Below are 57,671 nucleotides of genomic sequence, written 5' to 3' on the forward strand. Positions count from 1 at the left end.
AGTACGATAGGAGCAGCACTTTTAGGTGGAGTATTAAATAGCCGTATCCAAACATACCTTCAAAATCATGGTTCTGAAAATGCTAACTTGGATGTCGTGAATATGCTTTTAGACGAGTCGAAGAGAAGTGAATTAAATTCAACGCTAAAAGAAGTATTACAAGAAGGTTTAACAATCTCACTTCAATGGGTTTATGCGGTCGTATTAATTGTTGCCATTATTAGTTTTATTATGATTTGGTTTATGCCAAGAAAAGAATAGTTCGTGTGCTGTCCGAAATGGAGTCAGGTACCCAATTTTTTTCTGTCGTTTGATGTTGCAGTTCCTGATAAACATTTTGGTATAGCCACTTTTTTTGATTAGAATAGGGAATAAATTAATTGAATGATCAATAGCATTGTGATGATATTTAATAATAGCTTGGCATTCTTTGCCGATATTTTATCTGTAAATCGAACAGCCATTTGTGCACCAATCAACCCCCCTAAAGCAAAAGGAATTCCGACTTTCCAATCAAAGTAATCATTTGAGAAATACATAATAAATGCCCCTGTACACGAAAGGAACGTTTGAAATCGAGTGAAGGCTACTGCTTTAATATACTGAAAACCTTTATTTAGATATAAATACATGAGTAATGTTGCCTGACCAGGACCAAACACTCCATCATAAACAGCGATGCTAAACAATAAGGGAGAGAGTCTTTGCTTATTTTTACTTTCTTTCTCGTTCTTAGATGGCTTCTTCCATAGACTTAATAATAGAGCGAATAGTAATAAGAGAATTGCAATGATTTCCATTACTTTAGGAGAAATGTAGCTTGCGATTAATCCCCCTGTAATGCCACCAGTAATAGCAATGGGTATTATATTGCGGGCTTCATTCCACTCCACTTTTTTCATTTTTAATAGATAGTAAAAGCTTGAAAATGAACTTATCATATTCGAGAATTTTGCTGTTGCAATGGCTGTATGCACTGGCAAACCTACAATAAGCATTATGGGCATACCGATTAAACCTCCACTTCCCGCAAATGTCCCGATGAATGCAACGAACAAACCTGTCATAAACATCAATATCATCATTCGGTTCTCACCCCTGATTTCAGTGTAATTGTCCAACAGTGATAATGAAATTACAAAAAATTTTATATATAATATAAGAAAAACTTATCAAAAGGGATGATCAGATGGCATTTACCGAATATCGATTACTAACCGTGCTTGCTCAAGAAATGAATATGAGAAAAGCGGCGGAAAGATTATTTGTCTCACAGCCAGCATTATCACAAAGGCTTCAAAATATTGAAAAGGATTGGGGTACAAAGATATTTATTCGTTCACAAAAAGGCTTATCTTTAACACCAGCTGGAGAATTAATCGTTGATTTTGCAAAGGAAATATTAGAAAAAGAGGACATGGTGAGGGAAGAAATTGATGCATTACAAACCAAAGTTCATGGAACCTTGAAAATCGCTTGTGCATCCATTGTTGGACAAAACTGGTTACCTCAAGTATTGAAAAAATTTGTGGATCGCTATCCACACGCTAAAATATCACTTATCACAGGTTGGAGCAGCGAAATTCTTGAAGCCATTTATGAAGATACCGTGCATATTGGAATTATTAGAGGTACTCCAGATTGGAAAGGCCCGAAACATCATTTGTTTCATGATAAGTTGTATTTAGTCGATCGCGAAATTCAAGATATTAAGCAAGTAATGGAAACAGATCGTCCATTTATTCAATTTAAGAGTGATTCGAATTACTATCAAGAAATTCAGGATTGGTGGCATCGGCAATTTCAAACAACGCCTAAGAGAACAATCGTTGTAGATCAAATCGAAACCTGTAAGCAGATGACATTTAATGGGATAGGTTATGCCATTCTTCCAGCTATCACCCTGAATGGTTCTGATGAAGGTTTATTTAAAATCCCTTTAATGGATGAAAATCAATCAACAATCGCAAGAGATACATGGTTATTAGGGTATGATTCTGCATTTGAACTTAGGCAGGTGAAAGCATTTGTAGAAGTAATTGAAGAATTCTTGGAAACAAATTCATCACATATTTCATAATCATTTCCCTTGTCTCTCTTCCTTTAATTTGTTAAAGTGATTATAATTATTCTGAATATATACATAGCTTTGGAGGGTTTTATAATGAAAATGATGGATGCAAATGAAATTATCTCGTTTATTCAAAATAGTACAAAGTCTACACCTGTTAAGGTTTATGTGAAAGGTGATTTGAAGAAGATTGATTTTGGTTCTTCTTCTCAAACATTTATTGGTGAAGATTCTGGAGTAGTATTTGGGGAATGGTCTGAACTTTCAACGATTCTTGAAGAAAACAAAACGATCATTGATGATTATGTGGTTGAAAATGATCGTCGAAATTCCGCAATTCCACTACTAGATTTAAAAAATATAAAAGCACGTATTGAGCCTGGTGCGATCATTCGTGATCAAGTTATAATTGGCGATAATGCAGTTATTATGATGGGTGCCTCAATAAATATAGGCTCTGTGGTTGGAGAAGGAACGATGATTGATATGAATGTTGTTCTTGGAGGGCGTGCTACAGTAGGGAAGAATTGCCATATTGGTGCAGGTGCCGTTTTAGCAGGTGTTATTGAGCCACCTTCAGCTAAGCCAGTGGTTGTAGAAGATGATGTAGTAGTCGGTGCGAATGCTGTAATCTTAGAGGGAGTAACTGTCGGTAAAGGCGCAGTAGTTGCTGCAGGTGCAATAGTAGTTGAAGATGTACCTCCATATACAGTGGTTGCAGGTACTCCAGCAAAAGTGATTAAAGAAATCGACGAAAAAACAAAATCAAAAACCGAAATCAAACAAGAACTGCGTCAGCTATAATAATGGACTTGACCCTCTTCAAAGGGTCAGTCTTTTTTTTAATAAGAATGGGTTTTCTGTTTACATAAGAAATTTCGAATATTCCGTTACCCGACTGATTTTCAAAAAGGATGATCGGTTGAAGGAAAGGGGTTTTTTTGAAAAAGCTTATTCCACCTAAAACACTACTCTTTATAAAAATAGAGATCATCTATCTTGTAATTGCTGTGAGTGAGTACTGTAAATTTATATAAATAAAGGCTGTTTTCAAAAAGAATGTTGTTTTTTAAAGAACATAATCTTTGTTAAAAGGTTGGTTTTCGCTGCAGGTGAGACCTAAGCAGGAGCAAGGCGACGAAGAGGCTCAACGTCCGCCCCGCGGAAAGCGAGATCCTTCCGCTCCAACCAACTAACTCCTTTTTACATAACAACAATTTATGAAAACAACCTAACTAAATAAAGTGAGGGAATAAAAATGGAACAGTTAAGTCCGTTTGTATCGATTAGAAGGCAACTTCACCGAATACCAGAACTAGGGTTTCAAGAATTTAAAACACAACAATTTTTACTTCAATATATCGAATCACTATCAATAGACAGGATAGAAATAAAGAAGTGGAGGACAGGGTTATTTGTAAAGCTTAAAGGTACGAATCCTACTAAAATTATAGGATACAGGGCAGACATCGATGGTCTTCCGATCACAGAAGAAACAGGGCTCTCATTCCCTTCAGAACATCCTGGGCAAATGCATGCTTGTGGTCATGATTTTCATATGAGTATCGCTTTAGGAATCTTAACTTATTTCAGCCAAAACCCAATAAAGGATGATTTATTATTTCTTTTTCAGCCTGCTGAAGAAGGACCTGGTGGGGCAAAGCCGATGCTTGAAAGTAATAGTATGAAAATGTGGAAGCCGGACATTATGATGGGCCTTCACATTGCACCTGAGTATAAAGTGGGGCAAATCGCAACAAAAGAGGGTTTATTATTTGCAAATACATCTGAACTAACCATTGATTTAAAAGGAAAAGGAGGTCATGCTGCCTACCCACACCAGACAAAGGATATGGTGGTTGCAGCTTCCATGTTGGTTACTCAGCTTCAGACAATAATTTCACGCAATATTAATCCATTGGAGAGTGCCGTTATAACGATCGGTAAAATTACAGGTGGAACCGTACAAAATATTATTGCAGAAAAGGCTAGGCTAGAAGGAACAATTCGAACGCTTTCAGTAGCAGAGATGGAGAGCGTCAAGAACAGAATTGAAGCTCTTGTTGAAGGTTTAAAAATTGGTTTTGAGTGTGAAGCAACGATTGATTATGGAAGTATGTATCATCAAGTCTTTAATGATGAACAATCAACAAGGCGATTTATCGACTTTCTGGAAAAACAAACTGATATAGAATACATTCGATGCCAAGAAGCAATGACAGGTGAGGATTTTGGTTATCTGCTAGAAGAGATTCCTGGATTTATGTTTTGGCTAGGTGTGGATTCGGAATATGGGCTGCATCATGCAAAGCTTGATCCAAATGAAGAGGCTATTGACTTAGCGATTACTACTATGACGAAATATATTCAAACCCTTTAGATAAAAGTAAAATTGACATGGTTATGAGGTTTCCTTGAGGACCTGGTGTTAGCATAGATAATCTTTTTTAAAAATGGTTTTTATCGTAAACATTGTTGATATTTGAAAAGGAGTTAGTTGGTTAGAGAGAAACGTTGCTCGCTTTCAGCTCCAACCAACCTTTATACAAAAGTATATGTTCCTAATAATCTTTTAGAAAAGCCTAATAAAAGAGGAGGAGGCAATTTGGCCTACTCCTCTTTAAACTAATTTGATGTAGAGTGTTCTTTCATTTCGACATTAACTTGATGTGGGTATGGGATTTCAATTCCATTAGCATCAAAAGCCTCTTTGAAAGCTTTGCGGAGTTTTCGCTCGACGCCCCATTGCTCCATATTTTTTGTCTTAGCTATAACTCTAAGAACAACATCTGAAGATCCTAATGTTTGTACACCTAATACATTTGGTCCTTCTACTATATTATCATCCCCACTGGCAATTTGATCACAAGTCTCTTGAAGTACTGTAATGGCTTGGTCAATATTGTCGTTATAGGATATACCGATATCAACAATCGCTTGCATATTTCCTCTTGTGTGATTACTGATACTTGTAATTTCTCTGTTTGGAACATAATGAAGTGTGCCATCGAACCCCCTAATTTGAGTCGTTCTAAGACCTACTTGTTCAACTATACCTGAAAAACTTCCCGTCGTAACATAATCACCAACATCGATTTGTTTTTCTAATAGAATAAAAAAGCCTGTAACAACGTCGCTCACTAAACCTTGTGCCCCAAATCCTACAGCAAGACCAACAATTCCTGCTCCTGCAATAATAGCTGTTACATCGATTGTAAGAATTTGAAGGACAGTGACTACAAATACAAAAATAAGTATATAACCAAGAATGTTCTTTGTAAGATGTTGTAGTGTTTGGGCTCTTCCGACGGATACATTCTCTTTCTGCTCATATTTTGTAAATGCTTTTTCGATGATTCGATTTCCTAATGCTCTTACAATCAGAAAAACTATGTATATAGCAAGAATTTTGAGGGCGCCAAGTCCAACCTTGATCATAAGGGCTCCCCATTCAAATTCAGCCAATCGCTCCCCGATAGCATTAAAACCTAATAAAAATTGCAAAATTTCTCATCCTTTCTAAAAAACCATATTTCCAAACACCATGCATGTCCCTTTTTAGTATACACACATTTTTTTAGTGAATGTCAAAGAGCATTTTATTTTATTCCACAAATTTTTAATGTTAAACTTTTAATGTGGAATAATAAAAAGTATATCACATTTTTTTGTTTAACCCTGTCAAAATAGGGAAAACCATATAGTGGGTTAAGGTAGAGTGATTATAATGATTTTCAGTTTAAATTTATTATAAATTAGAGTTGACTTAGACCCTTACTTTTAATATAATAACAATTGTTGAAAAGAAAGTAATTGAGAATTTATTAATTGCTTTCTCATTTATAATAATCTTTGGAGGGATTTATTCATGGCAGAACGCATGGTAGGTAAACAAGCTCCACGTTTCGAAATGGACGCAGTAATGGCTAACAAGGAATTTGGTAAAGTAAGTCTAGAAGAAAACATGAAAAACGGAAAATGGACAGTATTGTTTTTCTATCCTATGGACTTCACTTTCGTATGCCCAACAGAGATTACTGCAATGTCAGATCGTTACGATGAATTCGAAGATCTAGATGCAGAAGTAATTGGTGTATCAACAGACACTATTCATACACACTTAGCTTGGATCAATACAGATCGTAAAGAGAATGGTCTTGGTGAATTACGTTATCCACTTGCTGCTGATACAAACCACGTTGTATCTCGCGACTATGGAGTTCTAATTGAAGACGAAGGTGTAGCTCTTCGTGGACTTTACATCGTAAACCCAGAAGGTGAGTTACAGTACCAAACAGTTTTTCATAACAACATTGGTCGTGACGTTGATGAAACACTTCGTGTACTTCAAGCACTTCAAACTGGTGGTCTTTGCCCGGCAAACTGGAAACCAGGACAAGCAACTCTTTAATAAACTAATTAAGAAAAGTCCTAACGGTTTGTTAGGACTTTTCTTTTATCCTGATGGCCTTGCGACAAGTCTTCGATTTTAAGTGAAGTAAATATTAATATAGTTTTTTAGGTTTATTTTAAAAATGATTGTACAATATACATATATGATAAAGGAGGAAAATAATCATGAAATTGCGAACACCAATGCCTGAATTAAACGGGGCTACTGAATGGTTAAATGGAGAAGTAAAGAAAGAAGATTTAATCGGAGAAAAGCCGACCCTTATTCATTTCTGGTCTATTAGTTGCCATCTTTGTAAAGAGGCTATGCCACAAGTAAATGAATTTAGAGACCAATACAAAGATAAGTTAAATGTTGTAGCTGTTCATATGCCAAGATCAGAAGATGATTTAAATATAGATGAAATCAAGAGGGTTGCAGCTGAACATGACATTACCCAACCAACCTTTGTAGATAGCGAGCACAAACTAACAGATGCCTTCGAAAATCAATATGTTCCAGCTTATTATGTATTTGATAAGGATGGACAGTTAAGACACTTCCAAGCAGGCGGAAGTGGAATGAAAATGCTTGAAAAACGAGTAAACCGAGTTTTAGATGAAATGGAAAAGAATCAATAATTTCATAAAAAGGGATGAAATGAGATCAGTCAAAAGTCTGATCTCATTTTTTTGTGTTCGATTAATATGTATATAAAGGTGCTAGATTTTTTTATTTTGAAAGAATTCATAAAAATGTGAAAAAAAGGCTGGAAAAATATTTCGAAACCCGATATATTTAATAGTACGTTATTTTTTGCATCAAGGGGAGGGAGAAAAAAATAATGGAAACATTTAAGAAATTAAAGGCATTTTATTGGCCTTACAAAAAGTTTTTCTTTACATCATTGATTTTTTTATTACTTGTGACAGCGATTACCGTGGTCTATCCTATGATTCTTCAGCTCACGATTGATGAAGTTGTTTTAAAAGGGAAGTATGACTGGATTCCATATCTGGCAGTGGGATTTGTTCTAGTAATGGTTATAAAGGGGGGAGCCACATTTATTCAGCAATATACGGGTGACCTTTTTGGGATTACATCTGTCTATCGCTTAAGAAATGAATTGTATGAAAAATTGCAGTATCTGCCTTTTCGTTATTATGATAATGCGAAAACAGGGGATCTCATGTCACGATTAACAGCAGATGTTGAAGCTTTTCGTTTTTTCCTATCATTCGGATTTTCTGAGCTTTTACGCTTCTTCTTATTAATCTCCATAAGCTTTGGAGTCATGCTTTATTATTCCGTTTCGCTTACCTTTGTAACGCTTGTATCATTACCATTTCTCGCTATTGTCGTTTATAAATTCGATAAAGCTGTTCATCCAGCGTTCCGTGGAATACGTAAATCCTTTGGGAAGCTAAATACTAATGTGCAAGAAAATATTAGTGGAATAAATACAGTTAAATCTTTATCCCGAGAAGATTTTCAAATCTCGAAGTTTAATAGTTCAAATGGGGATTATAAAGATAAATATTTATTTACTTCTGATATTTGGGCGAAGTACTTCCCATTAATGGAGTTTCTCGGTAATGTTAGTGTGGTTACACTCCTTGCATATGGTGGATATCTAGTAATGAATGGGAGTCTACAGCCTGGTGAGCTTGTAGCTTTTTACAGCCTTGTTTGGTACATCATATGGCCAATTATGAATTTAGGTTTTACGATTAATTTATTTTCACAATCGAAGGCATCTGGTGAACGACTACTTGAAATTCTTGATGCTGATGAAGAAATTAAGAATGCTAAAGATTCTCTTGAAGTGACACGTTTAAACGGTGAGGTAGAATTTAATCATGTTACGTTAAAATATACTGAAGATGATGCTGAAGCACTCGAGGATATATCGTTTAAAGTAGAATCAGGTAAAGTAGTTGGGTTAATCGGTGCTACTGGATCTGGTAAAACAAGTATTACTCAATTAATTACACGCTTTTATGAACCAACATCAGGAGAGGTATTAATTGACGGGAAAGATGTCCAACAATACTCTATAAAATCACTAAGGAAAAATATCGGATTTGTTCTGCAAGAATCGTTCCTTTTTTCATCTACGATTAAGGCGAATATATCCTATGGACGACCTGAAGCGACAATGGATGAAATTATAGATTCAGCTAAGAGAGCCCAGGCACATGAGTTCATTATGGAACTTCCTGATGGATATGATACAAGATTAGGAGAGAGAGGATTAGGGCTTTCTGGTGGCCAGAAGCAAAGGATTGCGATTGCAAGAGCGATTTGTACTGATCCAAGTATCTTAATCCTAGATGATGCAACCAGCGCTGTTGATATGGAAACTGAATTTCGTATTCAAAAAGCATTTAGAGAAGTGATGGCAGATCGAACAACATTTATTATTGCCCATCGTATATCTTCCTTAAAACATGCTGATGAAATTCTTGTATTAGAAGAAGGGAAAATTGTTGAGCGAGGCGTCCATGAAACATTGCTCAGAAATAATGGGCCTTATCAACGAATCTACGATATACAATATAAAGACCAGAAAAAAATACTCCAAACTCAGGAAGGGTAGGTGAGCCATTGTGAAAAAAGATAAAGTAAGTCCCAATGCGCTTAAGCGGTTTCATTATTCGCAGGATCAAATCATCGATAAACCGTTTAACTGGGAACAGCTTTGGAGGTTACTAACCTATTTAAAACCATATTCAAAGAATTTATTACCTCTTTCGATTCTGATGGTTCTCATCACCACGGGTGTCCGCTTAGTTATCCCGATATTAATAGGGGTTTATACACTTGATAAAGCCATTATAGAAAGAGATGCAAGTCTACTAACGATTTTAGTGGGAATTATAGCTGGATTATATATTCTGAGTTACGTATCCAATGTACTACGAATTAGATGGATGAATCAACTCGGTCAAGGAGTTATTTATGATTTAAGAAAGCATTTATTTTCTCATGTTCAAATGCTTTCCCATCGGTTCTTTGACCAGCGCTCAGCTGGGTCGATTCTTGTTCGGATAATGAATGATATAAATTCATTACAAGAGCTTTTTACAAACGGTGTTATTAATCTCCTGATGGATATGCTAATGCTTGTAGGTATTATCTTGATACTGTCAACATTAAGTCCTGAATTAACATTAGCTGTATTGGTCATATTGCCTTTAATGTTCTTTATTTCTACTAGTCTAAGAAAAAAAATTAGACGTTCATGGCAAAGTGTACGAATAAAACAATCAAAGCTCAACTCTCATTTAAATGAAAGCATTCAAGGAATCCGAGTCACTCAATCCTTCACACAAGAAAAAGAAAATATGGCTTTCTTCGATGGGGTGAATACAGAGAACTATGATAGTTGGAAAACTGCAACAAAGAAGAATGCAATGTTCAGACCTCTTGTGGAATTAACAAATGCTGTCGGTACAGCCGTACTTATTTGGTATGGTGCATACCTAATTCAAGGTGGTTCATTGCAACTTGGAGAATTTGTATCCTTTGCATTTTATTTAGGAATGTTCTGGGAGCCAATTTCAAGGCTGGGAATGGTGTATAACCAGTTATTAATGGGGATGGCGTCTTCTGAAAGGATATTTGAATTTCTAGATGAGAAACCAATTGTACATGAAAAAGCAGGGGCGAAGGATTTAACAGATATTAAAGGGGACATTGTATTTGACTCTGTAGAATTTTCATATGATGAAAAGAGAAAAGCTTTAGATAAGATCAGCTTGGAAATGAAAGCAGGAGAAACGGTGGCATTGGTTGGCCACACAGGCTCAGGTAAAACAACTATTGCTAACCTAATCACTCGTTTCTATGACCCTACTGCAGGAAAAGTAATGATTGATGGAATAGACTTAAAAGATGTTACATTAACGAGTTTACGGAATCAAATTAGCATTGTCTTACAAGATACATTTATCTTCTCCGGCACAATTAAAGAGAACATTCGATTCGGTCGTCCAGATGCTAATGATGAGGAAGTAAAGGAAGCTGCAAAAGCCATTGGAGCACATCGATTTATTGAAAAGCTACCAAATGGATATGAAACTGAAGTAGAAGAACGAGGGAATATCCTTTCTGTAGGGGAAAGACAACTCCTATCGTTTGCAAGAGCACTGCTTGCAAATCCAAGTATTATTATCATGGATGAAGCAACTGCATCAATTGATACCGAAACAGAAGTTCAAATTCAATTAGCATTGAAGAAGCTATTAAATGGTAGAACTGCGATTATCATTGCACATAGGCTTTCGACTATTCGAGAATCAGATAATATTTTTGTTTTAGATCACGGAAAAATCATTGAATCTGGAAATCATGATCAACTCATGGATCTACAAGGTGAATACTTCCACCTTGTAAAAGCTCAATTCAAAATGCTAGAAGTAATCTAGAAGGGTTGTTATTAGCCCGTACGCCGAATACAAGATCAATAGCAAAGCAAAAAGTCATAAAACTGACACCAGTTTTATGGCTTTTCTTCATAGAGATTTTTCGGGTGGTGCCAGGCACGACCCGGATTTTGTCGAATGAGTAAATTTGTGAATAATGTCACAAAATATACATGTTCAATATATCACAATCTATTTAATTGGTTTTATAATAGCTAATAAGTGATAATAAATAAATAGAATGATATTTAGGGGGGTTGTAAAATGGAACTGGATAGCGTCATGTTAAGTAGAATGTTGACGGCTACTACCCTGGCATTTCATATTATCTTTGCAACGATCGGTGTTGGTGTACCGGTTATGATTGCTATTGCTGAATTCGTTGGAATTAAACGAAATGATCCCCATTATCTTCTCCTCGCAAGAAGATGGGCGAGAGGATTTACGATCACAGTTGCAGTAGGAGTCGTAACGGGTACTGCCATTGGTCTCCAGCTATCAATGTTGTGGCCAAGCTTTATGCAAGTTGCAGGTCAAGTCATTGCCCTACCATTATTTTTAGAGACGTTCGCCTTTTTCTTTGAAGCTATTTTTCTTGGAATATATTTATATACTTGGGATCGTTTCAAAAACAAATGGCTTCATTGGATATTAACGATACCTATTATGATTGGATCATCTGCATCGGCATTGTTTATTACAACCGTAAATGCTTTTATGAATACACCACAAGGATTCGACCTACAAGATGGAAAAGCAGTTAATATTGATCCTATCGCAGCGATGGTAAACCCTGCTACACCAACTAAGGTTTTCCATGTAGTAGTTACTTGTTATTTAACAGCAGCACTAATACTAGCAGCCATTACCGCATTTCATATTCTTAAGAAGAAAAGTGGAGCCTATCATAGGAAAGCTCTACGACTTACGATGGTCTCTGCTCTAATTTTCGGTATTGGTACAGCTGTTGCCGGTGATCTATCTGCAAAATTTTTAGCAGAATATCAACCTGAAAAATTAGCGGCAGCTGAATGGCATTTTGAAACTGAAACTAATGCAGATCTTATTTTATTTGGAACATTAAATGAAAACAATGAAGTAACAAACGAAATTAGATTACCCGGATTTTTAAGCTTTTTAGCTGGAAGCTCGTTTGATACTGAAGTGATAGGGTTAAATGAGTTCCCAGAAGATGAACAACCACCATTATGGGTTCATTATATGTTTGATCTTATGGTAACGATTGGGATATATAGTTTGTTTATCTCTGCATTATTTATTCTGTTCTGGCTATGGAAAAAGTGCAATGAATGGAATAAGCTTCTGTTGTGGGGGATTGTTGCTAGTGGTCCATTATCGATGCTCGCCATTGAGTTTGGGTGGATCTTTGCCGAAGTAGGAAGGCAGCCATGGATTTTACGAGGGTACATGAAAGTAGGGGAAGCCGCAACTAAAGCGGATGGAGTAGGTTTAACCTTCATCTTATTTGTGCTGCTTTATATCATTCTAGGGACATTATGTGTGATTGTGTTAATAAAAATGTTTAAAAATAAACCTGCTGAAGTAGAGTTAGATCAAAGGTTTCAAATCGATGATCTTCATAAATAAGGAAAGTAATAAAATGGGAAAACAAGCTTCGTAAGAGTGTTCCTAACAATGGTGCAAAAACAATAAGGAGTTAATATTGTACCATGAGTACTCTTAAGCTTATTTTTTGTAAAAGGAGGAGTAATGTTGAGCATTGAGGTTATAGGAATAACCGTTCTTTGGTTATTTTTGTATGGTTATCTAATTGTTGCATCCATTGATTTTGGAGCCGGCTTTTTTGCCTTTTACGCTAAAATCACCAAAAAAGACCATATCATGAATGATTTGATAAGCCGCTACCTATCTCCTGTTTGGGAAGTTACCAACGTTTTTTTCGTCTTTTTCTTTGTTGGATTAGTTGGATTTTTCCCTGATACCGCCTATTACTATGGCACGGCTTTATTAATTCCTGGTAGTATCGCCTTAATTTTATTAGCCATTCGTGGGTCATTTTATGCTTTTGGAAATTATGGCTCAAAAGATAACATTTTTTATCTCTTTTTGTATGGTGCAACAGGATTGTTAATTCCTGCATCACTATCAACTGCTTTAACGATTTCTGAAGGCGGATTTCTGTTAGAAGTAGATGATAAGGTAATCTTTTTAGCCGGGGAATTATTGACAAGTCCATATTCTTGGAGTGTGGTCGTCTTATCAATTGTTTCAGTATTATTTATTAGTGCATCCTTCTTAACGTATTATGCCGATAGAGCTGGAGACATTGATGCAAGAGAAATATTACGGAAATTTGCTCTATTTTGGAGCCCCCCGACGATTTTAGCAAGCTTACTCGTTTTTGTAGGTTTAAGAGAACATAATCCTGGACATTTTCAAAATGCTTTAGATATTTGGTGGATGTTTGGATTATCACTTCTATTTTTCTTAATGGCTTCCTATTTAATCTATATAAGAAAGAGCTTAGGAACAGCATTTATCCTTGTGATGCTACAATTTTTCTTTGCCTTTTTCGGATATGGCGCCTCACATTTACCATATATTCTAAAACCTTTTATAACCATTCAAAGTGGTGTAACGAACCCGACGATGGGGACGGCCCTAGTGATTGCGTTTATTGCAGGATTATTCCTTTTAATTCCTTCATTGTTTCTCCTTATGAAATTGTTCTTATTTGATGCGGATTATATAAAAGGTAATAAATGAACGTTTACGCCTCATTTATGGGTGTTTTTTATAACAATTTATTTGTATAACTAGGCTTTTGTGCTGGGTACAAAAGACTAAAAAGGAATTCGTCAAAAAGCCAGGTATGTATTTGACATCCAGGTTTCAGCATCACTAGAGTCACAAACCGAATTGATACTATAATATAAATGATGATTATGCTAAAATATGGGGAATGAAGCACTCAGAATTTGGAGGAAGATGATTGTGAAAAAAGAGTTTGTTGTCGTTGGACTTGGCCGTTTTGGTGGCAGTATCGTCCGTTCCTTATCAGAGCAGGGTTTAGAAGTGATGGCCATTGATCAAGATGAAGAAAAAGTCAATGAATTTTCTTCGATTGCATCCCATGCAGTAGTAGCTGATTCAACAGATGAATCAGTACTAAAAAGTTTAGGGATTCGAAATTTTGATCATGTCATTGTCGCTATTGGTGAGGACATTCAATCTAGTATTTTAACTACATTAATGCTCAAAGAAATTGGGGTTAAAAACATAACTGTAAAGGCTCAAAATGATTATCATGAGAAAGTATTAAGAAAAATCGGTGCAGATCAGGTTGTACATCCTGAGAGGGACATGGGAAAGCGTATTGCAAATAATATTATCTCTAATAATGTTCTGGATTATCTAGAACTTTCAGATGAGCATTCAATCGTTGAAATAGTAGCGAATGAACGTCTTGACGGAAATTCTTTAATAGATCTCGATATACGTGCAAAATATGGGCTTAATATTGTGGCTATTAAGAGGGACAAAGATATCATTGTTTCTCCACAGGCAGATGAAAGCGTTCTAAAAGGGGATATTTTGATTGTTATTGGTGCGGATTCTGACATTTCAAGATTTGAAAAGAAAGTCATGTTTTAACTAATAACCTATAGGCGCCATGATGAAAGGATCAAAAAACCGATTACGCCCTGTGTTAACGTCTTTCTGACCCACTAGTAAGACACTCCGTAAACTAAATTTATCTTAAAAAAAGGTTGGCCAATTGGCCAACCTTTTTTTAATTATACTTCCATGATAATAGGAAGGATCATCGGACGACGCTTTGTCTTTTCGTATAAGTATGGAGCAAGCGTATCAGTAATTTCATTCTTAATTTCAGACCATTGAGAGGTTCTGCGTTCTAATACTTTGTTTAAATGCTTAGAAATTAGGTTTTGTGCTTCATTAATTAAATCACCGGATTCCCTCATATATACAAATCCACGAGAGATCAAATCTGGACCTGATGCGATTTTGAAATCCTTCATATTAATACTAACAACTACAATAACCAATCCTTCTTCTGAAAGGATTCTACGATCACGTAGGACTATGTTTCCAATATCTCCAATACCGCTTCCATCAATATAAACGGAACCAGAAGGAATCTTCCCTGCTATTTGTGCTGAGTCATTAGTTAAAGCCAAGACCTCACCGTTATCCATGATAAAACAGTTATCAGGTTCAACCCCACAATCAACACCAAGTTGAGCGTGCATCTTTTGCATACGGAATTCGCCATGTATTGGCATAAAGAATTTTGGTTTCATTAAGCGAAGCATTAACTTTTGTTCTTCCTGACTACCATGTCCTGAAGTGTGAATATCATTTAATGAACCGTGAATTACCTCTGCACCGGCCCGGAACAACAGGTTAATCGTACGATTCACACTGATTGTATTTCCAGGAATCGGAGAAGAAGAGAAGACAACTGTGTCTCCAGGCTGGATCTGGATTTGTCTGTGGGTGCCACCAGCGATCCTTGAAAGTGCCGCCATTGGTTCTCCTTGACTTCCTGTACATAGAATAACCACTTCATTCGAAGGTAAACGATTAATTTGATGATGGTCAATGAACGTGTCCTTTGGAGCTTGAATGTAACCAAGTTCTTGTCCGATTCTGATCGCAGCCTCCATGCTACGTCCAAAGACAGCTACTTTTCGATTCGTTAATACCGCTGATTCTACTACTTGTTGTAGACGGTGAATGTTTGAAGCAAAAGTAGCAAAGATAATACGGCCATCAACTTTTCGGAAAATGTCATTGATACTATCTCCAACACGTCGTTCTGACATTGTAAAGTTTGGTACTTCACTATTTGTACTGTCTGATAGTAAGCAGAGGACCCCTTCCTTCCCAATTTCAGCCATTTTCGTAAGGTTAGCTGGTTCGCCAACAGGGGTGAAATCAAACTTGAAATCTCCTGTATGAACAATATTACCAGGAGGTGTTTTAACCACAATTCCATAAGAATCCGGGATACTGTGAGTTGTTCTAAAGAAGGTGACAGATGTCTTTCTAAATTTAATGATATCATCTTCACCAATTGTATTTAATTTTGTCGTTCTTAGAAGACCGTGCTCTTCTAATTTGTTTTTAATAAGACCAATTGCTAACTTACCTGCGTAAATGGGAATATTAAGCTCACGTAGTAGGTATGGAATTCCTCCTATATGGTCTTCATGACCGTGAGTAACGAATAATCCCTTAATTTTATCAACATTTTTCGCAAGATAAGTATAGTCAGGGATTACGTAATCAATTCCTAGAAGTTCATCTTCTGGAAACTTAATCCCCGCATCAATTAAAATAATCTCATCTTGAAATTGTACGCCATATGTGTTTTTTCCGATTTCACCCAAACCGCCAAGGGCGAAAACTGCTGTTTGATCGTTTTTAACAAATTTCATATCGTATTAATTCTCCACTTTGTAGTTTTCAGATTGTTGTTCATACTCTAAATGAGAGTCGTCCAACTTTTGGACAAATTCAATATTATACGGTTCTTCTTTTAGCTTTAGGCGTACTTCACGTTCTGATTCTGCTTCAACATATAAAGCTTTAGTACTTTCGCGCACGGGTACTTCTAGTTTACTTTCTTGGTAGTACACTTTGTAAATCATTTTTCTCTCTCCTTATCCGTTTTCAAAAAAATGTAACTTTTCTATATTTTAAAAAGTTATTAACAAATTCACTTACTTTCATAACACCATTATGTGTGTTGTTATGTATTATTATATCCAATTTTTTATGTAAAACTTGGATGATCAACTCTATTATATAATGGTTTAAAACTAAAATAAAGAATAGCCCTCCGGCTTTGAGGGCTCCATTACTTAAGCAATTGTTTTTTTTCTGAGTAAATCCTTCCATTGTTTTAAAAGCTTCTTTCGTAGCTTTTTTAACATACGGATCACTCCTTACTTAGTAGTTTACCTAGATTTGCCGTTAAAGTAAAGCGTCCTTACAACACTTACCTCTTTATTTACGGTTAGTATATGGAGTTTTTAAAAGATTTTACATGGTTATGTCTGGTAAAAAAACTTTTCTCTCTTCTTGATTGACTTTTATTTAACGAAGGTTTACCGTTAAAATCGTATTTTATAAGATATCCTAGTAAAGGAGTTTTAGTTTTGTCGAAAATCGTTTTTTTTGATATAGATGGTACCCTTTTAGATGATGATAAAAAACTTCCACAAGCAACAAAAGAAGCTATTCAAACATTACAAGCAAATGGGACATATGTTGCCATCGCCACAGGTAGAGCGCCATTTATGTACGAAGAATTAAGAAAAGAACTAGGAATAGATTCTTATGTATCCTTTAATGGACAATATGTCGTATTTGAAAATAAAGTGATTTATAAAAATCCTCTTAACAACGTTGTATTAAAAGAGTTGCTTAATGATAGCGAAAGAAGAGATCATCCCGTTGTTTTCTTGAATCAAAACACAATGAAATCTACTGTAAAACATCATCCGTTTATTAAAGAAAGTATGGAAAGTCTAAAATTTCCACATCCTGATTATCAGCCTGACTTTTATAGTGATAAAGAAATTTATCAATCCCTGCTGTTTTGTAGACAGGAAGAAGAAGATTATTATCGTGAAAATTATCGTGATTTCTCTTTTATTAGATGGCATGAATATTCAATGGATATTCTTCCCCGTGGTGGATCCAAGGCAGAAGGTATCAAAAAAATGATAGCTGAGTTAGGATTTAAATTAGAGGATGTATATGCTTTTGGAGATGGTTTAAATGATATCGAAATGATAGAAGCCGTTGGAACAGGAGTTGCCATGGGAAATGCTGTTGAGGAAGTAAAAAAACATGCTTCTCTTGTAACAAAGCATGTTGACGATAATGGAATTTATTTTGGATTGAAAAAATTAAAATTAATTTGATTTGCAGTGAGGGTGGCTCTTTTTAAGGAGTCACTCTTTTTATTTTTACGAGAGGTAAATATTATACAGATTCTTCTTTTGTTTGAGGCGTTTCCGCATTTCTAAGTGTCCAGCTCGAGCGCCAGGCCCTCGAGCCTAAAGCCAAGTCCCATAGAAAGGGAAAAGGCACCCTTTTTATGAGACTCGGCTTATGCTTGTCGAAGGCCCACAGGATGTGTGTCAGAAAGGTGTTGCCACAGGACGCGGCGGGTTTTAGCTATTCTCCTTTGTTCGAGATGCTTCCGCATTTTCGAAGTGTCCAGCTCCAGCGCCTAGCTCCTCGAGAACATAAGTCAAACCACCAAGGAAGGGAAAGGGCACCCTTCCTTGGTGGCTCGCCTTAGGCTTGTCGGAGGCCCACAGGATGTGGGTTAGAAAGGCGTTGCTACAGGACGTGGCGGTTTTAGCCTTTCTTCCTCTGTTCAAGGCGCTTCCGTATTTCTTTTTACCTGTCAATAGGAACGGCTCCTTCGATTGGTTGTAATGGATTTTCTTGGTCAATATGGTCGTAGAACATAATTCCGTTTAGATGATCGATTTCATGTTGAAAAGCTATACTAGCAATTCCTCTTAATCTAATTTTGATTTCCTCACCATCTACATTCCAGCCCTTAACAGTAATCCGTGAAAACCTGGGTACATATCCGGGTACAGCACGATCTACTGAAAGACAACCTTCTCCAGAAGTTAAATAAGCTGTTTCTACTGAGTGACTAATAATTTTAGGATTAAATAATGCATAGCTGTATAATTTGCCTTTATTATCTTTAACATGGACGGCAAGCATACGCTTTGAGACATTTATTTGCGGTGCAGCAAGTCCAATTCCTGGTCGCAATCCGTATTTTTTAGAAGTATCTGGATCTTGACTATTCTTAACATAGTCCAATAAACTGTTTAATATTTTTTTGTCTTCCTCTGTTGGAGGGAGAGATACTTCTTTGGCTACTTCTCTCAGCGTAGGATGTCCTTCGCGAATAATATCATCCATGGTTATCATATATGTTCCCCCATTCATACAAATCCTTATAATTATAAAATATAGTCTATCAAAGGGTTGAAAAAAAGTTAACTATTAGAAATAGTATTCATAAATCCTGGATGATAGGAATAGATTTTTTCTAGGACAACCTATTTGTTCGCAAATGATTTATCATAGTTGAAACTCCCTATTGTCAAACTAATTTTGGACCTATATAGTAGAAGATGTCATATAGTAAGGGGGAAAATAAGTGTTAAAATTACATAGTGTCTTGGTAACTCTTGTCGCTGTATTTATACTTTCTGGCTGTGTTGGAGGAGCGTCACCTCAGGAAAATATTTATAATGTTTTAGAAGAAACCGTTCAGAAAGAAAAAGGTTTTGAAAAGGTCCAGGAGCCTCTAGTGGAGCTTGAAAAAAAAGAACAGGAAATCTTTAAAAAAGTAATTGGACTTGGGATGAAAGAAATCGATCAAATCAAGGAGCTTTCTGATCAAGCACTTGATAATATTGAAAAACGAGATAAGTATATTACAAACGAAGTTGACTCAATGAACAAAGCTAAAACTGAGTTTGAAAAAATGAACGAGTATATTGGAAAGATCGAAGAAGATTCATTGAAAAACCAAGCAAAAAAATTACAAAATATTATGGAAGACCGATTTAAAAGTCATGAACAATTGGCCAAAAGCTATAAGGAAGCATTAGAAAAGGATAAAAAGCTTTACGAAATGTTAAAAAAAGAAGATTTAACAATGGAGCAATTACAAAAACAGATTGGTGAAATTAACAAAACATATGAGAAAGTATTATCAATAAACAAAGAGTATAACGATAAAACAGACCAATTCAACAAAGAAAAACTCAGCTTCTATAAGAGTGCGGGAATCGAAACGAATCAAGATAGTGAAACAGCGTCAAAAGGGAACTAGACAGTGTACTAGTTCTCTTTTTTGCATTTAAATGTCATCAGTTTAAATAGGAAATTAAAGTAAGCTGGGCAAATATCCCATGCAAAAAGACCACAGACACGATCATTTAAGAAGGTTTTTAACACTTCCTTCATCTAATCGGAATAGATGGAACAAGGATATCTTTATTCATTTAGTAATTTTTAAAAGCTGTTTTCGTAAACATTGTTGTTATTTGATAAAGGGGTGGTAGGTTGCAGAGAAAGGTTGCTCGCTTTCCGGGTGGGGCTGGCGGTGAACCTCCTCGTCGTCTTGCTCTTGCTAAGGTCCCACCTGTGCCGCTTCTCACGCAGGAGTCTCTTCCCCTCCTCTTCAACCAATCTTTTTAAAAAATATACTATCGAGAATTAATGTATAACAGATGAAGAATTCGTCTGTTGTTTTATAATACAGTTATATTTATTTGATTAATACAGAAGGAACAAAGTACAATAGAATAGAATTGTTAATTTAATTGAAAGTGTTAAGAATACAAGTATTTTCTGATTGACGGCATCAATTTAAGTATTGTAAACTGAAAGAGGTGATTTTGGAATTGTATTAATGGATTTCTTGTATTGATTGATACAGTTTTTGTATATCAGTTTAGGGTTTGCTTTCTATAAATTGTGGGAAACTATGAATAACTTATTTTATAGCAGTATTCATAGTAGACCCTAATGTTTTAGGGTAACCTAAATTCTGTATGTGAAAATCTAAAATAAATGATGAAAGAAAGGATAGGTGACTTCGATGGCTTCGAAATCAAAGAAAGCACCATTTGATGCGAAAAAAACACTCGAAAAGATTGAAGAGCAATTCGAAATGTTTCAAATTCTAAATGAAGAAGGCGAAGTAGTAAATGAAGACGCTATGCCTGACTTAAGCGATGAGCAATTACAGGAATTAATGCGTCGTATGGTCTATACTCGTATACTTGACCAAAGATCAATCTCGTTAAATCGTCAAGGACGTTTAGGCTTCTATGCTCCAACTGCAGGACAAGAGGCATCTCAAATTGCTTCACACTTTGCTTTGGAAAAAGAAGACTGGATCTTGCCAGGATACAGAGATGTTCCACAAATTGTTTGGCACGGACTGCCTTTATACCAAGCATTCTTGTTCTCTCGTGGACATTTTAAAGGAAACCAAGCTCCAGAAGGTGTAAATGTTCTTTCACCACAAATTATTATCGGAGCTCAAATTATTCAAACAGCAGGTGTTGCGCTAGGTCTTAAAAAACGTGGAAAACAAGCTGTGGCTGTTACATACACAGGTGACGGTGGTTCATCACAAGGTGATTTCTATGAAGGAATTAACTTTGCTGGTGCATTCAGTGCTCCTGCCATTTTCTTCGTACAAAATAACCAATTCGCGATTTCAACACCTCGTGACAAACAGACAGCAGGTAAAACGATTGCTCAAAAGGCAGTTGCTGCAGGGATTCCGGGTGTATTAGTTGATGGAATGGATCCATTAGCTGTTTATGCTGTTACATTAGATGCTCGTGAACGTGCTGTTAATGGGGAAGGACCAACTTTAATTGAAACAATGTGTTACCGTTATGGTCCTCATACCATGGCTGGAGATGACCCAACTCGTTACCGTACTTCGGAAATGGATAATGAGTGGGAGAAGAAGGATCCTCTTGTTCGTTTCCGTAAATTCCTTGAAGGGAAAAAATTATGGAATGAAGAGCAGGAAAACGAAGTCATTGAAGAAGCAAAAGAAGATATAAAACAAGCTATTAAAAAAGCTGATGGAACTCCAAAACAGAAAGTAACTGACTTTATCGGAAATATGTTCGAAGAGCTTCCACATAACTTAAAAGAGCAATTAGAAATATATAAAGAAAAGGAGTCGAAGTAAGCCATGGCGCAAATGACAATGATTCAAGCAATCACTGATGCCCTGCGCACTGAACTAGCAAACGATGAAAATGTACTCGTTTTTGGTGAGGATGTAGGTCAAAATGGTGGTGTATTCCGTGCAACGGAAGGTCTTCAAAAAGAATTTGGTGAAGATCGAGTATTTGATACTCCGCTAGCTGAATCTGGTATTGGCGGGCTAACAATTGGATTAGCACTGCAAGACTATCGTCCAGTCCCAGAGATCCAGTTCTTTGGATTCGTGTATGAAGTAATGGATTCCATAAGTGGTCAATTAGCTCGTATGCGCTATCGTTCAGGTGGTACTTTCCATGCTCCTGTGACGATTCGTTCACCATTTGGTGGGGGAGTACATACTCCTGAATTGCATGCAGACAGTTTAGAAGGATTAATGGCACAGCAGCCTGGACTAAAGGTAGTTATTCCTTCAACTCCTTATGATGCAAAAGGATTGCTTATTTCTTCAATTAGAGATAATGATCCAGTCATTTTTCTGGAGCATATGAAATTATACCGTTCATTCCGTCAAGAGGTACCTGAGGAAGAGTATACAATTGAACTCGGAAAAGCGGATGTGAAACGTGAAGGTACTGATTTAACAATCATTGCTTACGGTGCAATGGTTCACGAATCACTGAAAGCAGCAGACGAACTTGAAAAAGAAGGCGTTTCTGTTGAAGTCATTGATTTACGTACTGTAAGTCCAATAGATATTGATACAATTATGGCTTCAGTTGAGAAAACAAACCGTGCCATTGTTGTTCAAGAAGCACAGAAACAAGCAGGTATTGCTGCAAATGTTGTTGCTGAGATCAACGATAGAGCAATCTTAAGTCTTGAAGCCCCAGTATTACGTGTTACTGCACCAGATACTGTATATCCATTCTCTCAAGCAGAGCCAATTTGGTTGCCTAATCATAAGGATGTACTTGAGACAGCGAAAAAAGTATTAAACTTCTAACCTATATATAGAAAAAAGAATTGGCTCATTAGATTGATTGGCCATAACTTTATAATTGATTACAGCGCAGTGTAATGCTTTAGATGTTATGGCTAGCATTTTGATCTCATGAATCATTCTTAGGCACAATTATTCAAAAACATCTAATAGGATATTAATAACAGGAGGGCGAATTCATGTCATTCGAATTCAAATTACCAGACATTGGTGAAGGTATTCACGAAGGTGAGATCGTAAAGTGGTTTGTCAAACCCGGCGATAAAGTAGAAGAAGACGACGTGCTATGTGAAGTTCAGAATGATAAAGCGGTAGTTGAAATTCCATCTCCAGTAGCCGGAACCGTTGAAGATTTACTTGTTGATGAAGGGTCTGTTGCCGTCGTAGGTGACTCCCTCATTAAATTCGACGCACCTGGTTATGAAGATCTTCAATTTAAAGGTGATCACGGAGACGGCGATAAGAAAGAAGAAAAAACGGAAGGTCAAGTTCAAGGTACGGCAGAAGCTGGAGAGACCGTTGATAAAGAAGCTTCAGAAGAAACTGGGCCTAAAGGTGAAACTGGTGCAGGAGTACAAGCAGAAGTTGATGTAGATCCGAATCGTCGTGTTATTGCAATGCCGTCAGTCCGCAAGTATTCACGTGAAAACGGCGTTGAAATCCGTCAAGTGTCTGGTTCTGGAAAAAATGGCCGTGTACTAAAAGAAGATATTGACACATTTAAAGCAGGCGGTGCAAAACCAGCGGTAACTGAAGCAAAACAAGAAAGTAAAACAGAAGAAAATGTTCAAAAACAAGAAGAAACACCAATAGCACAAGCAATTCCTGAAGGAGAATACCCTGAAACACGCGAGAAAATGAGCGGTATCCGTAAAGCGATTGCTAAAGCAATGGTAAACTCTAAGCATACTGCTCCTCACGTTACGTTGATGGACGAAGTAGATGTAACAAAGCTTTGGGCTCACCGTAAAAAGTTTAAAGAAGTGGCAGCAGAAAAAGGTGTTAAATTAACGTTCTTGCCATATATCGTTAAAGCATTGACTAGTGCATTACGTGAATTCCCTGCTCTAAATACTTCTTTAGATGATACTACTAGTGAAATCATTCATAAGCATTATTTCAATATCGGTATTGCAGCTGACACTGATAAAGGTCTTCTTGTACCTGTAGTGAAAAATGCAGATCGTAAATCTATGTTCTCAATTTCAAATGAAATTAATGAACTAGCAGGAAAAGCCCGTGATGGGAAACTTTCAGGAGACGAAATGAAAGGTGCTTCTTGCACAATTACCAACATTGGGTCAGCGGGAGGACAATGGTTTACACCAGTTATTAACCATCCTGAAGTAGCTATACTTGGTGTGGGACGTATCGCTGAAAAACCTGTAGTTAAAAATGGTGAAATTGTAGCTGCACCTGTGTTAGCATTATCATTGAGCTTTGATCATCGTATGATTGATGGAGCGACTGCTCAACATGCACTGAATCATATCAAGCGTTTGTTGAACGATCCAGAATTATTATTAATGGAGGCGTAATTCGATGGTAGTAGGAGATTTTCCAATTGAAACAGATACTATAGTTGTAGGTTCAGGTCCTGGGGGATATGTTGCCGCAATTCGTGCAGCACAATTAGGGCAGAAAGTAACGATTGTTGAAAAAGAAACCCTTGGTGGCGTTTGTTTAAATGTTGGATGTATTCCATCTAAAGCACTCATCACTGCAGGTCACCGTTTTCATCAAGCACAGCATTCAGATGATATGGGAATTGTTGCTGAAAATGTAAAAGTCCAATTTGATAAAGTCCAAGAATGGAAAGCTGGAGTTGTAAAAAAACTTACTGGCGGTGTTGAAGGACTTTTAAAAGGAAATAAAGTTGAAATCGTACGAGGAGAAGCTTATCTGACTGATGCTAATACTCTTCGCGTGATGGACGATAACTCAGCCCAAACTTATAAGTTCAATAACTTAATCTTGGCGACTGGATCACGTCCTATTGAAATTCCTAGCTTTAAATTTTCAAAACGTGTTCTTGATTCAACAGGTGCCTTAAGCTTAACGGATATCCCTGAAAAGCTAATTGTAATTGGTGGGGGATATATTGGAACGGAACTTGGTACTGCTTACGCTAACCTTGGATCAAAAGTAACCATTCTTGAAGGTGCTGACGATATTCTAAGTGGATTCGAAAAGCAAATGACGACCATTGTGAAAAAGGGTCTTAAGAAAAAAGGCGTCGATGTCATTACAAAAGCGATGGCCAAAGGCGTTGAAGAAAATGATAATGGCGTAGTTGTGAAATATGAAGTGAAAGGTGAAGAACAATCACTAGAAGCGGACTATGTATTGGTTACTGTTGGACGTCGCCCTAATACGGATGATATCGGACTTGAAGAAGTCGGTATTGAAATGACAGATCGTGGTGTAATCAAAATTGACAAGCAATGTCGTACAAATGTATCAAATATTTATGCAATTGGCGATATTGTAGATGGACCACCACTAGCCCATAAAGCTTCTTATGAGGGTAAAATTGCTGCAGAAGCTATTTCTGGTGAACCTGCTGAAATTGATTATCTTGGAATTCCCGCTGTTTGCTTTACAGATCCTGAACTGGCTACTGTTGGTTATTCAGAAGCTGAAGCAAAAGAAGAAGGAATTGAAGTGGTTGCAGCTAAATTCCCATTTGCAGCAAATGGCCGTGCACTTGCATTAAATAGTTCAGAAGGGTTCCTAAAGCTTGTTACTCGTAAAGAGGATGGACTTGTGATTGGAGCACAAATCGTTGGTGCTGGTGCATCTGACATGATTGCTGAACTTGGTTTAGCAATTGAATCTGGAATGACTGCAGAAGATATTGCTATGACCATTCATGCTCATCCAACACTTGGAGAGATCTCAATGGAAGCAGCAGAAGTTGCTATTGGAAGCCCGATTCATATTGTTAAATAATATAAAAAGCCTGGTCAAAGAGACCAGGCTTTTATAATAGATTAGAAAGTATAAACATTGGGTATGTTTAAGGGTAAAAGTTATCATGCTCAAACAGTTAGTTTATTGAGTGTAAGGCAGCATATTCATGGTGAACCACTCACTTTATGTCCAGCCCCAACGCCTAGACCTTCGAGACATAAGTCAAGCCCAATAGAAACGGAAAAGGCACCCTTTCTATTGGGCTTGACGTATACTTGTCAGGCATGGTCAAAGCGCCAGAGCTTTTCTTATTACCACTTTTCTATCGTATTACTAATTGGAATCACGATATCTTCTGTGTCTGTGTAACCCACTATTTTAAGAACAACTTGATTTTGATCAATCATCACGATAGCTGGATAGGTTTCGTTATATTTTGAGAATTTATTTTCGTCCTCATTCTTTTTTGATACAATTTTCATTTCTTTTAATTCTTCTGGAAATCGACGTTTTAATTCAATGACGGCATCATAATAAGAAGTTTCATTTCTTACATTATTTTCATCTGTAAAAAACACGATCTCTTTTTTGATTATCTCATTGGCATCCGTAATTTTTTCAACAGAGTTACAAGAAGACAGTATGAATATATTCAATAGTATAATGCTGATTAAAATTGAGTATCTCATCGATTATCCTCTTTTCCTCGCGATCTTTGATTGATTTGTAAAAATATTACTAATGAACTTCTTGATTCACATTTTAACATAAGGAAGTTATGAAAATTGGACTATCATTAAAATGTTACAAAAATGAAAAATCAACAATATATTTAATATGTTTTATATATGGCCATAAAGAGAATATATTTAAATAAAAATAAATTCCGTGGTGAGAATATGAAAAATTATATTACATTCCTAATTCAATGGATCATTTGGAGCTTCTTCTCGCTAGCTGTCTGGCTTTCTCAGAAAGATCAGTTAGAGTATAAATGGATTATGTTTATGATCTTCTGTTATTTTGCCATTATGGTCGGGTTTAAAATTATTAAATCTAAAAGAGTCACATTTCTCATTACCACTCTCAGTCTTGCTACCTTTTTTTCATTAAAATTTCTATTTGAACAATTCATTCCTTATAATTAACAAGGTTTATTTTGTAAGAAGTGTAAATCGTCCACTATAAGGTATAGTTGTATGTTAAAATATTCAAAGGAAATATATGAAAGGTGAGAGAAATGAAAAAATTTATTGTAGCCTGCGTAAGCATTCTATTGCTTACAGCCTGCACACAGGACGCAACATTAGAAAAGCCTAAAGAAACGGAATTTAAAACGGAAGAAAAGAAAGAACAGGACACTTCAGGAGAAGAAAAAAAAGCTGTGGATGAAAGAAATTCAGAAGAAGAGGCTGCAAATGAAGAAGTTAAGGTAGATCCACAATATAAGGTTAATCCTGGTAATTGGTCTATTGAACCAATTGATGATGCAAACTCAAAAGTTGTATTATTAACGATTGATGATGCCCCTGACAAACATGCATTAGAAATGGCTAAAACATTAAAAAAACTGGATGCGAAAGCGATATTCTTTGTTAATGGTCATTTTCTAGACACTCCTAAAGAAAAAGAAGCCTTAAAGCAAATCCACGACCTTGGTTTTATAATTGGAAATCATACATATTCACATAGGACGCTTAGTGAACTCAGTATAGAGGAACAGCAGAAAGAAATTGTTTCTCTGAGTGATACAGTAGAATCAATCACAGGGGAAAGACCTAAATTTTTTAGAGCTCCATTTGGAGACAATACAGATTTTAGTAAGCAAGTAGTGAACGATCAGAAAATGAGTTTAATGAATTGGACATACGGATATGATTGGGAGACGGATTATCAAACAGGAGAAGCAATCGCTGAGATAATGGTGAATTCTCCATACTTAACTGACGGTGCGAATCTTCTTATGCATGACCGGGAATGGACAAATGAGGGTTTAGAAGCAATAGTAAATGGTTTACGAGAAAAAGGCTACGAAATTCTGGATCCTAATTTAATTCAAACCCCAGAAGGATAAAAAAGGAAAAGGGACTGGCATTAATAAATTGTCAGTTCCTTTTATTATCTTCATACCTACGAGAGAATAGTATAAATTGAAAGCGGTTTAAATAATATATAATTGGAAGGAAAAACTTTTAATGTGTCATACAATTTAGGCTTGAAATTTTAAATGTGTTATAATATTATAGATTTATAGAGATTAAAACGCTTTCAAACTAAATGACCAAGGAGAGATAAAATGATGGGTACAATTGTTTGTCAAACATGTTTAAACACAATCGAGCACTTTGAAGATGAAAAGGTATCAGTTTTATTCTCCAATTGTTGTGATTGTGAAGACGAAGTAGAAATTGACGATTAATAATAATCAGAAATCTGTTTAAAGCTTTCGTTATAGACAATAAAATCCCAAAATAAAGATCGAGCAATTTTCTAGTGAATATTAAACGAAAAAGAACCATTATATAAAGTTGCCTATCCAACTTTATATAATGGTTCTTAACTTATTGTAAAGAGATTACTACGAAATATGGTTGTCCCCAAGTTAGCCCAGCACTATACCCCGCTAGTTTTAAGCTAAGAAGTGAAGGGAAAACACGATTACATATTACGGTCTGTTTTTGGTGATCAGTTCCTTTTGATTAGCGTATGGCTTTATGTTCTTTTATGACGCGTAAATGTCTTAGGTCATAATCCTCTGGACCTTGTACTGGAAGTCCAGCCGCTATATTGGTTTTAATATAGTTAATATTTTCAGCTGTAATGATTTCTCCTGGAATAAAGATTGGGATTCCTGGTGGATAAACCATAATAAATTCTGCGATGATCCGTCCGACAGAATCATCAATTGGAATGACCTCAGTATCAGCGTAAAAGGCATCCCTAGGACTCAGTGATAGTACTGGAATATCCGGTAAAAGGACTTTAGGACGAGAATCATCGTTGATTTGTGAGAACTGTGTTGAAAGCTCTTGTAAAGCAAGTACTAATTTTTCACCTTCAGCAAGAGTGTCGCCAGGTGTTATAATACAAAGGATATTGTAAAGATCGGAAAGCTCTACCTCGATATTATGAACCTCTCGTAACCATTTTTCTGCATCATATCCTGAAATCCCTAAATCCTTAATTGAAATAATTAGCTTTGTTGGATCATAATCGAAAGTTGCTTTAGTACCTAAAATTTCTTTACCAACGCAGTATAGATTTTCAATATCATTGATTTTTTTACGAAGTGTTTCAGATAGCTGAATGGTTTGTTCGATTAGTTCTTTTCCTTCAGTAGCCAACCTTTTTCTAGCCACATCAAGGGAAGCTAGTAATAAATAGGAAGTAGAAGTTGTCGTCAGCATACTCAAAATGCTTTGTACCCTTTTTGGTGACACCAGACCCTCTCGAATATTTAATATAGAGCTTTGAGTCATGGAGCCACCCAATTTATGAACGCTTGTTGCTGCCATATCAGCTCCAGCCTGCATAGCAGAAAGAGGTAGATCATCATGGAAATGAATATGGACTCCATGTGCTTCATCGACAAGTACTGGTACTTGGTAAGAATGAGCAATTTCGACGATTTTTTTCAAATCAGCTGAAATTCCAAAATAAGTAGGGTTGATAACTAGTACTCCCTTTGCATCAGGGTTTTGTTCTAACGCTTTTGATACTGAATCAGTTGTGATACCATGTGATATCCCTAAGTCTACATCTACATCAGGATGAATGAAAATAGGTGTCGCACCTGAGAATACAATGGCGCTCATAACGGATTTATGAACATTTCTAGGGACAATAATCTTATCTCCAGGGCCACATACCGACATCACCATTGTCATAATGGCACCGCTCGTTCCTTGAACGGAGAAGAAGGTATGATCTGCACCAAAAGCCTCGGCAGCTAAATCTTGTGCTTGTTTAATCATGCCTTTTGGCTGATGGAGGTCATCTAATGGGCCAATATTGATTAAATCTATTGAAAGTGCATTTTCACCAATAAATGATCTAAATTCTGGATCCATTCCTGCTCCTTTTTTATGACCAGGAATATGGAATTGTAAGGGATTTTTTTTACTATGTTCAATTAAGCCTGTAAACAGTGGCGTTTTATATTGGGACAATTCATTCTACACCTCTTTAAAGTTGCTAATAACTAAGTAACGACATGTATTTTACACCATAAGCCATGGGAAAGACGATTAGCTCAAGGCACTTTCGAAATTATAGCACTTTCTTTTTCGTTTTCATAGTGGCATTTGCCTAAGCTTTTTCATTTTGTCAAATAGAGAGGATTTTATCAACGTAAGAGAGAAATAGTGTGTGAGGGAGTGAAAGATATGAACTGGAAAACAAGAGTAACAGAGTTATTAGGAATTAAATACCCTATAATTCAAGGTGGGCTAGCGTATTTAGCTTATTCAGATTTAGCTGCAGCGGTATCTAATGCAGGTGGACTCGGACAAATAACAGCTATGTCTTTACCATCTCCAGAAGCACTTAAAGAAGAAATAAGGAAGGTAAGGACCCTGACAGATAAACCATTTGGAGTAAATTTTGCCATTGGTCAGCATGGCAGACCTTTCTCTCACTATTTAGATGTAGCAATCGACGAAAAGGTACCGGTTATTTCGATGACAGGTGGCAACCCAACACCGATTTTCGAACAACTTGAAGGGGTAGAAGTTAAAAAGCTTGTTTTAGTCGCTGCTAAAAGACAAGCAATCAAGGCTGAAGAGCTAGGTGCTGATGCCGTAATGGTAGTAGGTCAAGAAGGTGGAGGGCATATTGGCAAAGACGATATTGGAACGTTTGTATTAATACCGAGAGTAGTTGATGCTGTTTCTATACCAGTTATAGCTTCTGGAGGTATAGGAGATGGCAGGGGGGTTATGGCTGCAATTAGTCTGGGAGCAGAAGGAGTGGAAATGGGCACTCGATTTATTGCAACAAAAGAATGCATCCATGCTTCGGATGTATATAAACAGCGATTGATTGAGGGATCTGAAAATGATACAGTGGTCATTAAGCGATCGATAGGTGCTCCTGCCAGGGCTATAAAGGGGCCATGGACTGAGAAAATTTTAACCATCGAAAGCCAAAAAGGATCATATGATGACTTAAAAGTTTTGATCAGTGGAAAAGCAAATCAGAAATACATATATGAAGGATTTGAAGATCAAGGATTTGGTTGGGCAGGTCAGGTCATGGGGCTCATTCATGATATTCCTGATGTGGACAATCTTTTTAGAAATATCTTTTCTGAAGCTGAAACCATTCGAGAAAAATGGTCAAAATAAGGTTATCTTAAATTTCACGAAGAAGGTGCTAAGCATGGAATACCAATATCCATTCTCAATAGATTGGTCAACAGAGGAAGTCATAGATGTGGTAAAGTTTTTTGAAACCATTGAGAAGGCATATGAAAAAGGAATAAAAAGAGAGTTGCTGATGGATTCTTATCGAAGGTTTAAGGAGATTGTACCAAGTAAATCAGAAGAGAAGAAGATCTTTAAGGAGTTTGAAGAATCAAGTGGATATTCTTCTTATCATGCAGTAAAAGAAATGAGAAACAGTGAAGATGGAATGATTATATCAATGAAAAAACAATAAAGAGCTAGTCTTAAAAGATTGGCATCCGGTGAATCCCTTTTGGAAACTCTCAAGATGCTGGTCTTTATAAGACTAGCTCTGTATTTGTATAACAAAAGAAATGCCAAAAGAAAGATAAATCTATATGATTTTCCTCCCTTTGTAGTGTTTATTAAAGTTTATAAAGGGGTAATAATTTTATAAATGCATCATGAATGGTTTCAAGAGTTTCTTTCCCGGACATTTTTATCGCCTTTTCTTTTGGGATTTGAATTCCACAAAGAATTTCAGCTTTTTTAACGGTTTGAAGACGGTTGAACAGTTGTTGAAGGTCCTCATCCGTCATTTCGGAGAAAGTTTTTGCATCAGGTTTTGTATGATCACCTGACCAGACAAAATGATCAGGAATATCTGACCGTAACGAATCCATATGCAATTCTAAAGTTTTTCCGTATTCTTCCTTATTAGGTGCTTCATATATCATTGCATACCATACAAAAACATGAGTTTCCCAAAGGCCAATTTGAAAATGGGGGTGCTGCTTATATCCTCTTTTGTTATTGGCAAAAGCCACCCAGGTATCATCTGGGGGATTGACTGAACGACGTGCATGTTTTGCAACATGTGGGAATATTTCATCTCCAACCAAGGTGCTAAGGGTTGGTGAGAAGTGATCTCCGAGCCATTCAAGTTTTGGTCTAATTGTATTAATAAGAGCTTCCATTCGATTTTCAAGACCATCAATTTTAAATACATCAAAGTCTTTTCTTTTAAAACCATTAAATCTCATTAAAATGTGCCTCCTTGATATGTTAGAAAACATTTTATCATAGTAGCTTTTACAAAATGAACTAACTTGATTCCGCTTAGGTGAATACACATTTTTGTTACGGGATTGTTTCTTCCCTCATACTATGTAGTAAATATTATCTGAATATTCTATATACGAAAAGAAATCGGAAGGGGTGTATTGTCTGTGAAACAAGTTATGAGCTCCTCAAGAAAAAAAGATATAAGACAGCAGAAGTTAGCTATTCTTAGATTAGAAATGGACTATGAATTAGCCGTTCTTTTTGAAGCCCTTCAAGATGAGAACCAAGAAGTACAGAAAAAATCAAAAGATAAATTGACTAAAATTCGGGACGAATTGGTAAAATTACAAGCTCTTTAATGATTAAGATTAGAAATGTGCTGATGCTAAAGGAGATATTAATTAAACATGATGATGTTATTTTCCACATAGCGGACTCTTGAAGCTTGAAAAGGGTTCGCATTTTTATGATTTAAAAATTCAAAAACTTGAATAGGGAAATAATTTAATTTAAGCTATTAGCTAAACAGTGGTCAACCATATTTTACTGGAGGATTATCGATGTCAAATTGGTCAGAGATGGATACATATGCGAAACAATGGATAAAAGAAGCTGGAAAGAAGGTTAGAGAATCCTTTCAAACAGAGTTAAATATTCAGACAAAGTCGAACCGAAACGATCTTGTTACAAACATTGATAAAGAAACAGAACAATTTTTCATAGAAAAAATTAGGGCGGTCTATCCTAATCATAAAATCCTTGGTGAGGAAGGCTTTGGTGATGAACTAGAAAGTCTTGACGGCATTGTTTGGATTATTGACCCAATTGATGGAACTATGAATTTTGTTCATCAGCAAAGAAATTTTGCAATATCTATTGGTGTTTATGAGAATGGTACAGGTATATTGGGATATATCTATGATGTTGTCCATGATGAATTATATCATGGACAGAAAGGAAAAGGGGCTTATATGAATGATTATGCCCTACCTAAGCTTGAAGCTGTTAAAGTAGAAAATGCCGTCATTGCATTAAATGCATTATGGGTAACGGAAAATCGAAAAATAGATCCAAGTATTTTAGCACCACTTGTACGTGACGTTAGGGCTACAAGGTCATACGGATCTGCGGCATTAGAGATGGCCTTTGTAGCTTCAGGTAGGCTTGATGCATACTTAACAATGAGATTAGCACCATGGGATATTGCTGGTGGGAAAGTATTAATTGAAGAAGTGGGAGGAGTCGTTACTGATTTAAAAGGTAATGAATTAAACCTTCTGAATAAAAGCTCGCTACTCGTTGGGAAGCCAAGGCTTCACAATAGGATCTTATATGATTACCTTAATAAAGGGTAACGATCAAATGTTGAAGAAAAAAATCAGCCCTCATTTCACGATTTCTAAATGTAAAAATGAGGCTGATTTTTTATACACCCTGTAAGATCATAAAAAAGGGTGTATATACGGAAAGAAGGTATATCTTTATCCAGCTAACCCCCTAGCTTCTCGAGACATAAGACGCCTCCACTTGTATTGTTATAATTTACCTTCTTCTCGATATTTTTTCTTTGTTTTAAAACCAAACCCCATTACTATAAAAAGAACAATTATACTGATTGAAGCGATTAGGATACTTTCTTCTCCAATGGCCACTCCTATTCCCATGATACAGGCTGCAGCTAATGCAGCGAACAAAACAAAAATCCATTTAATATTTTTCAAAGCTATTTCTCCTTTTTCCATCTAGTGGTATTTATTTAAATAATAAAATCTCGATTAATGAATGAAGTTCTAACGAATTAGAGATAAATAGGGTAAGCAATAGTCTACAGGGTACGAAAAAATTCCATCTGGAGCAAATACTTTGCTTGACCCTATCTCTATTGTACAATATTCTATTTCTGCTTTTCTACTAGCTATGATATAATAGCTTAGTTAAAAGAAAGCTCAACATAAATAGCGATCAGGAGTGAAAATTTTGAATAAAAGAAATGATTTACGAAATATAGCAATCATTGCTCACGTTGACCACGGAAAAACGACGTTAGTGGATGAGTTATTAAAACAATCCGGTATTTTCCGTGAAAATGAACACGTTGATGAGCGTGCTATGGATTCTAATGACCTTGAAAGAGAACGGGGAATTACGATTCTGGCAAAAAACACTGCTATTCAATATAAAGATACTCGAATTAATATTTTGGATACACCAGGACATGCCGATTTCGGTGGAGAAGTAGAGCGTATTATGAAAATGGTTGACGGTGTACTATTGGTCGTTGATGCATATGAAGGTTGTATGCCGCAAACTCGTTTTGTTCTTAAAAAAGCACTAGAACAAAACTTAACCCCAATAGTAGTCGTAAACAAAATCGATAAAGATTCGGCTAGACCAGCTGAAGTAATTGATGAAGTTCTAGAGTTATTTATCGAACTTGATGCAAATGATGAACAGTTGGAATTCCCTGTCATTTATGCATCTGCAATTAATGGTACGGCTAGTGTTGATCCAGACCCTGCTAAACAGGATGAAAATATGCAATGTTTATATGAAGCCATTGTTGAACATATGCCAGCACCAATAGATAATCGTGATGAACCACTTCAATTCCAAGTAGCATTACTTGATTATAATGATTATGTAGGTAGAATTGGAATTGGACGTGTCTTCAGAGGAACAATGAAGGTAGGACAACAGGTCGCTCTTATGAAGCTTGATGGGACAGTTAAACAATTCCGTGTTACGAAAATGTTCGGTTTCATGGGATTGAAAAGAGTAGAAATTCAGGAAGCTCACGCTGGGGATCTTATTGCGGTTTCAGGAATGGAAGATATTAACGTAGGAGAAACAGTGAGTCCTGTTGAACATCAAGAACCACTACCAGTACTTCGTATTGATGAGCCTACACTTCAAATGAAGTTTCTTGTTAACAATAGTCCATTTGCTGGACGTGAAGGAAAGTTTGTTACGGCAAGAAAAATCGAAGAACGGTTATTAGCCCAGTTACAAACTGATGTAAGTTTGCGTGTGGAACCAACTGAATCCCCAGATGCTTGGACAGTTTCCGGTCGCGGAGAGTTGCACCTTTCAATCCTTATTGAGAACATGAGACGTGAAGGATATGAGCTTCAAGTATCTAAACCTGAAGTTATTGTTAGGGAAATTGAAGGTGTAAAATGTGAACCTATAGAGCGAGTTCAAATTGATATTCCAGAAGAATACATGGGAGGAGTCATTGAATCTCTTGGATCACGAAAAGGTGAAATGCTAGATATGGTGAACAACGGGAATGGTCAGGTTCGCCTAGTATTCATGGTGCCTGCTAGAGGTCTTATTGGATATTCCACTGAGTTTATGACATTAACAAGAGGATACGGAATCATCAATCATACGTTTGATAGCTATCAACCAATGCAACAAGGGCGTGTTGGTGGAAGACGTCAAGGGGTACTCGTTTCAATGGAAACAGGGAAAGCTTCTCAATATGGGATTATGCAGGTTGAGGACCGTGGAACAATCTTTGTGGAGCCAGGTTATGAAGTATATGCTGGTATGATTGTTGGTGAAAATACACGGGAAAGCGATATTACAGTCAACCTAACAAAAGTCAAGCATGCAACAAACGTTCGTTCTGCAACTAAGGATCAGACCGTAACAATTAAAAAACCTCGTATTATGTCGTTAGAAGAATCACTTGAATACCTGAATGATGATGAATATTGTGAAATTACACCAGAGTCCATTCGACTTCGTAAGAAAATACTTGATAAAAATGAAAGGGAAAGAGTTGCTAAAAAGAAAAAGCTTGCTGAAATGAACTAATCTAGAGGAAGGGAGGGGACGAAATGGTAACAGAGCGCTTGTCCTTTTTCGCATCCCTATATAGGGTGGAGGAAAACCCTACTCTTGGTATGTGGCTTTTATACCTTACTATAATCGCGTTGTCAGTACTGGTTTATAAGTTAGGCTTTGCCAAAAAGCTTCCATTACTCAAATCGCTTGTTATTTACTTGTTTTTAATTTTCGGTTGTACGATTCTTACCTTCTTAGGAATCTTCTTACCAGTTGCGGAAGGGCTAGTAGTAGCTTCACTCATTTTAATAATTTATAAAATAAGACTCAATAATGAAAAAAAGCAACAAGCGGAAGGCCAGTAGGCTGTATAATTAGATTAAAGAAGAAGATCCATTTAATTGAATGGATCTTCTTCTTTTGATTTTAATAAGGATTTTCCGGATTACGGTTTCCTTCAATAAATGAGTCGTGTTAAAAATCATGTTCTACCTTTGGTGATCGGTATAGTTTAAAATTTCCTGTTGCAATTCTTTCATTCGTTTTATTAGCAATCCGTTCAGAGCAATTTTCACACATAAATGTATGTATAGGGCGATTTCTTAACCTCTTTGCTAAAACAGATTCGTCATCAATCTTTTCAATTGATTCACACAAAATGCATTTTACTCTCATCATAAGACACCTCCAATAGTCTTTCTCACTCATATATTCACTTATACATAAGTATAACATTTAATAAAACTCTTTTAGAAACTTCAGCCATAAAACTTCTTTTCGTAATCGTCCTATTGTATAATGAACGTATCAAAGGAGGGATTTCATGGCAAATCAAGTAGAACCTAAGCTAATTCCTGCTTTATTCGAACAATTACAAAAAGAAAGATTTGTAACTTTGTCCACCATTGATTATGAAACAGGGGGACCGAATGTTAATGCCATCTCTTGGATTTTTGCAAAAGATGAGGAAACTCTCTTTCTTGCTATTGACAGTCGATCTCGTATTGTAAACAACATTAAGAATAATGAACAATTAGTGGTTACTCTCTTTGCGAATGAATCTACTTATTCTATTAGCGGAAAAGGGAATGTTGCTGTGGATAAAATTGAAGGTATTCCTTTGAAACTTGCGCTTATTAAAGTAGCTATTTATGAAGTCAGGGATGTTATGTTCTATGGTTCAAAAATTGATCATGAACCCACTTATGAAAAAACATATGATAAAAATGCTGCAGACCGTTTGGATCGTCAAGTAATAGAAGCCATGAAGAAAGCATAAAAGGTATGCTTTTTCATGGCTTTTTCTGATGTTTCTAATTTTAATTCTGAGATTTAATTTTATTTTGCGATTGGTCTTCTTGTTCTTTATTCAATTGCTTTTCTTTTTGATTATGCATTTTTTTGTCAGGCTCTTTTGGTGCGTTTTCTGGATCTGAATCTTCAAGGTGTCTTGGGATCTCAGGCATAACGCGACCTGTAATATCTGAAAGCTCATTCATGATTCCTTGTATAGGCTTACCATTTTCTATATCGGATCCAACTTCTTGAATTCTAGAATAGAGGTCTGGATCGGCCACTATTATTGCTTGTGCACCATAAGGATCATTTTTTAAAGATTCTGCTACAGAATATTTAATTGTACCAACTTCAGAACGTTCAACATTACCGTCAAGATCAATTCCAACGATGGCGTAATTCCCTAATACGACGGCAGTAGCATCTTTAACATTTGGAACGCTTGTTGCCAAATTGACTAGATGTTTTGATATTTGTTGACCTGTTTTTCTTTCAACTTGTGGGGTATTTGAGTTTTTAACCGTAATAGGTTTGTTGTTTTCTGTACTGTCATCATTTCGATAACCGACTTCGTTTCTTTGTGCACAAGCTGTAAGCAGAAGGATAAATACGAGAAACGGGATGAACTTTTTCATGTGAAAACCTCCCATGATTAGATTTGATTCATCTCTTATTGTGTAATTTTCTTCTATCTTTATACGTTTGTTCATATATTTTAAGAAACGGGCCGTCCTAATAATATGTACCCAAATAACCGGATGAAGTGGGTCTACATATAATAGAACTAAGAATAAAGGAGCAGGAGGCATCGATTTGAAGAAAATTTACGTTTTAGATACCAATGTCTTGTTACAAGATCCGCAATCAATTTTTTCATTCCAAGATAATGAAGTAGTAATTCCAGCAGTAGTACTTGAAGAAGTTGACTCTAAAAAAAGGTATATGGATGAAATTGGAAGGAATGCAAGACACGTATCAAAGCTAATAGATGGCTTAAGGCAAGAAGGAAAGCTCCATGAAAAAATCCCTCTTTATAATGGAGGTTCATTAAGAATTGAATTAAATCACCGGTCCTTCCAACAACTTCAAGATATTTTTGTTGAAAAAACAAACGATAACCGAATTTTGGCAGTAGCCAAGAATCTTTCATTGGAAGAAGAAACGAAAAACGAAGGAAAATCGGTTATTTTAGTTAGTAAGGATACACTTGTAAGAGTAAAAGCAGATGCATTAGGTCTTCAAGCTGAAGATTTCTTAAGCGACAGGGTAGTAGATGTAAGCGATGTTTACAGCGGGTTTTTAGAAATCTACCTGCAAAGAGAATTATTAGATAAGTTTTATGAATCGGGGGAATTAGCTCTTAGTGAGGTCACTCACCAGCCTTTTTACTCACATCAATTTTTAATCATGAAGGATGCTTTAGGTAGCTCTGCCTCTGCAATTGGAATGGTAGAGTCCTCGGGAAAATTTGTAAGGAAACTTGTGTATGATCAAGACCATATTTGGGGAATAAAGCCAAGAAATGTTCAACAAATTATGGCGACAGAATTATTATTAAGAGATGACCTTCCACTTGTCACAATGGTGGGGAAGGCGGGAACGGGGAAGACTCTTCTAGCACTAGCAGCAGGCTTACTTCAAACAGAGGATCTAAAAACTTATAATAAGCTTCTGGTTGCTAGACCAATTGTCCCTGTCGGAAAGGATATAGGTTATCTTCCAGGGGAAAAGCAAGAGAAGCTGCGTCCTTGGATGCAACCGATTTATGATAATTTAGAATATCTTTTTAATACAAAAAAACCTGGTGAAATTGATGATATCTTAGCAGGGATGGCATCGATTGAAGTTGAAGCTTTAACGTACATTCGCGGAAGAAGTATACCGGATCAATTCATCATTATTGATGAAGCCCAGAATTTAACGAAGCATGAAGTGAAGACGATTCTCACAAGAGTAGGGGAGAGAAGTAAAATTGTTCTTATGGGGGACCCGGGACAAATTGACCACCCTTATTTAGATGAGTATAATAATGGACTAACATATGTAGTTGAGAAATTTAAAGAACAAAAAGTAGCAGGTCATATTAAATTATTGAAAGGTGAACGATCCGGTCTTGCTCAATTAGCTGCAGATCTTCTATAAAAACACAATGATAATATATGAAAAACCCAGTTCATTTGTGACTGAACTGGGTTTTTTTATATAATTTATCAGGGAAAATATGTTGATACTTTTGAAAAAAGTTCGTCATATTCTAGTTCTAATGCACGAGTCAATCAGATAAAAAATTATTCAATTCTAATGGCTTTTACATTAGTGATAGGATTTTCTTTATTAGATCCATCTTCGAAGTAAACATGTACAGGTCCATTTTCTTTTAAAGGTTTTCCTTCTTTTGAGAATCCAAGGATTAATCTATCATGCCCAGCTAAAATAAAGCTATATTCGTTATCTTCCGTTTCAATAATGAGAGACTTTGCATCAGACAATGGTTCTGCATTCTTGATAAATGGCTGTAATGATATTCCAAATGTACCTGTTAGTATTCTCTCCTTCTCAAATTTCTTTTCAGTTTTTAGAGTAGGTGGATATGTTGCACCTTCCTGAATTTCTCTCGACCAATGACGAGAAACGCTTTTCGTATATTCCTCAAGCTCATCTACTTTTTCTTCATTTGAACTAAAATATGTAGTTAAATCAACTTTGCGATCATCAAAAATCCACACACCTGGATCTAACGTAATTGGAAATTTAACCTTTCCCTTAATTGGTATGATGGTCTCCATTTGAACTCCTCCAATGATATAGTCACTTTTAAAATTCATAAATTGTACAAGGAAATTAATATTTAAATTCAGCGCTTTCCGCTGATCAATTGGCAAGCGTAGCGACTAAGCCTTCGAGACATAAGCCAAGCCCCCTAGAAAGGGAAAAGGCACCCTTCTAGGAGACTCTCGTCTTATGCTTGTCAGGCCTGTTCAAGGCGCTTCCGCTTTTCAAGTGTCCAGCTCCAGCGCCTAGGCCTTCGAGACATAAGCCAAGCCCCCTAGAAAGGGAAAAAGCACCCTTTCTAGAAGACTCGTCTTATGCTTGTCAGGCCTGTTCAAGGCGCTTCCGCTTTTCTTATTATATCGTGAATTATTTTTATTGTCACATTCGCCAGTTTAATGAGTAGGTTTTTTAAAAGTAGGGTTATAATACCAATAAAGTTAAATGGGAGGGATCAAATGAATTGCAAAAATAATGAAGAACTTGCTAATTTGGTTGAAGAAGCGAGAGTTTATACAAAATATGGAAAATTAGTTGATTACATTCCTGCATTAAGTCGAGAGAATAAATCAGATTTATCCATATCAATCTATAATTTAAATGGCGAATTTTTTTATGCAGGAGACTATTTAAAAAAATTCACATTACAAAGTATTTCAAAAGTTATTACATTAGCACTGGTTCTTATGGATAAAGGAGAATCAGAAGTATTCTCTAAAGTTGGAATGGAACCAACAGGGGATCCCTTTAATTCAATTGCAAAATTGGAATCGAACCGCCTTAATAAACCTTTAAATCCAATGATTAATGCTGGTGCATTGGCAGTGACAAATATGATCCCTGGTCGTAATGTTGAAGAGAAGTGGAATAAACTAATTCATTTTGTGGCTGAATTAACAAATGATAATGAGGTAAGCTGCAATCAAAGGGTTGAAAAATCAGAGTTTGAGACGGCATTTTTAAATAGAGCTTTATGTTATTTTATGAAGCAGCATAAGGTAATTGATGGAGATGTAGAAGAACTGCTTTCTTTGTATACAAAACAATGCTCCATTGAAATGAATTGCCGTGATTTAGCCAGAATTGGAGCTGTATTTGCGAATGATGGCTGCGATTTGGAAACTGGCAAATGTATCATTACAAAAGATATAGCTAGAGTTTGTAAAACATTTATGGTGACATGTGGCATGTATAATTCCTCAGGTGAATTTGCCATGAAAGTAGGAATCCCTGCGAAAAGCGGAGTATCTGGAGGAATTATGGGAGCAATTCCACAAAAATGCGGGATTGGGATTTTCGGCCCTTCATTGGATCAAACAGGTAATAGCATAGCTGGTTTGAAGCTCCTAGAAATTATGAGTAAAAGATATAGTTGGAGTATTTTTTGACTTGAGAGCTAATAGGAACGATATTTCAGAGTTCCTGTCCCTAATTTTCCTTGCAATTTAGCCAATTTAACGATAAAATTTTAAGATAGGAATGGCTATTTGTACGGAAATGGGGGGATCAATATGGCGTCTGAAATGAAAATTAATCACAGCGAAAAAGCCTACGAACTACTAAGGGCAGACGCAGAGAAGATTTTAAAGCTTATTAAAGTACAAATGGATAATTTAACGATGCCCCAATGTCCTCTATATGAGGAAGTGTTGGATACACAAATGTTCGGGTTGTCTCGTGAAATAGAGTTCGCTGTTCGATTAGGCCTTATCAATGAGAAGGATGGGAAATCTCTTCTTGATTCATTAGAAAGAGAACTGTCAGCTCTACACGAAGCCTCAACAAGAAAATAACTCATTAAAAACTCAAACGAATCTAGATGATTGTTTGAGTTTTTTTGTAAAATAAGAAATAATAAATTTTAGATGTTCAGTATGGTGTCATACTCTCTTCTTAGTACCATGGGTTAGTTTTGAGGGATCCTTGATTCGGATTTAGTTTATAATCTTTATACGAAAGATAGCCTCTATCTATTTTCAGTAGGGGTGTTTTCTAAAAGTTTGTTACTTTTGAGATAAGTTGGAAATACATTTTAGAAGCGCTGAACAGCCTGAAAACACGTAAACTCCTGCGGGAAAAGTGGCCAAAGTGAGAACCCGCAGCGAAGCGCGGAGGCTCACGGGTCAGCCTAAGGTGGGCGAAGTGTATTCAGACTGAGGGTTAATTACCAACAATCATTACGAAAAGAACCTTCAGTAAAGAAAGTAACATTATTATGCAGGAGTTTGGGTGATTTTTTTCGAAATAAGATGTAAAAAGGGATAGGAAGATTCTATGTTTAAAAAAATTATGAGATCGTATGATTATTCTTTAATTGCAGTATACATACTCCTCTGTTTATTTGGATTAGTCATGATATATAGTGCCAGTATGGTGATGGCTGTTCAAAAGTTCGGCTATGAAAGTGATCATTTTTATAATAAACAGATGATAAATATTATTATTGGATTTTTCGCTTTTATATGTGCAGCTATATTTCCTTATAAAGCTTTTAAATTCAATAAGGTCTTAAAAACACTTATGCTGATCATCATTGGACTTTTATTGGCTGTGCATTTTATCGGTTCTGAGGTTAATAATGCTCAAAGCTGGATTGATTTAGGGTTTATGTCGATTCAACCATCTGAATTTGCTAAGCTTGCCATCATCATTTATTTAGCAGCAGTGTATGCTAAAAAACAGGATTACATAAATACGCTTAACAAAGGTGTTGCGCCACCATTAATATTCTTGATGTTCATCTGTGGCTTAGTGGCGATTGAACCTGACTTTGGAACAGCAGGTATTATTTTTATAATAGGGATTATTATTATTTGTTGTTCAGGCATAAGTGGGAAGACTTTTTTAAAGCTTGGTACAATGGCTGCATTTCTCTTCCTTCTTATATCTCCCGTAATCTTTTTTTTAAGGGATTATATTTTCACAAAAGAGAGAATGGGAAGATTAGAAGCGTATGTCGATCCTTTTCTTTATGCAAAAGATGATGGATACCATTTAGTTAATTCCTACTTAGCGATTGGGGGAGGAGGAATCCAAGGGTTAGGATTAGGACAAAGTATTCAAAAGCTTGGATATCTCCCTGAATCGCACACAGACTTCATTATGGCAGTTATAGCTGAAGAGTTAGGTGTGTTTGGGGTAGCATTTGTGATTGTAGGTTTATCTTATATAGTCTTAAGAGGGATATATATAGGAGTTAAATGCACAGATCCATTTGGTACTATGCTTGCAATTGGGATCTCTGGAATGATAGGACTTCAATCTTTTATTAATCTTGGAGGTGTTTCAGGCTTGATTCCGATAACAGGTGTTCCATTACCATTTGTAAGTTATGGTGGATCGTCTTTATTAGTTCTTTCTCTATCAATGGGATTGCTAGTCAATGTTTCGATGTTTGTAAAATATGAAGGAAATCATAAGCATAAGAAGGAAAATGATCGACCTTTGTCGAATAGTAGTAAGCAGAAGGTATATAATTTCAATTCTTAATAATAATAAGGGCTGGCAAAAGGGGAATTCCCTTTAGTTCAGTCCTTTCCTTTAAGAAGAATAAACTGAATATTCTTAGAGGTGTTGTTACCTGAAAATCCTTTAAGAGGAATTGATTTTCATCCAAGTTCAACTATATGAGAGGAGATAATCATTATGAAGCAAATTAAAAAAGTTCTTGTAGCCAATCGCGGAGAAATTGCAATAAGAGTATTTAGAGCTTGTACAGAATTAAATATTCGAACGGTTGCTATTTATTCTAAAGAAGATTCAGGTGCCTATCATCGTTATAAGGCAGACGAAGCTTATATAATTGGGGAAGATAAAAAACCGATCGAAGCTTATTTAGATATAGAGGGAATCATTGAAATTGCAAAAACATCCGATGTGGATGCTATTCATCCAGGCTACGGTTTTCTATCAGAGAACATTCAATTTGCAAGAAGATGTGAAGAAGAAGGAATTGTATTTATTGGGCCGCATTCAAGTCATCTAGATATGTTTGGAGATAAAGTTAAAGCAAGGAAACAAGCACAGCTAGCTGAGATTCCAGTTATTCCTGGAAGTGATGGACCTGTTGGAAGTTTGCAAGAGGTTATTCAATTCGGTAAATCACATGGATTTCCAATTATGATTAAAGCTTCATTAGGCGGTGGTGGTCGCGGTATGCGTATCGTTCGCACCCTAGATGGAGTAAAAGAGGCATATGATAGAGCTAAATCTGAAGCAAAAGCTGCATTTGGTAGTGATGAAGTCTATGTTGAAAAGTTTGTAGAGAACCCAAAACATATAGAGGTTCAAATACTTGGAGATGAAGATCAAAATATCATCCATTTGTATGAAAGAGATTGTTCAGTACAAAGACGTCATCAAAAAGTTGTAGAAGTAGCGCCTTGCGTTTCTTTAGATAAACAACTTAGGGAAGAAATCTGTGAAGCTGCAGTAAAATTAATGAAAAATGTCAATTATGTCAATGCTGGGACAGTTGAATTTCTCGTTTCTGATAATCGTTTTTATTTTATTGAGGTAAACCCTCGTGTTCAAGTAGAACATACAATTACAGAAATGATTACAGGTGTTGATATTGTTCAATCTCAAATTCTCATTGCAGAAGGGCATCGCTTACATAGTGATAAAGTAGGGATTCCAACACAAGAGAACATAAACACTCACGGATACGCAATTCAATCAAGGGTGACGACAGAAGATCCTCTTAATAACTTTATGCCGGATACCGGTAAGATTATGGCCTATCGATCAGGAGGAGGATTTGGAGTACGACTGGATGCCGGAAACGGTTATCAAGGTGCAATCATTACTCCTTACTACGATTCATTACTTGTAAAGGTTTCAACATGGGCGCTTACATTTGAGCAAGCTGCTTCTAAGATGGTTCGTAATCTTCAAGAATTTAGAATCCGGGGAATCAAAACAAATATCCCGTTTTTAGAGAATGTAACCAAACATGAAAACTTTATTACAGGTCACTATGATACCTCCTTTATTGATAGTACACCTGAATTGTTCATTTTCCCAAAGAAAAAAGACCGTGGTACGAAAATGTTAAATTATATTGGAACGGTAACGGTCAATGGTTTTCCAGGAGTAGAAAAAAAGAAGAAGCCAGTATTTGAAAAACCTAGAATTCCTAAACTAGCCCCTTCGGAAGGATTTTTAACTGGTACCAAGCAAATTCTAGACAATGAAGGTCCTGATGGGCTGGTTCGATGGGTTAAAAGCCAAAAGAATGTCCTATTAACTGATACAACGTTTAGAGATGCGCACCAATCATTATTGGCAACAAGAGTAAGAACAAATGATTTAAAACATATCGCTGAACCATCTGCTAGATTATTACCAGACTTATTTTCTTTTGAAATGTGGGGAGGAGCTACTTTTGATGTAGCTTACAGATTTTTAAAAGAAGACCCATGGAACAGACTTTTAACAATGAGAGAGAAGATACCAAACGTACTATTTCAAATGCTATTAAGAGCTTCTAATGCAGTGGGGTATAAAAATTACCCTGACAATGTCATTCGTGAATTCGTTGAGAAGTCTGCTTTTACAGGTATTGATGTCTTTAGAATTTTTGACAGCCTTAACTGGGTTAAAGGTATGGAAGTAGCTATTGATGCCGTTAGGCAAAATGGGAAAATAGCTGAAGCGGCCATTTGCTATACAGGAGATATCGATGATCGAACTCGAACAAAATACGATATTGCTTATTATAAAAACTTAGCAAAAGAATTAGAGGCTCAAGGTGCTCATATATTAGCGATAAAAGATATGGCAGGGTTATTGAAACCACAAGCGGCTTATCGACTCATATCAGAATTGAAGGATTCAATAGATATCCCTATTCACCTTCATACGCATGATACGAGTGGTAATGGTATATTTATGTATGCTAAGGCAATTGAAGCAGGTGTGGATATTGTCGATACAGCTCTAAGTACAATGTCTGGTTTAACCTCGCAGCCAAGCGCGAATACACTCTATTACGCTTTAAAAGGCGCTGAAAGGGAGCCAAATGTTGATGTACACTCTTTAGAAACTTTAGCACACTATTGGGAAGATGTAAGAAAGTACTATAGTGATTTTGAAAGCGGAATGATGTCTCCGCATACGGAAGTATATCAACATGAAATGCCTGGTGGACAATATAGTAATCTTCAACAACAGGCTAAAGCGGTCGGATTAGGCGACAGGTGGGAAGAAGTAAAAAGAATGTATGCAAGGGTGAATCATCTGTTTGGTGATATCGTAAAAGTAACGCCGTCGTCTAAAGTAGTAGGAGATATGGCATTATTTATGGTTCAAAATAACTTAGATGAAAATACAGTTATCGATGAAGGTGAGAAAATCGATTTCCCTGACTCTGTTATTGAACTGTTTGAAGGATATCTCGGGCAGCCTTATGGAGGGTTTCCAGAGAAGCTTCAAAAAGTAATCTTAAAAGGGCGAGAACAAATTACTGTAAGACCTGGAGAATTGTTAGAAGATGTAGATTTCGATCAACTAAAAGAAAAATTATTTGAGGACCTTGGAAGACAGGTGACTAGCTTTGATGCTCTAGCCTATGCTCTCTATCCGAAGGTATTCATGGATTATTCTCGAACTGTTGAGCAATTTGGAGATATTTCCGTCTTAGACACACCTACTTTCCTTCATGGTATGAGGTTAGGAGAAGAGATAGAGGTTGAAATTGAAACAGGAAAAACATTAATTGTAAAGCTTGTATCAATAGGACAAGCTCAAGCAGACGGAACACGTGTTGTTTATTTTGAATTAAATGGTCAGCCGCGAGAGGTTGTGATAAAGGATGAAAATATAAAGTCCACGGTTGCAACAAAAGCAAAAGCAGACCTGAATAATGATCAGCATATTGGTGCTACGATGCCAGGTACTGTAATCAAAGTCATTGTGGAAAAAGGAGAGAGAGTAGAGAAGGGTGATCACCTCCTAATTACTGAAGCAATGAAAATGGAAACAACTGTACAAGCTCCTTTTACTGGACATGTAAAAGATATATATGTTCAAAGTGGGGATGCAATATCTCCTGGAGATCTTCTTATCGAGATTCAGAAATAACATAAAAAGGATGGGGCCTAGGCCCCATCCTTTTTATGTTATTTTAAACGACTCCTTGATGCGAGTAGAATAAAGTAACTAAGTAAACCGAATAAACAAGAAATAATGAGAGCATGCAATAAAGCCAGAAAGAGGTTTAGTCTAGTAAGGACAACAAATGCTCCAGAAGCAACTTGTGAACACACAAGAATAAATGCGATAATCCATCCCCAATAAATGACTTTCTGATGCTTATAGTTTTTAATAGCTAAATAAGTAATATAAGCAATCCAGATAAAAATAAGACCTGCTGCGAAACGATGTCCCATTTGAATCCATTCATACATATTAGTTGGTAGTCCAGGTGAATCATTAACACAGAAAGGCCAATCTGGACAAACTAGACTAGAATTAGTATGACGAACAAGGGCGCCTGTATAAACAACCAGATAACTATAAAGAGTAACTCCAACTATATGAAAACGCATTTTTCGGTCGATCACCAATTTATGTGCATCAAATTTTTGGTCAATCTCAAAAATTAATAAAGTTAGTAATAATACCGCCGCAAAAGAGATTAAAGAAATGCCAAAATGAAGGGCTAAGACAAAATCAGATTGAGACCAGACCACTGCTGCTGCCCCGATAAGTGCCTGGGCAAAAAGAAAAAAGAATGCAAGAAAAGAGAGGAGTTTCGTTTCTCTTATATGGCCAATTGCCTTCCAAGACCATATGGAAAGCGCAAGTACTAATATACCGACACTCCCTGATACAGCTCTATGTGACAATTCAATAAATGTTTCTAGATCGATGTTACTCGGGATAATTTCGCCATGACATAATGGCCAAGAGCGTCCACATCCCATTCCAGAACCTGTCTTTGTAACTAAGGCACCACCAAGTAAAACAAAGAGCATTCCTAGAGTAGTAATGACGGCTAGCCATTTTAACCCTTTATGCAAAATATTCACCTTCTTAAATTAAAGTAGCTTATGATAATCTAGTAATTTCGTTTTATTACAACAATATACGCTTCTAAGATGATACAGAATAACCCTTTAAAAAACAACAGATAAAATGTTACAGAATATTGATAGAATATGTAGAGGATATTCAAATCGAAATAATAGTATTACTAGGTTTTACAATCAGCCTATATGATTAAACTTTTATTCGTGACTTAATTTAGATTAGTATCATGGGCGGTCATTCTCTCTATTTTGAAAACGCTTAATTAGATAGTTATGCTATTATTATGATAGAAATTTTGGAAAGTGGAAACGATAACAAATACAATTCACAATTTCGTCATAATTCTTCTAAAATGAATGCCAAAAAGGAAAAAATCTGTGGTTTAATATTATATTGATAGCCTTATTTAGGTTGGAACTATTTTACTTCTATAATTAATTCTTTCCTATTGATTTTTGATTCAATATAGAAATGGTATTCAAATTGCTTTATAGTATAGAGGTGGGGAATGCCTCTGGTAAATTGTAGAGAGGAGGGGAAAGAGTGTCAAATAGCAGAGTAATGACGAATGTGAAGGAAACAGGATTTCCTCAAACAACTGCTTGGAAGGACTTTTTGGCCCTGATCAAGATTGGGATCGTAAATTCTAATCTAATTACAACCTTTACGGGTATGTGGTTAGCATTTTATTTTACTAACACACATTTCTTAAACTCATTAGACACGATGTTTCTAACTCTTGTTGGTTCGTCGTTAATCATTGCGGGTTCATGTAGCATAAACAACTACATAGACCGAGATATTGATCCACTTATGGAGAGAACAAAAGATCGTCCCACCGTTACAGGAAAGATTAACGGGACGAAAGCAATAGTCATTGGTATGACTATGATCACTATAGGAACGATATTTTTGTTTATGACTACTATTACCGCAGGTGTAATAGGTGTTATCGGAGTTTTTAGCTATGTTGTTTTATATTCTTTGTGGTCAAAGAGAAAACTAGTAAGTAATACAATCATAGGAAGTATATCTGGAGCAGTTCCGCCACTGATTGGCTGGGCAGCCGTTGATGCTAATTTAAGTCAAATGGCTTGGATGTTATTTTTAATGATGTTTATTTGGCAGCCTCCGCATTTTTATGCACTTGCTATGAAGCGCTGTGAGGAATATCGAGCAGCAAATATACCAATGCTACCAGTAGTAAAAGGATTTGCTACGACTAAACTGCACATCGTGCTATGGGTAGCTGCATTGCTCCCTCTACCATTCTTTCTATTAGACCTAGGGATACCATTTTTCATCCTAGCTACCGCCTTTAATATTGGCTGGTTTGTTCTTGGTTTAATGGGGTATAAAATGCAAGACGACTTAAAATGGGCAAAGCTTATGTTTGTATACTCGCTTAATTATTTGACCATCTTGTTTGTAGCGATGGTTATCGTAACAGTCATTTAATCCTTGGGAATTCTTTCTGAAAAGAAATCCATATATATTCAGTCCTTGTTTGACAAAAGTATACTTAACGAAAGAGGGGTTTGATCAAGCTATGAAAGCAAGGCTATCGAAATGGCGTCTTTTCTCGATTTTAACGGTATTGGCGCTCGTTCTTTCCGGTTGTGGAGAGCCATTTATTTCAACACTACAACCAGCCGGGGAAGTAGCTCAGACGCAATATGACTTAATGATCTTGAGTACATTAATTATGGTTCTCGTTATAATTGTAGTTGTTATTGTATATTTTATTGCAATTATTCGTTTCCGTCGTAAAAAAGGTGACGAAACAATTCCTAAACAAGTGGAAGGGAGTCATACTTTAGAGATTTTATGGACAGTTATTCCAATTATCTTATTACTAGTATTGGCCGTTCCAACGGTTGCAGCTACATTTAATTTAGCTGATACGAAAGATATGGACAAAAAAGATGCAACGGTCATCAATGTCCGTGCAAATCTTTACTGGTGGGAATTTGAGTATGAAAACGAGAAGATTATTACTTCTCAAGATTTAGTTGTTCCAACTGATGAAAAGGTTTACTTTAATGTTAAAGCATCTGATGTCAAACACTCATTCTGGATCCCTGCTGCTGGAGGAAAGATTGATACGAATGTTGATGGCGTAAATACTTTCTTCTTAGAGTTTGATAGCGAAAAAGCGAAGGAAGCAGGAAATCTATTTTACGGAAAATGTGCGGAGCTTTGTGGTCCTTCACATGCATTAATGGACTTTAAAGTAAAAGCTATGTCTCAAGATGACTTTGATACTTGGGTATCAAACATGAAAGATGCAAAAGAACCACAACCTACATCTGAATTAGCACAGCAAGGACAAGAAATCTTCGAACAAAAATGTCTAGCTTGCCATGCGGTTACACCACAGGATGCACGTCCAGAACAGGCACGTACTGCGCCTAACTTGGCAACATTTGGAGAGCGTTCACGAATTGCTGGTATTTTGGATCATAATGAAGAAGAATTAAAAAATTGGTTATCAGATCCGGAACAATACAAACCTGGTAACAAAATGACAGGCACATATGGTGATCTAACTGATGAAGAAATAGACGCCCTATCTGAATACTTAATGGGACTTAAAGTTAGTGAATAATATTGGGGAAAAGTAAAAGGGAGGTTTAATCGTGAGTAGCTATACGCAAAAAACAGGCTTTGCAGCTACCCTTTGGGACTACTTAACAACAGTAGACCACAAGAAGATTGCTATTCTCTATCTTATCGCTGGAGGATTCTTCTTCTTACTTGGTGGTTTAGAAGCTTTAGTAATTCGTATTCAGCTTGCGGTTCCTAACAATGATTTTGTTAGTGCAGGCTTATATAACGAAGTTTTAACAATGCACGGTACAACAATGATATTCTTGGCTGCAATGCCTCTTATCTTTTGTTTCTTGAATGCCGTTGTACCATTACAGATTGGAGCTCGTGATGTAGCATTTCCATTCTTGAATTCACTTGGTTTTTGGTTATTCTTCTTCGGGGGAGTATTCCTTAACCTTTCTTGGTTCTTAGGAGGAGCGCCTGATGCAGGATGGACATCTTATGCATCGTTATCGATGGCTTCTGAAGGACACGGAATTGATTTTTATGTTTTAGGTTTGCAAATATCTGGTGCAGGTACATTAATTGGTGGTATTAACTTCTTAGTTACCATCATTAATATGAGAGCGCCTGGTATGACATATATGCGTATGCCATTATTTACTTGGACAGCGTTCGTAACATCTGCTCTAATTTTATTTGCCTTCCCTGCTCTAACTGTAGGATTATTCCTAATGATGTTTGATCGCATGTTTGGTTCAAACTTCTTTGATGTAGCAGCAGGTGGTAATACGATTATATGGGAGCATTTCTTCTGGATTTTTGGTCATCCTGAGGTTTACATCCTAATATTACCGGCCTTTGGAATTTTTTCAGAAATCATTCCGCATTTCTCTAGAAAACGATTATTCGGATACTCTTCAATGGTATTTGCAACAGTATTAATCGGTTTCTTAGGGTTCATGGTTTGGGCCCACCATATGTTTACTGTAGGTCTTGGGCCAATCGCAAATGCAATCTTTGCAGTAGCGACAATGGCTATCGCTATTCCTACCGGTATTAAAATATTTAACTGGTTATTAACAATGTGGGGCGGGAGTATTAAATTTACAACCCCAATGTTGTACGCTGTAGCCTTTATTCCTTCGTTTATCGCTGGAGGAGTTACAGGGGTTATGCTAGCCGCAGCTGCAGCAGATTATCAATACCATGATACTTATTTCGTAGTTGCCCACTTCCACTACGTTATCGTTGGTGGGGTTGTCTTTGCACTATTAGCAGGAACCCATTTCTACTGGCCAAAAATGTTTGGAACCATGCTAAATGAATTCTGGGGTAAAGTCTCATTTTGGTTATTCTTCATTGGATTCCATTTAACATTCTTTATCCAGCATTTCCTTGGGCTTATGGGAATGCCGCGACGTATTTGGAAGTTCTTGCCTGGACAAGGATTTGAAACAGCTAACTTAGTAAGTTCCATTGGTGCAGCTTTTATGGGTGTATCTGTATTGATTCTATTGATTAATATCATTGTTACTCAAATCAAAGGCGTTAAAGTTGGTCGCGATCCTTGGAGTGGAGATGGACGGACACTAGAATGGGCAATTCCATCACCTCCACCATTTTATAATTTCAAGCAAACACCACTTGTTCGTGGCCTAGATGCTTGGTGGTTAGAAAAGATGGAAGGAAGGTCAGAACTTACTCCAGCAGAGCCTATTGGCGATATTCATATGCCGAATAACTCTTTCATACCATTTGTTATGTCTGTAGGTTTATTTATAGCAGCCTTTGGAGCTATGTATCGAGTAGATGATAAAGATTGGGCAATCCCGGTATTAATTATCGGAATGCTTATTACTTTAGGATCAATGTTTATTCGCTCTGTAAAAGATGATCATGGTTATCATGTTCATAAAGAAGACCTCTTAGCTGATGATAACAATGATAAGGGGGGGAAAGCATAATGCAAGCTGAAGAAAAGTTCACACCTAAAACATGGCCAGCATCGCCTGAGAAAGCAACCCTCGAAGGGAAAAATAAATTTATGGGCTTTTGGTTCTTTCTTGGGGGAGAAACAGTACTATTTTCTTCACTCTTTGCCACCTATTTGGCCTTGAAAGATAAAGTTCCTAGCAAAGAGCATGCATTAGCAGCAGATATCTTTGATTTACCACTTGCATTTGTTGCTACAATGTTATTATTGGTAAGTTCATTAACAAGTGTGTACGCAATGTACCATATGAAAAACTATAACTTTCAGCGTATGCAAGCTTGGTTATTAATTACCGTTCTTTTAGGAGCTGCCTTCCTGGCATTAGAAATTTATGAGTTTAATCATTATGTCCATGAGTACCATCATACGTTTACAAGTAGTGCATTTGGTTCTGCTTTTTATACGTTAGTTGGTTTTCACGGAGCGCACGTTGCATTCGGGTTATTATGGATTATCTCTTTAATGTTACGTAATGCAAAACGAGGTTTAAATCTTTATAATGCACCTAAATTCTATGTAGCCAGTCTGTATTGGCACTTTATCGATGTTGTTTGGGTGTTCATTTTTACAGTAGTATATCTAATGGGAATGGTGGGATAAACTGATGGCGAATCAACAATCAAATTCAGGTAACCCAAGTGTAGATTACGAATATCGTCGAAAGAAAAATGCTGAGGATATGAGAATGCAAGTTTCGGCGTTTGCTCTAATGATTTTTTTAACATTAGTTGCATTCATTGCTGTTGCAGGAGATTTTGATAAATACTTTGTTATTCCATTTATCCTGCTACTGGCAGTTGTTCAACTTGTATTCCAACTATACTATTTCATGCACATGAGTCATAAGGGACATGAGGCACCTGCTTTGTTCCTCTACTCTGGAGCATTAGTTGGGTTTATTACTATTTTGGTGTTTTTAACAATTGTTTGGATTTAATCCTAAAAAACCAGTCGACCTTTCGGCTGGTTTTTTGATTAGATAAGAATATTTATCTTTTTAGTGAGTTAATGGTTAATGAGGTTTATCAGTGACCAATACAAAGCACCTTGAGACATAAGTCGAGCCCCCAAGGAAGGGGAAGGCGCCCTTCCATGGTGACTCGCCTTATGCTTATCGGAGGCTCACAGGTTGTGGGTCAAAAGGAGTTGCTACAGAACGTGGCGAACTAAGCTTTACATCCTTTTAACAAGACTCATCTGCTTTTTTTCGTGTCCATCTGCAGCGCCTAGGCCTTCGGAACATAAGCCAAGCCCCCAAGAAAGGGAAAAAGGCACCCTTTCTTGGGGACTCGACTTATGCTTGTCAGGCCTGTTCGAGGCGCTTCCGCTTTTCGTTTTGTCATGAACTTGTCATTAGCTTAGATTGAAGTCGCATTGTAGAGACAGTATAATATAGGTAATCATGTATTAGTGAAATGAGGTGGAGAAATGCCTTTGGGTATTTTTGGTTTTAATGCGTTGTGGAGTCCTTTTTTTATACTATCAATTGTGTTGATTACGATATTATACTTTTTAGTAACGATAAAATGGAGAAACCGTTTTTCAGAAAGTAGAAAACTTACAAAGAAAGAAGCAACCTATTTTATTTTAGCCATGATTCTTCTGTATATCGCCAAGGGATCACCAGTCGAAGTTTTAAGTGGTATAATGTTCTCTATGCACATGACACAGATGGCTATTTTATATCTTGTATTTACACCTATTTTAGTAATGGGAATTCCAGATTGGATTTGGAAAGTATTTATTAAGCTTCCAGTTGTTAAGCAGATGTTTGCTATAATGACAAAACCAATTGTAAAACTATTAGCATTCAATGTTCTATTTTCCATGTATCATATTCCAACAGTATTTGATCATGTGAGAACGGATGCTGTCTTACACAATTTATTTACTGTGATTCTATTTATGTTAGCTGTGTTTATGTGGTGGCCATTAATTAAACCTGTTGACGAGGATGTAGAACTTAGCGGATTAAAACGAATTGGCTATATCTTGGGGAGCGCTGTACTGCTAACTCCTGCATGTGGATTAATTATCTTTGCTGAGAATCCATTATATGCAACGTATTATGATTCTTCAACATGGTTAAAAGCTTTAGCTTTATGTGTACCTGCCAGTAGCCTAAGTGGATTGAGCTTAAGCGGACCTGAATTATTCACATCAATGTCCTTGCAAAATGATCAACAGCTTGGTGGAGTTGTCATGAAAATCATCCAAGAAATTGTCTTCGGTATTGCATTAGCCAGTCTATTCTTTCAATGGTATCGTAAAGATCAGGATCAGGCACAAACTCAAACCGAATCTCAAACGTCTATCGGATATAAAACTGCAGACCCCAAGCTAGTAGAATAAAGAAAAAGAATAGGTAAATATTCATGAATGAAGAGAGGAAAAATGCATGTCTGTACCAATACTCCCTACGATAAGTACAACCTTTATCGTTCTAAGTGCCATTACAGTAGCAATCGGTTGGTGGCAAATTACACAAAGAAAAATTGAAGCACACCAGAAAACTATGACGCTTGCCGGTTTGTTTGCCCTTACATTTTTTATTATTTATCTCAGTAGAACCATTTTTATAGGTAATACTTCATTTGGTGGACCGGATAGTCTAAAAATTTATTATACTGTGTTTCTAATTTTTCATATTATATTAGCAACTGTTGGAGCTGTGTTCGGACTGATGTCGCTTTGGACAGGATACAAAAACAAGTTAAAAAGGCACAGGAAGCTTGGTCCGATAACAAGTATCATCTGGTTTTTTACCGCAATCACTGGTGTTGCAGTCTATTTATTACTCTACGTATTCTATGAAGGTGGAGAAACTACTTCAACGATTAGAGCGATTCTAGGATATTAATGAAAAAGATAATCAAAATCATGCTAGATGATTTTGATTATCTTTTTTGTAATTAAAACTAATTCCCACTTTAAGCAATGCGTTTAATAAATAGGTTAAAAAAATTTTTTTAAATAGGAATTTCTGTTACCCATATAGAATGGATTGGGTGGAGGTGTTTAAGAATGAAGATTGAGAAGCTACAATCATCTGATTATAAAGAAATAGTGGATTTATCAATGTACGCATTTCAATATAAAGTATCTGAAGAAGGTCTAAAGGAGAAATATGAACAGTTTGACCAACAGTATATCTCTGGTATTAAAGATGAAGAAAAACTTGCTGCAAAACTTCAAATCCTATCATTGAAAATTTGGTTTAATTATGAACAATGGAAAATGGGAGGGATTGCAAGTGTGGCAACCTATCCTGAATACCGGAGAAAAGGATATGTAAGGGCATTGATAAAGGATTCTCTTGAGGTGATGAGAAAAAGAGGGCAATTCATTTCACTATTGCACCCTTTTTCCATATCGTTTTATCGCCAGTTTGGATGGGAAGTATTTGATTATTTGAAAAAGGTGACAGTAGATAAGCGTGAATTAGTAAGGATGGAAAATACAGAAGGGAAAATTTATCGCTATCACAAAGATGATTTTCCTAGTGAGCTTGAAGAATTCTACGAAAAATTTGCTAAAAGATACAACGGAATGTTAGTGAGAGAATCAAGCTGGTGGAAGCAAAGGGTAATTACAGAGTTAACGATTGCAGCATATTATGGAACAAGTAATACGTTAGAAGGCTATATTTTATATGAACTTAAAGATAAAAAAATGAAGGTAGATGAATTTATCGTTACTAATGATGAGGCTAGGAAAGGTTTATGGAATTTTATATGTCAACATGATTCTATGATATCTGAAGTCGAATTAACACTTCAGGAAAAGGATCCACTGCTATTTCTATTCCATAACCCAATGGTGAAGACTGAGGTTTATCCTTATTTCATGGCCAGAATTGTCGATGTAGAAGAGTTTTTAAAGAAATTAGATCTAAACTTATTAAGAAATAAATCTATATGTTTAGAAATTAACGACCCTTTTGCGAGTTGGAATAATGGATTCTTTTTAGTAACGAGAAAGGATGTTGTTAAACTAGATAGCCAACCAAGACTTCATCAAGATTATGTAAATATGGATGTACAAACCCTTATTCCTCTTTTCTTTGGGGTATTCACTGCTAGAGAACTTAATAGCATTGGAAAAATTAAAGGAGATTTAGAAACCATTATGATTTTAGAAGAAATAGTCAATCCATTAAATCCATTCTTTATTGATTTCTTTTAAGGATTCTTAATTTAGTTTATCAAAAAAAAATGGGACAGTCCTAAAAGGAGTCCGTAACCACTATGATCGACCATATATAGAAGTTCTTTTCCTATATATTGAAGTTGTGGTTCCTGACACCTTGGTTTTGGGACAGTCCCACCTGAGTTTATATTTTAAGGTTCCATTTTATAATACCTGCTTCTTTTGCTGAATTAAAGATAATTAACAGAAGGGGTCCTACGATAAAACCTAGAATACCTAAGAGTTTAAGACCTAAGTACATGGCAATTAATGTTGCCAATGGGGAAAGTCCGATATGTGTTCCCATTACTTTAGGTTCTACCGTTCTCCTAATAATTAGCAAGATGGCAGCAAGGACTGCAAGTTGGGTCCCGATTGTTAAGTTACCCGCAAGTAAATGGAACAAAGCCCAGGGACCTAGGATAACGATTGAACCGATAATTGGAATGAAATCAATGACCCAGATAATCAGCGACATGACAATGGCAACTTCTGGGGAAATGAGAAGTAATCCAATAAAAGATACAATAAAAATTAAGACACTGACTAAAAACTGCGCTTTGAAGAAACCGAATATGACGTAGGATAATCTTGAAGTCATAAAATTGACTTTTTCTGCGGTTTTTTCAGTCAGGGAACTGTAGATCATCTTCTTAACACGAGGAAGATCCATCATAAACAAAAAGAGTGCAATTAGATAGACTAAGAAGCTAACAAGGTAGTTAGGAATATAGGTGAGAAATGCGCTTATTCTTTCTATATTCAAATACTCCTTAAGGCTCTCCTTAAAGCTAGTTAAGAAGTCTTGAACTCCATTGCTGATCTCTGATACAACCTCCCCTGGTAAATCTCTAGCAGCGTGCTCGAGGTCTTTTTCATAATTCACCCAAATATCACTAATTTGATTAATGTATGTAGGAGCATCTTCAATGAGCTTTACTGCTTCCCCAACGACTTTAGTTGTCACAAAATAAGACAATACTCCTATTGCAACAAGAAAGGAAAGAAAAACGATTAATACCGACATCTTTC

The 57,671-nt window shown here is 36.3% G+C and carries 54 protein-coding genes (2 of these 54 running past the window's edge); 40 read left to right on the top strand and 14 right to left on the bottom strand.

The features are described from left to right. Positions 1–261, top strand: partial view of an MDR family MFS transporter gene (locus JOC86_RS15610; protein WP_205173841.1) — the end only. Its footprint begins 1,242 nt before the window's first position; only the last 261 of its 1,503 coding nucleotides appear in the window; the start codon falls outside the window, past its left edge; it ends in the stop codon at positions 259–261. Between the two features lie 98 nt (positions 262–359). On the opposite strand, the gene JOC86_RS15615 is transcribed toward JOC86_RS15610, so the two are convergent. Then, entirely contained in the window at positions 360–1,085 is a 726-nt protein-coding gene (locus JOC86_RS15615) for a sulfite exporter TauE/SafE family protein (RefSeq protein ID WP_205173842.1), read from the bottom strand. 104 nt (positions 1,086–1,189) lie between these two features. Between JOC86_RS15615 and JOC86_RS15620 the strand changes: the two genes are divergently transcribed. The 3 genes from JOC86_RS15620 to JOC86_RS15630 all read left to right on the top strand — a co-directional run bounded on the left by JOC86_RS15620 (position 1,190) and on the right by JOC86_RS15630 (position 4,451). After that, on the top strand, positions 1,190–2,080 hold the full coding sequence (locus JOC86_RS15620) for a LysR family transcriptional regulator (RefSeq protein WP_205173843.1): 891 nt from the start codon (positions 1,190–1,192) through the stop codon (positions 2,078–2,080). Positions 2,081–2,164: 84 nt separating this feature from the next. After that, a complete protein-coding gene (gene dapD / locus JOC86_RS15625) occupies positions 2,165–2,875 on the top strand; it encodes a 2,3,4,5-tetrahydropyridine-2,6-dicarboxylate N-acetyltransferase (RefSeq protein ID WP_205173844.1) in 711 nt (236 codons plus the stop codon). A 454-nt stretch (positions 2,876–3,329) separates the two neighbouring features. After that, positions 3,330–4,451 carry an N-acetyldiaminopimelate deacetylase gene (locus tag JOC86_RS15630; RefSeq protein WP_205173845.1) on the top strand — a complete coding sequence of 374 codons (1,122 nt, stop codon included), beginning with the start codon at positions 3,330–3,332 and terminating at the stop codon, positions 4,449–4,451. Between the two features lie 245 nt (positions 4,452–4,696). Here the strand turns inward: JOC86_RS15630 and JOC86_RS15635 are convergent, their stop codons facing one another. Then, positions 4,697–5,509, bottom strand: coding sequence for a mechanosensitive ion channel family protein (locus tag JOC86_RS15635; RefSeq protein ID WP_205174249.1), 813 nt, complete (start codon positions 5,507–5,509; stop codon positions 4,697–4,699). Between the two features lie 430 nt (positions 5,510–5,939). On the opposite strand from JOC86_RS15635, the gene JOC86_RS15640 reads away from it, so the two are divergent. The 7 genes from JOC86_RS15640 (at position 5,940) to JOC86_RS15670 (ending at position 14,527) form a co-directional block, all read left to right on the top strand. Continuing rightward, complete coding sequence (locus JOC86_RS15640; protein ID WP_205173846.1) at positions 5,940–6,482, top strand: peroxiredoxin; 543 nt, start codon at positions 5,940–5,942, stop codon at positions 6,480–6,482. A 167-nt stretch (positions 6,483–6,649) separates the two neighbouring features. Beyond that, on the top strand, positions 6,650–7,105 hold the full coding sequence (locus JOC86_RS15645) for a TlpA family protein disulfide reductase (RefSeq protein WP_205173847.1): 456 nt from the start codon (positions 6,650–6,652) through the stop codon (positions 7,103–7,105). A 203-nt stretch (positions 7,106–7,308) separates the two neighbouring features. Beyond that, positions 7,309–9,063 carry an ABC transporter ATP-binding protein gene (locus JOC86_RS15650; RefSeq protein ID WP_205173848.1) on the top strand — a complete coding sequence of 585 codons (1,755 nt, stop codon included), beginning with the start codon at positions 7,309–7,311 and terminating at the stop codon, positions 9,061–9,063. A 10-nt stretch (positions 9,064–9,073) separates the two neighbouring features. Continuing rightward, positions 9,074–10,894: an ABC transporter transmembrane domain-containing protein gene (locus JOC86_RS15655; RefSeq protein WP_205173849.1), complete on the top strand. Its 1,821-nt coding sequence runs from the start codon at positions 9,074–9,076 to the stop codon at positions 10,892–10,894. A gap of 261 nt (positions 10,895–11,155) precedes the next feature. Next, on the top strand, positions 11,156–12,499 hold the full coding sequence (locus JOC86_RS15660; protein WP_205173850.1) for a cytochrome ubiquinol oxidase subunit I: 1,344 nt from the start codon (positions 11,156–11,158) through the stop codon (positions 12,497–12,499). 126 nt (positions 12,500–12,625) lie between these two features. Beyond that, on the top strand, positions 12,626–13,639 hold the full coding sequence (locus tag JOC86_RS15665) for a cytochrome d ubiquinol oxidase subunit II (protein ID WP_205173851.1): 1,014 nt from the start codon (positions 12,626–12,628) through the stop codon (positions 13,637–13,639). A 222-nt stretch (positions 13,640–13,861) separates the two neighbouring features. Next, the gene (locus tag JOC86_RS15670; RefSeq protein WP_239587667.1) at positions 13,862–14,527 is read left to right on the top strand and encodes a potassium channel family protein; all 666 of its coding nucleotides are present in this window, start codon (positions 13,862–13,864) and stop codon (positions 14,525–14,527) included. Positions 14,528–14,670: 143 nt separating this feature from the next. Here the strand turns inward: JOC86_RS15670 and rnjA are convergent, their stop codons facing one another. Together rnjA and JOC86_RS15680 are read right to left on the bottom strand one after the other, a co-directional pair. Further along, entirely contained in the window at positions 14,671–16,338 is a 1,668-nt protein-coding gene (rnjA, locus tag JOC86_RS15675; protein ID WP_205173853.1) for a ribonuclease J1, read from the bottom strand. 6 nt (positions 16,339–16,344) lie between these two features. Continuing rightward, positions 16,345–16,551, bottom strand: coding sequence for a DNA-dependent RNA polymerase subunit epsilon (locus JOC86_RS15680; protein ID WP_205173854.1), 207 nt, complete (start codon positions 16,549–16,551; stop codon positions 16,345–16,347). A 510-nt stretch (positions 16,552–17,061) separates the two neighbouring features. On the opposite strand from JOC86_RS15680, the gene JOC86_RS15685 reads away from it, so the two are divergent. Further along, positions 17,062–17,832 carry a Cof-type HAD-IIB family hydrolase gene (locus JOC86_RS15685; RefSeq protein WP_205173855.1) on the top strand — a complete coding sequence of 257 codons (771 nt, stop codon included), beginning with the start codon at positions 17,062–17,064 and terminating at the stop codon, positions 17,830–17,832. Between the two features lie 484 nt (positions 17,833–18,316). Here JOC86_RS15685 and def read toward each other — a convergent pair whose 3' ends face one another. Next, positions 18,317–18,871: a peptide deformylase gene (gene def / locus JOC86_RS15690; RefSeq protein ID WP_205173856.1), complete on the bottom strand. Its 555-nt coding sequence runs from the start codon at positions 18,869–18,871 to the stop codon at positions 18,317–18,319. Between the two features lie 232 nt (positions 18,872–19,103). Between def and JOC86_RS15695 the strand changes: the two genes are divergently transcribed. The 5 genes from JOC86_RS15695 (at position 19,104) to lpdA (ending at position 25,601) form a co-directional block, all read left to right on the top strand. Beyond that, entirely contained in the window at positions 19,104–19,784 is a 681-nt protein-coding gene (locus JOC86_RS15695; RefSeq protein WP_205173857.1) for a YkyA family protein, read from the top strand. 771 nt (positions 19,785–20,555) lie between these two features. After that, positions 20,556–21,671, top strand: coding sequence for a pyruvate dehydrogenase (acetyl-transferring) E1 component subunit alpha (gene pdhA / locus JOC86_RS15700; protein ID WP_205173858.1), 1,116 nt, complete (start codon positions 20,556–20,558; stop codon positions 21,669–21,671). A gap of 3 nt (positions 21,672–21,674) precedes the next feature. Next, positions 21,675–22,652 (top strand): alpha-ketoacid dehydrogenase subunit beta, encoded by a 978-nt coding sequence (locus tag JOC86_RS15705; RefSeq protein ID WP_205173859.1) that lies wholly within the window; start codon positions 21,675–21,677, stop codon positions 22,650–22,652. A 176-nt stretch (positions 22,653–22,828) separates the two neighbouring features. Continuing rightward, entirely contained in the window at positions 22,829–24,187 is a 1,359-nt protein-coding gene (locus JOC86_RS15710; protein WP_205173860.1) for a dihydrolipoamide acetyltransferase family protein, read from the top strand. A gap of 4 nt (positions 24,188–24,191) precedes the next feature. After that, on the top strand, positions 24,192–25,601 hold the full coding sequence (gene lpdA / locus JOC86_RS15715) for a dihydrolipoyl dehydrogenase (protein WP_205173861.1): 1,410 nt from the start codon (positions 24,192–24,194) through the stop codon (positions 25,599–25,601). 272 nt (positions 25,602–25,873) lie between these two features. Here lpdA and JOC86_RS15720 read toward each other — a convergent pair whose 3' ends face one another. After that, complete coding sequence (locus JOC86_RS15720) at positions 25,874–26,251, bottom strand: hypothetical protein (protein ID WP_205173862.1); 378 nt, start codon at positions 26,249–26,251, stop codon at positions 25,874–25,876. A gap of 210 nt (positions 26,252–26,461) precedes the next feature. Here JOC86_RS15720 and JOC86_RS15725 point away from each other — a divergent pair, with 210 nt between their 5' ends. The 3 genes from JOC86_RS15725 to JOC86_RS15735 all read left to right on the top strand — a co-directional run bounded on the left by JOC86_RS15725 (position 26,462) and on the right by JOC86_RS15735 (position 27,981). Next, positions 26,462–26,710, top strand: a complete 249-nt coding sequence (locus JOC86_RS15725) for a hypothetical protein (protein WP_205173863.1) — start codon at positions 26,462–26,464, stop codon at positions 26,708–26,710. Between the two features lie 92 nt (positions 26,711–26,802). Then, on the top strand, positions 26,803–27,636 hold the full coding sequence (locus JOC86_RS15730) for a polysaccharide deacetylase family protein (protein WP_205173864.1): 834 nt from the start codon (positions 26,803–26,805) through the stop codon (positions 27,634–27,636). Positions 27,637–27,861: 225 nt separating this feature from the next. Next, positions 27,862–27,981: a GapA-binding peptide SR1P gene (locus tag JOC86_RS15735; protein ID WP_205173865.1), complete on the top strand. Its 120-nt coding sequence runs from the start codon at positions 27,862–27,864 to the stop codon at positions 27,979–27,981. Positions 27,982–28,261: 280 nt separating this feature from the next. Here JOC86_RS15735 and JOC86_RS15740 read toward each other — a convergent pair whose 3' ends face one another. Next, positions 28,262–29,731 carry an aminotransferase class I/II-fold pyridoxal phosphate-dependent enzyme gene (locus JOC86_RS15740; RefSeq protein ID WP_205173866.1) on the bottom strand — a complete coding sequence of 490 codons (1,470 nt, stop codon included), beginning with the start codon at positions 29,729–29,731 and terminating at the stop codon, positions 28,262–28,264. 216 nt (positions 29,732–29,947) lie between these two features. On the opposite strand from JOC86_RS15740, the gene JOC86_RS15745 reads away from it, so the two are divergent. Both JOC86_RS15745 and JOC86_RS15750 read left to right on the top strand, forming a co-directional pair. Next, entirely contained in the window at positions 29,948–30,907 is a 960-nt protein-coding gene (locus tag JOC86_RS15745; RefSeq protein ID WP_205173867.1) for an NAD(P)H-dependent flavin oxidoreductase, read from the top strand. A gap of 34 nt (positions 30,908–30,941) precedes the next feature. Continuing rightward, positions 30,942–31,220, top strand: coding sequence for a UPF0223 family protein (locus tag JOC86_RS15750; RefSeq protein ID WP_205173868.1), 279 nt, complete (start codon positions 30,942–30,944; stop codon positions 31,218–31,220). Between the two features lie 151 nt (positions 31,221–31,371). Here the strand turns inward: JOC86_RS15750 and JOC86_RS15755 are convergent, their stop codons facing one another. Then, on the bottom strand, positions 31,372–31,989 hold the full coding sequence (locus tag JOC86_RS15755; RefSeq protein WP_205173869.1) for a YktB family protein: 618 nt from the start codon (positions 31,987–31,989) through the stop codon (positions 31,372–31,374). Between the two features lie 186 nt (positions 31,990–32,175). Between JOC86_RS15755 and JOC86_RS15760 the strand changes: the two genes are divergently transcribed. Further along, entirely contained in the window at positions 32,176–32,370 is a 195-nt protein-coding gene (locus JOC86_RS15760) for a hypothetical protein (protein WP_205173870.1), read from the top strand. A gap of 201 nt (positions 32,371–32,571) precedes the next feature. After that, positions 32,572–33,366 (top strand): inositol monophosphatase family protein, encoded by a 795-nt coding sequence (locus JOC86_RS15765; protein WP_205173871.1) that lies wholly within the window; start codon positions 32,572–32,574, stop codon positions 33,364–33,366. A 180-nt stretch (positions 33,367–33,546) separates the two neighbouring features. Here the strand turns inward: JOC86_RS15765 and JOC86_RS15770 are convergent, their stop codons facing one another. Beyond that, entirely contained in the window at positions 33,547–33,732 is a 186-nt protein-coding gene (locus tag JOC86_RS15770; RefSeq protein WP_205173872.1) for a YlaF family protein, read from the bottom strand. Between the two features lie 256 nt (positions 33,733–33,988). On the opposite strand from JOC86_RS15770, the gene typA reads away from it, so the two are divergent. Both typA and JOC86_RS15780 read left to right on the top strand, forming a co-directional pair. Beyond that, positions 33,989–35,833, top strand: a complete 1,845-nt coding sequence (gene typA / locus JOC86_RS15775; protein ID WP_205173873.1) for a translational GTPase TypA — start codon at positions 33,989–33,991, stop codon at positions 35,831–35,833. Between the two features lie 23 nt (positions 35,834–35,856). Beyond that, positions 35,857–36,168 (top strand): YlaH-like family protein, encoded by a 312-nt coding sequence (locus JOC86_RS15780; RefSeq protein ID WP_205173874.1) that lies wholly within the window; start codon positions 35,857–35,859, stop codon positions 36,166–36,168. A gap of 109 nt (positions 36,169–36,277) precedes the next feature. On the opposite strand, the gene JOC86_RS15785 is transcribed toward JOC86_RS15780, so the two are convergent. Further along, on the bottom strand, positions 36,278–36,478 hold the full coding sequence (locus JOC86_RS15785) for a YlaI family protein (protein WP_205173875.1): 201 nt from the start codon (positions 36,476–36,478) through the stop codon (positions 36,278–36,280). A gap of 148 nt (positions 36,479–36,626) precedes the next feature. Between JOC86_RS15785 and JOC86_RS15790 the strand changes: the two genes are divergently transcribed. Then, on the top strand, positions 36,627–37,082 hold the full coding sequence (locus JOC86_RS15790; protein ID WP_205173876.1) for a pyridoxamine 5'-phosphate oxidase family protein: 456 nt from the start codon (positions 36,627–36,629) through the stop codon (positions 37,080–37,082). Positions 37,083–37,122: 40 nt separating this feature from the next. On the opposite strand, the gene JOC86_RS15795 is transcribed toward JOC86_RS15790, so the two are convergent. Beyond that, positions 37,123–37,734, bottom strand: a complete 612-nt coding sequence (locus JOC86_RS15795; protein ID WP_205173877.1) for a YhcN/YlaJ family sporulation lipoprotein — start codon at positions 37,732–37,734, stop codon at positions 37,123–37,125. Positions 37,735–37,912: 178 nt separating this feature from the next. On the opposite strand from JOC86_RS15795, the gene JOC86_RS15800 reads away from it, so the two are divergent. Beyond that, entirely contained in the window at positions 37,913–39,241 is a 1,329-nt protein-coding gene (locus JOC86_RS15800) for a PhoH family protein (RefSeq protein ID WP_205173878.1), read from the top strand. A gap of 146 nt (positions 39,242–39,387) precedes the next feature. On the opposite strand, the gene JOC86_RS15805 is transcribed toward JOC86_RS15800, so the two are convergent. Continuing rightward, positions 39,388–39,885 carry a peptidyl-prolyl cis-trans isomerase gene (locus JOC86_RS15805; protein ID WP_205173879.1) on the bottom strand — a complete coding sequence of 166 codons (498 nt, stop codon included), beginning with the start codon at positions 39,883–39,885 and terminating at the stop codon, positions 39,388–39,390. A 441-nt stretch (positions 39,886–40,326) separates the two neighbouring features. Between JOC86_RS15805 and glsA the strand changes: the two genes are divergently transcribed. The 4 genes from glsA to pyc all read left to right on the top strand — a co-directional run bounded on the left by glsA (position 40,327) and on the right by pyc (position 46,951). Continuing rightward, entirely contained in the window at positions 40,327–41,256 is a 930-nt protein-coding gene (gene glsA / locus JOC86_RS15810; protein ID WP_205173880.1) for a glutaminase A, read from the top strand. Positions 41,257–41,379: 123 nt separating this feature from the next. Further along, positions 41,380–41,661, top strand: a complete 282-nt coding sequence (locus JOC86_RS15815; protein ID WP_205173881.1) for an Fpa/YlaN family protein — start codon at positions 41,380–41,382, stop codon at positions 41,659–41,661. Positions 41,662–42,142: 481 nt separating this feature from the next. Further along, positions 42,143–43,357 carry an FtsW/RodA/SpoVE family cell cycle protein gene (locus tag JOC86_RS15820; protein ID WP_205173882.1) on the top strand — a complete coding sequence of 405 codons (1,215 nt, stop codon included), beginning with the start codon at positions 42,143–42,145 and terminating at the stop codon, positions 43,355–43,357. Positions 43,358–43,513: 156 nt separating this feature from the next. Next, positions 43,514–46,951, top strand: coding sequence for a pyruvate carboxylase (gene pyc / locus JOC86_RS15825; protein ID WP_239587639.1), 3,438 nt, complete (start codon positions 43,514–43,516; stop codon positions 46,949–46,951). 38 nt (positions 46,952–46,989) lie between these two features. Here pyc and JOC86_RS15830 read toward each other — a convergent pair whose 3' ends face one another. Beyond that, positions 46,990–47,892 carry a COX15/CtaA family protein gene (locus JOC86_RS15830; protein ID WP_205173883.1) on the bottom strand — a complete coding sequence of 301 codons (903 nt, stop codon included), beginning with the start codon at positions 47,890–47,892 and terminating at the stop codon, positions 46,990–46,992. A gap of 553 nt (positions 47,893–48,445) precedes the next feature. Here JOC86_RS15830 and cyoE point away from each other — a divergent pair. The 8 genes from cyoE (at position 48,446) to JOC86_RS15870 (ending at position 56,636) form a co-directional block, all read left to right on the top strand. Next, complete coding sequence (gene cyoE / locus JOC86_RS15835) at positions 48,446–49,360, top strand: heme o synthase (protein ID WP_338021768.1); 915 nt, start codon at positions 48,446–48,448, stop codon at positions 49,358–49,360. Between the two features lie 91 nt (positions 49,361–49,451). Beyond that, complete coding sequence (gene coxB / locus JOC86_RS15840) at positions 49,452–50,510, top strand: cytochrome c oxidase subunit II (RefSeq protein ID WP_205174252.1); 1,059 nt, start codon at positions 49,452–49,454, stop codon at positions 50,508–50,510. A 31-nt stretch (positions 50,511–50,541) separates the two neighbouring features. Further along, positions 50,542–52,422 carry a cytochrome c oxidase subunit I gene (gene ctaD, locus JOC86_RS15845; RefSeq protein ID WP_419096080.1) on the top strand — a complete coding sequence of 627 codons (1,881 nt, stop codon included), beginning with the start codon at positions 50,542–50,544 and terminating at the stop codon, positions 52,420–52,422. Continuing rightward, a complete protein-coding gene (locus JOC86_RS15850) occupies positions 52,422–53,051 on the top strand; it encodes a cytochrome (ubi)quinol oxidase subunit III (RefSeq protein ID WP_205173884.1) in 630 nt (209 codons plus the stop codon). Before ctaD ends, JOC86_RS15850 begins: the two co-directional genes overlap by 1 nt. 4 nt (positions 53,052–53,055) lie before the next feature. Then, entirely contained in the window at positions 53,056–53,388 is a 333-nt protein-coding gene (ctaF, locus tag JOC86_RS15855) for a cytochrome c oxidase subunit IVB (RefSeq protein ID WP_205173885.1), read from the top strand. A gap of 491 nt (positions 53,389–53,879) precedes the next feature. Further along, complete coding sequence (gene ctaG / locus JOC86_RS15860; RefSeq protein ID WP_205173886.1) at positions 53,880–54,803, top strand: cytochrome c oxidase assembly factor CtaG; 924 nt, start codon at positions 53,880–53,882, stop codon at positions 54,801–54,803. Positions 54,804–54,849: 46 nt separating this feature from the next. Next, entirely contained in the window at positions 54,850–55,311 is a 462-nt protein-coding gene (locus tag JOC86_RS15865) for a DUF420 domain-containing protein (RefSeq protein ID WP_205173887.1), read from the top strand. A 164-nt stretch (positions 55,312–55,475) separates the two neighbouring features. Beyond that, positions 55,476–56,636: a GNAT family N-acetyltransferase gene (locus JOC86_RS15870; RefSeq protein WP_205173888.1), complete on the top strand. Its 1,161-nt coding sequence runs from the start codon at positions 55,476–55,478 to the stop codon at positions 56,634–56,636. Between the two features lie 148 nt (positions 56,637–56,784). On the opposite strand, the gene ytvI is transcribed toward JOC86_RS15870, so the two are convergent. Continuing rightward, positions 56,785–57,671, bottom strand: the 3' portion of a protein-coding gene (ytvI, locus tag JOC86_RS15875; RefSeq protein WP_239587640.1) for a sporulation integral membrane protein YtvI. The gene runs 172 nt beyond the window's last position; 887 of the gene's 1,059 nt are visible here — the last part of the coding sequence; its start codon lies beyond the right edge, outside the window; it ends in the stop codon at positions 56,785–56,787.

This window comes from Rossellomorea pakistanensis (assembly GCF_016908495.1).
Classification (GTDB): domain Bacteria; phylum Bacillota; class Bacilli; order Bacillales; family Bacillaceae_B; genus Rossellomorea; species Rossellomorea pakistanensis.

Excerpts from the sequence above, each read along its gene's own strand:
- JOC86_RS15615 (WP_205173842.1), bottom strand. The coding sequence starts at position 1,085 with ATGATGATATTGATGTTTATGACAGGTTTGTTCGTTGCATTCATCGGG.
- JOC86_RS15620 (WP_205173843.1), top strand. The coding sequence starts at position 1,190 with ATGGCATTTACCGAATATCGATTACTAACCGTGCTTGCTCAAGAAATG.
- dapD (WP_205173844.1), top strand. The coding sequence starts at position 2,165 with ATGAAAATGATGGATGCAAATGAAATTATCTCGTTTATTCAAAATAGT.
- JOC86_RS15630 (WP_205173845.1), top strand. The coding sequence starts at position 3,330 with ATGGAACAGTTAAGTCCGTTTGTATCGATTAGAAGGCAACTTCACCGA.
- JOC86_RS15635 (WP_205174249.1), bottom strand. The coding sequence starts at position 5,509 with ATGATCAAGGTTGGACTTGGCGCCCTCAAAATTCTTGCTATATACATA.
- JOC86_RS15640 (WP_205173846.1), top strand. The coding sequence starts at position 5,940 with ATGGCAGAACGCATGGTAGGTAAACAAGCTCCACGTTTCGAAATGGAC.
- JOC86_RS15645 (WP_205173847.1), top strand. The coding sequence starts at position 6,650 with ATGAAATTGCGAACACCAATGCCTGAATTAAACGGGGCTACTGAATGG.
- JOC86_RS15650 (WP_205173848.1), top strand. The coding sequence starts at position 7,309 with ATGGAAACATTTAAGAAATTAAAGGCATTTTATTGGCCTTACAAAAAG.
- JOC86_RS15660 (WP_205173850.1), top strand. The coding sequence starts at position 11,156 with ATGGAACTGGATAGCGTCATGTTAAGTAGAATGTTGACGGCTACTACC.
- JOC86_RS15670 (WP_239587667.1), top strand. The coding sequence starts at position 13,862 with ATGATTGTGAAAAAAGAGTTTGTTGTCGTTGGACTTGGCCGTTTTGGT.
- rnjA (WP_205173853.1), bottom strand. The coding sequence starts at position 16,338 with ATGAAATTTGTTAAAAACGATCAAACAGCAGTTTTCGCCCTTGGCGGT.
- JOC86_RS15680 (WP_205173854.1), bottom strand. The coding sequence starts at position 16,551 with ATGATTTACAAAGTGTACTACCAAGAAAGTAAACTAGAAGTACCCGTG.
- def (WP_205173856.1), bottom strand. The coding sequence starts at position 18,871 with ATGATAACCATGGATGATATTATTCGCGAAGGACATCCTACGCTGAGA.
- pdhA (WP_205173858.1), top strand. The coding sequence starts at position 20,556 with ATGGCTTCGAAATCAAAGAAAGCACCATTTGATGCGAAAAAAACACTC.
- JOC86_RS15705 (WP_205173859.1), top strand. The coding sequence starts at position 21,675 with ATGGCGCAAATGACAATGATTCAAGCAATCACTGATGCCCTGCGCACT.
- JOC86_RS15710 (WP_205173860.1), top strand. The coding sequence starts at position 22,829 with ATGTCATTCGAATTCAAATTACCAGACATTGGTGAAGGTATTCACGAA.
- lpdA (WP_205173861.1), top strand. The coding sequence starts at position 24,192 with ATGGTAGTAGGAGATTTTCCAATTGAAACAGATACTATAGTTGTAGGT.
- JOC86_RS15720 (WP_205173862.1), bottom strand. The coding sequence starts at position 26,251 with ATGAGATACTCAATTTTAATCAGCATTATACTATTGAATATATTCATA.
- JOC86_RS15725 (WP_205173863.1), top strand. The coding sequence starts at position 26,462 with ATGAAAAATTATATTACATTCCTAATTCAATGGATCATTTGGAGCTTC.
- JOC86_RS15730 (WP_205173864.1), top strand. The coding sequence starts at position 26,803 with ATGAAAAAATTTATTGTAGCCTGCGTAAGCATTCTATTGCTTACAGCC.
- JOC86_RS15735 (WP_205173865.1), top strand. The coding sequence starts at position 27,862 with ATGGGTACAATTGTTTGTCAAACATGTTTAAACACAATCGAGCACTTT.
- JOC86_RS15745 (WP_205173867.1), top strand. The coding sequence starts at position 29,948 with ATGAACTGGAAAACAAGAGTAACAGAGTTATTAGGAATTAAATACCCT.
- JOC86_RS15750 (WP_205173868.1), top strand. The coding sequence starts at position 30,942 with ATGGAATACCAATATCCATTCTCAATAGATTGGTCAACAGAGGAAGTC.
- JOC86_RS15755 (WP_205173869.1), bottom strand. The coding sequence starts at position 31,989 with ATGAGATTTAATGGTTTTAAAAGAAAAGACTTTGATGTATTTAAAATT.
- JOC86_RS15765 (WP_205173871.1), top strand. The coding sequence starts at position 32,572 with ATGTCAAATTGGTCAGAGATGGATACATATGCGAAACAATGGATAAAA.
- JOC86_RS15780 (WP_205173874.1), top strand. The coding sequence starts at position 35,857 with ATGGTAACAGAGCGCTTGTCCTTTTTCGCATCCCTATATAGGGTGGAG.
- JOC86_RS15785 (WP_205173875.1), bottom strand. The coding sequence starts at position 36,478 with ATGAGAGTAAAATGCATTTTGTGTGAATCAATTGAAAAGATTGATGAC.
- JOC86_RS15790 (WP_205173876.1), top strand. The coding sequence starts at position 36,627 with ATGGCAAATCAAGTAGAACCTAAGCTAATTCCTGCTTTATTCGAACAA.
- JOC86_RS15795 (WP_205173877.1), bottom strand. The coding sequence starts at position 37,734 with ATGAAAAAGTTCATCCCGTTTCTCGTATTTATCCTTCTGCTTACAGCT.
- JOC86_RS15805 (WP_205173879.1), bottom strand. The coding sequence starts at position 39,885 with ATGGAGACCATCATACCAATTAAGGGAAAGGTTAAATTTCCAATTACG.
- glsA (WP_205173880.1), top strand. The coding sequence starts at position 40,327 with ATGAATTGCAAAAATAATGAAGAACTTGCTAATTTGGTTGAAGAAGCG.
- JOC86_RS15815 (WP_205173881.1), top strand. The coding sequence starts at position 41,380 with ATGGCGTCTGAAATGAAAATTAATCACAGCGAAAAAGCCTACGAACTA.
- JOC86_RS15820 (WP_205173882.1), top strand. The coding sequence starts at position 42,143 with ATGTTTAAAAAAATTATGAGATCGTATGATTATTCTTTAATTGCAGTA.
- pyc (WP_239587639.1), top strand. The coding sequence starts at position 43,514 with ATGAAGCAAATTAAAAAAGTTCTTGTAGCCAATCGCGGAGAAATTGCA.
- coxB (WP_205174252.1), top strand. The coding sequence starts at position 49,452 with ATGAAAGCAAGGCTATCGAAATGGCGTCTTTTCTCGATTTTAACGGTA.
- JOC86_RS15850 (WP_205173884.1), top strand. The coding sequence starts at position 52,422 with ATGCAAGCTGAAGAAAAGTTCACACCTAAAACATGGCCAGCATCGCCT.
- ctaF (WP_205173885.1), top strand. The coding sequence starts at position 53,056 with ATGGCGAATCAACAATCAAATTCAGGTAACCCAAGTGTAGATTACGAA.
- ctaG (WP_205173886.1), top strand. The coding sequence starts at position 53,880 with ATGCCTTTGGGTATTTTTGGTTTTAATGCGTTGTGGAGTCCTTTTTTT.
- JOC86_RS15865 (WP_205173887.1), top strand. The coding sequence starts at position 54,850 with ATGTCTGTACCAATACTCCCTACGATAAGTACAACCTTTATCGTTCTA.
- JOC86_RS15870 (WP_205173888.1), top strand. The coding sequence starts at position 55,476 with ATGAAGATTGAGAAGCTACAATCATCTGATTATAAAGAAATAGTGGAT.